The sequence below is a fragment of the Actinacidiphila glaucinigra genome (assembly GCF_035918135.1).
Classification (GTDB): domain Bacteria; phylum Actinomycetota; class Actinomycetes; order Streptomycetales; family Streptomycetaceae; genus Actinacidiphila; species Actinacidiphila glaucinigra.
This window is the reverse complement of the sequence record NZ_CP109144.1, coordinates 9,016,524-9,073,839: the sequence shown is the minus strand read 5'-3', so window position 1 is coordinate 9,073,839 and position 57,316 is coordinate 9,016,524. Positions and strand designations below refer to the sequence as shown.

Below are 57,316 nucleotides of genomic sequence, written 5' to 3'. Positions count from 1 at the left end.
CGACTCCATCCTGGAAACCGGCCTGGAGGCCTGGAAGCGCGTCCAGGACGTCAACCTCACCTCCGTCTACCTGTGCTGCAAGGCCGCCCTGCCCTACATGCGCCGCCAGGGCCGCGGCTCCATCATCAACACGGCCTCGTTCGTCGCCCTCATGGGCGCGGCCACCTCCCAGATCTCCTACACCGCGTCCAAGGGCGGCGTCCTCGCCATGTCTCGCGAACTCGGCGTGCAGTTCGCCCGCGAGGGCATCCGCGTCAACGCGCTCTGCCCGGGACCAGTCAACACCCCGCTGCTCCAAGAGCTGTTCGCGAAGGACCCGGAGCGGGCGGCACGCCGTCTCGTCCACATCCCGGTCGGCCGCTTCGCCGAGGCCGAGGAGATCGCCGCCGCCGTCGCCTTCCTCGCCAGCGACGACTCCTCGTTCGTCAACGCGGCGGACTTCGTCGTCGACGGCGGCATCTCCGGCGCCTACGTCACCCCGCTCTAGAGCGACGCGGACAGAACCCCGACACGGAGAAGAACCACCATGGCCAGAACCGAGGAGGCGCTCCAGACAGCTGCGCCCTTGCCCGGCTCGCGGTCCGGCCCCCCGGCCACCCCTGACCGCGCCCGGCGCATCCGCCGCCGCCTGGAGCGTCTCCTCGGCACCCCCATGACGGACCACAACCAGATCCTCCCGCTGCGCAACGGGGACGAAATCTTCCCGGCGATGCTCGAGGCCATCCGCGCCGCCCGCCGGACCGTCGACCTGATGACGTTCGTGTACTGGCGGGGGCGCGTCGCCCGTGACGTCGCGGAGGCCCTCGCCGAACGGGCCGCGGCGGGCGTCCGGGTCAGGCTTCTGCTCGACGGCTTCGGCAGCCGGCTCATCGAGCGGCCTGTCCTCTCGCGGATGACCGCCGCCGGGGTGGACGTGGCGTGGTTCCGGGCACCGCTCAAGCTGTCCCCCTTCAAACAGAACCACCGCTGTCACCGCAAGGTCCTCGTCGTCGACGAGAACACCGCCTTCACCGGCGGCGTCGGCATCGCCCAGGAATGGGCCGGAGACGCCCGGCACGCGGGAGAGTGGCGCGAGACCCACTTCCGGGTGCGGGGGCCCGCCGTGGACGGCCTCGCCGCCGCCTTCGCCCAGAACTGGGCCGAGTGCCACGACCGGCTCTTCGACGAGCGCGACCTGTTCCCGGAGCAGTCTTCGGCCGGCCGCGCGGCGGTGCAGGTGGTGCGGGGCTCGGCGGGCATCGGCTGGCAGGACATGCGCACGCTGCTGCGGGTGGTGCTCGAATCCGCCGAGGAGCGCGTCCGGCTCACCACCGCCTACTTCGCGCCCGACGACGACTTCGCCGGCCTCCTCGGGGCCACCGCGCGCCGGGGCGTCGAGGTGGAGCTCCTGGTGCCGGGCCGGCACACCGACAAGGCGGTGTGCCGGCAGGCCGGCCGCCGCCTCTACGCAGGCCTGCTCGATGCCGGGGTGCGCGTCTGGGAGTATGGGCCGACGATGATGCACGCCAAGGTGCTCACCGTGGACGGCACCCTGTCGGTGGTCGGCTCCGGCAACCTCAACCGCCGCTCTCTCGACCACGACGAGGAAGTCATGCTCGCCGTCCTCGACGAGGAGCTCGCTGCCGTCCTCGACGCGCACTTCGACCAGGACCGGGCGGTGAGCGCGGGTGTCCCCGCGGATGCCTGGGCCGCCCGGCCCTGGTCGCACCGGTTCAAGGAGGGCGCGGTGGCACCCGTACGCCGGTTCCTCTGAGGCTTCCTCCGAGGGGGCCTCAGCGGTCCAGGGCGTTACCCAGGATGCGATCCGCGATGCCGTTCCGCAGGGAGGTCGCCGGCGAGCTGTCCGGCTTGCGCAGGGCTTGCTGGCGGAAGCAGTCGAGGAACTCCCCCGCGATCCCGAGCCGGGGCCAGCGCTTCAGCACCTCCGCCTTGAACTCCGCCGGGAAGTCGTCCATGTAGCGCCCGGATATGTCCATGCTGGTCGACCGTTCCAGGAGGAAGCCCTCCGGGTCCGCGGCCACATCGACCTCGTCCAGCATGTGCGCGACGACCGCCTTCACCAGACGCTCGCGCCGCGGTACCGGCCAGCCGGCCCCCGCGCCGTACACCCATGCCACGTGCCCGCTCGCGTGGTCGAATCCCACCGTCCGGTTGTCGAACTCGGTCACGAGGCCGATGTCGTGGAACATCGCGGCCACCCACATCAGTTCGGGCTCGAAGCCGATGCCGTGCTCGGAGCCGTATGCCGCTGCCCATACGTAGGCGCGCACGGAGTGGTTCAGCAGGGCCGGGGAGCAGTAGGCGCGGGCGACGTCCAGGGCCCCCACGCAGGCGGGGGTGTCCGGGATCTTCGGGATGTCGTGAGTCATGGGCCGAGTATCACCCCGCTTCAAGGCCCCGTCCGGGTCCGCTGGCATTCACCTGACGCGGCGGGGACGGCTGTCAGGGGGACTCCCGACAATACAGCCGCCGTCTCAGCGGACAGGTTGGTCCGGTCGTCACAACCTGCTGGAGGTCCGCACCGTGCATGCCGATCCGGGGTCGGAGACGACCCATCTCGTGGTCGTCAACGAAGAGTTGCAGTACGCCCTCTGGCGTGCCGACATCGGCCTGCCGCCCGGCTGGACGGCCGAGGGGACCTCGGGCACGCGCGAGGAGTGTCTGGCGCACATCGACGCCGTCTGGACCGACATGCGGCCCCTGAGCGTGCGTCGGGCCATGGAACCGACCCCTTCCGCCTGACCGTTCACGATCGTGGAGAGACCTTCCATGCAGTTCTCGCTCTCGGCCGAGCAACGCCGGCTTCTGGACCAGCTCCTCGACGACTCCCGTGTCGGGCAGGCCGTCGACCGCATCGGGCCGCGCACCGGCGCCACGGACCGCGCCCCCCTCTCCTTCGGCCAGGAACGCCTGTTCCTGGTGGACCGGCTGCGGCCCGGTTCGCCGATGTACGTCGGCACGGGCGCCCTGCGCCTGCGCGGCAGCCTCGACCCCGCTCTCTTGGAGCGCTGCTTCGCCCTGCTCGTGAAGCGCCACGAGGTGCTGCGTACGGCGATCGGCGAGTCCCCCGAGACCGGCGAGCTGGAGCAGCGGATCCTGGGCGCCGACGAGATCGCCGTGCGCGTACCGGTGCGCGAGACGACCCGTGGCGAACTCCACCGGACGGTTTCCGAGCTCGCCTCCGAGGGCTTCGACCTGGCCCGCCCGCCGCTGCTGCGCGCGGTGCTGCTGAAGGTCTCCGACGCCCCGGAGCCCGAGTGGACGCTGGTGTTGTCCGTCCACCACATCGTCGTCGATGGCTGGTCCATGGGCCTGTTGATGACGGAGCTGGGGACGGCGTACGCGGCGCTGTCCGAGGGCCGTGCGGCCGGTCTGCCGCCGCTGGCGCTGCAGTACGCGGACTTCGCCGCCTGGCAGCGCGGCACGCTGGAGCAGGGCCTGCTGGACGGGCAGCTCCAGTTCTGGCGGGAGACGCTCGACGGCGTCCCCATGGTCGACGTGCCGGCCGACCGGCCGCGGCCCGCGCAGCGCGGCTACGCCGGTGACACGGTGCCGCTGCGGCTTCCCGCGTCCGTCGTGAAGGGGCTGCGCGCCCTCACCGACGAGGCTCAGGCGACCCTCTTCATGGGACTCGTCGCCGGCTGGTCGATCGTCCTCGGCCGCTGGTCGGGCGAGGACGACGTAGTCGTGGGCACGCCGGTCGCCGGCCGTCGCCGGGCCGAGCTCGAGTCCACCGTCGGCTTCTTCGTCAACACCCTGCCGCTGCGGGTGGGCCTGGAGCCCGGCGACGACTTCCGGGCGCTGCTGCGGCGCACCCGGGACGTGTGTGTGGACGCGTTCGCGCACCAGGACGTGTCCTTCGAGCGGATCGTGGCCGAAGTGCCCGCCGAACGGGACGTGTCCGGCCAGACCACCCTCGCCCGGCACTGGCTGGTCCTGCACAACACCCCGCCGCTGGCGTTCTCCGTTCCCGGTCTGGAGGCCGAGGTGCTGCCTTCGCTGGTCGGCACCGTCCGATGCGACCTCTCCGTGCAGCTCGTGCCCGAGAAGGACGGCGGGCTCGACGGCTGGCTGGAGTACTCCACCGAGCTCTTCGACCGGGACACGGCCGGCCGTCTGGCCGCCGCCCTCGTCTCGGTGCTGGCCGCCGCCGCGAAGACCCCCGGCCGGGCGGTGCGGGAGCTGCCGGTGATGTCCCCGCAGGAGTACGAGCGGGTCGTCGGCGCCCTCGCCTCGGAGCCGGCCGTGGAGTCGCGGCACACCGATGTCGTCGCCTGGTTCGAGACGCAGGCCGACCGTACTCCCGACGCCATCGCCGTGATCGCGGACCGAACCGGAGAAGGGGACACGGCCGGGGCCGGGGACTCGGGCGCAGAGGTCCTCACGTACGCGGAACTCGACGGACGGGCCAACCGGGTGGCGCACCTCCTCGCCGGAATGGGCGTCGGACCCGAGGACCGGGTGGGCGTCTGCCTGGCACGGGGCGCCGATCTGATCGCCGCCGCCCTCGGCGTCCTGAAGGCCGGTGCCGTGCACCTGCCGCTCGACCCCGACTATCCGGCCGCGCGCCTGGAGCAGCTCGTCGGCGACGGCGCGCCGCGGATCGTGCTGACCGGGCCGACGCTCGACGAGCTCTTCCCGGGCCGGGAGACGGTCACCGTCCCCGAGGGCGGGATCACCGGCCTGCCCGACCACCGTCCCGTGAAGGGGCCCCTCGCCTCCGGGCGTGCCGCCGCCCTCCTGTTCACCTCCGGCTCGACCGGACGGCCGAAGGGCGTCGTGCTCACTCACGGCGGTCTGCTGAACCGGCTCGCCGGGATGCGCGAGGCGTACGCGATCGACGCCGGCGACCGTGTGCTGCAGAAGGCGCCGATCGGCTTCGACGTCTCGCTGTGGGAGCTGCTGCTGCCCGTCGTGTGCGGAGCGGCCGTGGTGCAGGCCCGTCCCGGGGGCCATCGTGACGCGGACTACCTCCACGAGCTGATCGACTGGCACGGGGTCACTGTCTGCCACTTCGTCCCGTCGATGCTGCGCGAGTTCCTCGCCTCGGCGGACGCGGCGGGAGCGGGGACCGGCGCCCATCCGAGCGTGCGCGTCTTCTTCAGCGGCGGCGAGAAGCTGTCCGCCGAGCAGGCCGGGCTGCTCCTCGACCGTCATCCGGCGGCGCGGCTGTTCAACCAGTACGGACCGACCGAGGCCGTCATCGACGTGACCGCCGGGCAGGTCGGACAACCCGTGCCCGCCGGTGTCCCCATCGGACGGCCGGTGCCCGGCACCGAGCTGCTCGTGCTCGACGCCCACGGGCGGCCGCAGCCCATCGGCGTGCCCGGCGAGCTGTTCATCGGCGGCGTCCAGCTGGCCCGCGGCTACTTCGGGGCGCCCGGGGCGACCGCCGAGCGGTTCGTCCCGCACCCCTTCGCACGCGGCGAGCGGCTGTACGCGACCGGCGACCGGGTACGGCGCCTGCCCGACGGCTCCCTGGAGTTCCTGGGGCGCGGCGACAGCCAGGTGAAGGTCCGCGGCCACCGTGTCGAGGCCGGTGAGGTGGAGGGCGCGCTGCGCCGCCACCCCGCCGTCTACGACGCCCTCGTACGCGTCCGCGTCGACGACACCGGACAGGCACAGCTCGTCGGGTACGTGACCACCGGCGCCGAGGAGGCGCCCGCCGGGCTCGACACGGAGCTGCGCGAGCTGCTCGGCGGCCTGCTGCCTGAGGCGATGGTCCCCTCGCACCTGGTGGTCCTGGACCGATGGCCGCTGAACGCCCACGGCAAGGTGGACACGGCGGCGCTGCCGGAGCAGGACGGGCGCGACAGCGGCATCCCGTACGAGGCACCGAGGACGCCGCTGGAGGCGCGGCTCGCCGAGGTGTGCGCCGAACTCCTCGGCGTGGAGCGGCTCGGCCGCCACGACTCGTTCTTCGCGCTCGGCGGTCACTCGCTGCTCGCGCTGCGGGCCATCTCCCGCATCCGCGCGGAGTTCGGGGTACGGGTGCAGGTCGGCCAGTTCTTCAAGGCGCCCGACCTTGCGTCGCTGGCGGAGCTCGTCGCCGAGAAGCAGACGCTGGCGGAGGGCGCGCCGTCCGACGCGGCCCCGATCCCGAGGATCGACCGCCGCCGTGTCTGACGTGCCCCGACGCGCCCCGTTGCGCGATTCCTCACGCGTCTCCCCCGCCGATGCCCCGCGCCCGACCGCGAGGCCGACGGACGGTTCCGCCGAGCCGTGGCTGCGGCGGTTCCGGCCCGCCGGGCCGGTCACCGTCCGGCTGATCTGCCTGCCGCACGCCGGCGGCTGGCCGAGCTACTTCCGCCCCTGGTCCACGCTGCTGCCCGCCTACGTCGACCACGCGGTCGTGCACTACCCGGGCCGGGAGAGCCGCGACGACGAGCCCTGCGTGTGCACGATGGAGGCGCTGGTCGACGCCGTCGCCGAGGCCGTCGAACCGCTGCGGGATCTGCCGCTGGTGCTGTTCGGCCACAGCATGGGCGCCTCGGTCGTCCACGAGCTCGCGCTGCGGCTCCAGCGGACGGGAGCGCCCCCGGCCCATGTGGTCGTGTCGGGGCGCCAGTCGCCGACGCGGCGGCGTGTCACCTCGTACCACCTCGCCGACGACGCCACCTTCCTGGCGCACGTCCGCCGGCTCGGCGGCATCCCGGACGAGATCATCGACCACGCCGAGCTGCGGGAGCTGTTCCTCGGCCCGCTGCGCAGCGACTACCGGCTCATCGAGCAGTACGAGCCGAGCTCGCTCGCACCGGTCGAGGCACCGCTCACGATGATGTGGGGCACGGAGGATCCGCACTGCTCGGAAGAGGGTGCCCTCGCCTGGCGGGACGTCGCGGGCCGCGGCTTCTTCCCGCTCTCCTTCCCCGGCGGCCACTTCTACCTCGCGGACGACCACGCGGGACCGGTCGCGCACCTCGTGCGGCTGCTCTCCGCCGTGGCCTCCTCCGCGCCGCGGCACACCGTCTTCCAGGAGAGGCACCGATGAACGACGCAGCGGCACCGGCCGGCACGACAGCCGCCACCGACCCGCCACAGACTGCCGAAGCGGCCGTCGAGATCCGGACGGACTGGCAGGCCGACGGCCTGCCGGCCCTGGTCAGGGCCGGGGCGCCCGGCACCGGTCTCGCCGCCTGGCTGTCCGGCCACCGGGAGGCCGTCGACCGGCTCGCCCACGAGGCCGGCGCCGTGCTCTTCCGGGGTTTCGACGTCACCGACGCCAGGGGCTTCCGGGAAGCGCTCGACGCCCTCTCCTCCCGGGTCCTGGACTACGGAGAGCGTTCCTCGCCCCGTAGCGAGGTCTCCGAGGGCGTCTACACGTCGACGGAGTACCCGGCGGACCAGCACATCCTGCTCCACAACGAGCAGTCGTACACGGACAACTGGCCACTGCGGATCATCTTCTTCTGCGAACGCGCGGCCACGAAGGGCGGCCGCACGCCGCTCGCCGACTCCCGCCGGGTGCTGGCCGGGCTGCGGCCGGAGACGGTCGAGAAGTTCGAGCGGCTCGGGGTGCGGTACGTCCGCAACTACCTGCCGGGCATCAGCCTGTCGTGGCAGGAGGCCTTCCAGACGGAGGACCCGGCGGAGGTGGAGGCGTACTGCGCCCGCGCCGGCATCACGGCCGAGTGGGTGGACGACGAGCAGCTGCGCACCCATCAGGTGCGCCCCACCGTGCACCGGCACCCGGTGACCGGGGAACGCACCTGGTTCAACCACGCGTACTTCTTCCACGTCTCCTCGCTGCCGGAAGAGGTCAGCGAGGGGCTCCTCGCCGCGGTGGAGCCCAAGGACCTGCCGTACAACACGTACTACGGGGACGGCACGCTGATCGAGCCGGAGACTCTCGACGAGATCCGGTCCGTCCTCGACGCCGGGACGACCGGTTTCGATTGGGAGGCTGGTGACGTCCTCCTGGTCGAGAACATGATCACCGCACACGCCCGTGAACCCTTCGAGGGGCCGCGCCGGATCCTCGCCGCGATGGCGGATCCGGTCGGCGACCTCGTGGGACGGACGACGGAGGGGACGAAGTGACGACCGGCGAACGGACGGACATCCCGGGGGCTCACGCCGAGCCGCTCGACGACGAGCCCTTTCTACTGAGGCTGACGTCGGCGGGGCCGGGCACCCCCCTCGGCCCCTGGATCGACGCCCACCGGGAGCGGCTGCTCAACGCCCTCGACCGCTACGGAGTGCTGCTCTTCCGCGGATTCGACGTACCAGATCCGAAGGCCTTCGGGCGGGCGGCGCGAGCCTTCTCGCCCGAGCTGCTGGGCTACCTGGAGCGGGCGGCGCCGCGCAACGAAGTCGCCGACAAGGTCTTCACCTCCACGGAGCTCAGCGAGGAGCAGTGGATCCCCTTCCACCACGAGATGAGCTACGCCCACAACTGGCCGAGTCGTCTGTACTTCTACGGCGACCGGCCCTCCGCGACCGGCGGTGCGACCCCGGTTGCCAGTGAGCGCCGTGTCTTCCCGAGGATCCCCGCCGAGGTCCGCGAGCGGTTCCAGCGCCACGGCGTGCGGTACGTCCGGAACTACGGGCCCGACCTGGACATCCCGTGGCAGGAGGTCTTCCAGACCGGCGACCGGTCCGTGGTAGAGACGTACTGCGCGCAGTCCGGCACGGACCTGGAGTGGACCGGGAACGACGGCCTGCGGACCGTGTCGCGACGGCAGGCCCTCGCCGAGCACCCGCGCACCGGCGAGACCGTCTGGTTCAACCACGCCCACCTCTTCCACACCTCGAACCTGCCGGCCGAGGTCGCCGAGGTCCTCATCGGCGAGTACGGCCCCGAGGGGCTGCCGCGCAACGCCTACTACGGCGACGGCGAGGAGATCGAGGACGAGGTGATGGCGCTGATCCGCGGGCTGTACGAGGAGGCCGCCGTGAGCTTCCCGTGGCAGCGCGAGGACGTGATGGTCGTCGACAACTTCCTGGCGACGCACGCCCGGGAGCCCTTCCGCGGCGACCGGCGCGTCCTCGTCGCCATGTCCGACCTGTACGTGGCACCCGGTCACCGCTGACCCCGTGATGCGGACGACACCGAACCCCCTGCCACTTACGGCGGCAGGGGGTTCGGTGTCACTTCGCGCAGGCCGCGACGAAAACCGTGAAGAGCTCGTCATCGCCGGAGACCTCGGGGTGCCACTGCACGCCGAGGACGAACCTCTTGGCGGGGTCCTCGGCCGCCTCGACGACACCGTCGTCGCTGCGGCCGGTGACGGTCAGCCGACCCGGGTCGGCGACGGCCTGGTGGTGGTGGGAGTTGGTGACGGCCAGCGGTCCGTACACGGCGGCGGCCCTGCTGTGCGCCGTGAAGCGCACCTCGTGGTGACCGAACTCGCCCTCGCGCGGGCAGTGGCCGGTGTGCCCGACGACGTCGGGCAGGTGCTGGTGGAGCGTGCCGCCGTAGACCAGCGCGAGGAGTTGCAGACCGCGGCAGACGCCGAGGACCGGCAGGTCCAGGTCGAGGGCGGTGCGCAGCAGCAGCAGTTCGCCGTGGTCCCGGTCGGGACGGGGGGTGTCGGAGGCGGGATGCGGTTCCTGTCCGTAGTGGGCCGGGGCGATGTCAGCGCCGCCGGTGAGGAGCAGTCCGTCGAGGCGGTGCAGGACGTCGGCGTCGAGGTCGTCCGGCGGCAGGACCACCGCACGGCCGCCGTTGGCGGTGATCCCGCGCACGTAGGACTGCTGGACGACGGTCGCGTCGGTGTCCCAGATGTTCCAGCGGGCCTGGTCCCGGTAGCCGGTGATGCCGATGACGGGGCGGCTCATGGGCGTGCTCCAGGGGGTCGTCGTGGGGTGGGTCAGGACGCGTCGGCGCGCAGGGCGCGGCCGGCGAGGGCGAGGGAACGGTCGAGGAGGGCCCTGGCCTCGGGCAGGGCAGCACCGAGCGGGGTGCGGGCCGCCCGCAGGGCAGCGACCCGGTCGGCGAGGCTGGCGGCGGGCTGCTCGGCGCGGACGGCGGCAGCGAAAACGTCGGCGAGCTCGGGCAAGTCCTCTTCGGTGAGGCCCTGGTACGCGGCTTCGTTGAGGCCGATGCGCACGCCTTGGCCGGTGAAGCCGGGCAGTCCCGCCATGAAGTTGACCTTGAGTCCGGCAGCGTGGAGCCGGTCGCTGGCGAGGCCGGGGGCGATGCCGTCGCGTTCGGTGTCGAGCCACAGCTGGTGTCCGGCGGTGTAGCCGCGGTCGGCGGCGCAGACGGTGATGCCGCGCTCGGCGAGGAGTCCGGCGAAGGCACGGGTGTGCCCGACGACGGCTCGCGCGTAGGCGGGACCGAACTCCTGGAACTCAAGGACGGCCATGCCGAGGCTGAGGGTGGCGCCGAAGTGGTGGCTGCTGACCAGGTAGTCCTGGGTCTCCCGGATGCGCTTCTCGATGTCGGCGTCGCGGGTGAGGAGCAGTGCCTTCTGCGGGCCGGGGAAGGTCTTGTGGGTGGAGCCGCCGAAGCTGTCGGCCCCCTCGTCCAGGGGGTTGGGGAACATTCCGGCGAGGACGAGACCCATCCAGTGGCTGGCGTCGACGTGGACGAGGGTCTCGGGGGACGCCTCCCGGACGACGCGGACCAGGGAGGCCACGTCGACCGGGAAGAGGCAGTGGGACTGGTCGACGTAGACGAGCGCGGGCCGCACCCGGCGGAGCAGCTCGGCGGCGTGGTCGAGGTCGAGTGCGTGCGGGTCGGGGCCCCGGAGGAACTCGACCCGCAGGCCGAGCCGTTGGGCGACGCTCGGAGTGGCGTAGTGGCCGCCGTTCTCGGGGCCGATGGTGACGACGGTGGAGCCCGGGTCGCCGCCGAGGGTGGCCAGGGCGAGCGTCATCGCGTTGAGGCCGCTGAGCGGTCGTACGGAGACGTAGTCGGCCTTGCCGAGACGTTCCAGGAGCGGGATGGCGACGCCGGTCTCGACGTCGCGGAGGCCCTGCGCGCCCCGGAAGTGCCAACGGCCGGGATGGTCGGTCTCGTTGAAGAAGTAGCGGTGGTACGAGTCCAGGAGCATGGGCAGCTTGGCCAGTCCGGACATGGCGTTCTCGGACGGCACGAGGCTCAGCGTCCGTGCGGCGGCCTCCTCGTGCTCGGAGAGCAGCCGGACGACGTCGCTGAGGGTGATCTCTGCGGGGGCCATCGGCCTTCCTTTCATCGTTCGTTCGAGGCGGGCCGCGCGGATGCAGCCGCGGAGGCCGGGCCGGAGCGGGCGGCCGCGACCATCACCTGGCCCAGGGCGATGCCTCCGTCGTTGGTGGGGACCAGGCAGTGGGCGTACGCGGACAGACCGGCGGCGCGCAGGGCGAGCAGCGAGTTGACGAGCAGGAACTCGTTGAGGAAGACGCCCCCGGACAGGACGACCCGGTCGGTGCCGGCGGCCCGGCACTCCTCGGCTCCCCGGTCACGGACGAGGCCGACGACGGCCGAGTGGAAGCGGCGGCTGATCTCGACGGTGCCGAGGCCGGCGGCGAGATCGGCGGCGATCGCCCGGACGACCGGCCGGAAGTCGATCTCGACGGTTCGCGCTCCGGGCGGGGAGTCGGCGGCGGGCGCGAAGGCGAAGGGGTACGGCTCCGCAAGCGTGAGGTCGCGGCCGAGAAGTCCTTCCAGCTCGATGGGGCCCTGGGCCTCGTACTCCGCCCGGGAGCAGACACCGAGGAGGGCGGCGACGCCGTCGAAGAGACGGCCCATGCTGGAGGCCGACGGCGCGTTCACCCCTCGGCGGGCCATCGTGGCGTACACGTGCCGTTCCTGCTCGGTGAGTTCACCGAGGACGGGGAAGGCGGCGAGGGCCGCGTCCACGTCCCCGCCGAAAGCGTCGAGGGCCAGCGCGTAGGCCGTGCGGATCGGTTCGTGGACGGCCTTGTCACCGCCGAGCAGGGGGAGGTGCCGCAGTCGTGCGGTACGGCGGACCTCGGCGTAGTCGCCGAGCAGGAACTCGCCGCCCCAGATGGTGCCGTCGGCGCCGTAACCGGCGCCGTCGAAGATCACGCCGAGGGTGGTGCCCTCGATCCGGTTCTCCGCCATGCAGGAAGCCATGTGGGCGTGGTGGTGCTGCACGGCGATCACCTCGACGCCCTCCTCGGCGTCGGCCAGGATGTGCGAGCGGAAGGAGGGGTGCAGATCGCAGGCGACGAAGCGGGGCTTCAGGCCGTACAGCTCGGCGAGGTGGGAGGCGGTCTGCCGGTGCGAAGCGAAGGTCTCGTCGTTCTTGAGGTCGCCGATGTGCTGGCTGACGTACACCTCGTCGCCGGAGCCGAGAGCGATCGTCGTCTTCAGCTCGGCTCCGTAGGCCAGGATCGGCTCGGGGAGCGCGTCGACCATCACCGGATACGGGGCGTAGCCGCGCGAGCGCCGCAGGAAGGTTACGACGGGCTCGTCGAGACCCGGGTGGTCGGTGCACCGGACCACGGAGTCGTCCACCCGTATGTGGATGTCCCGGTCGTGGTGGAGGACCAGATCGGCCACCTCGAACAGTTGGGCGAGGGCGTCCTCGTTGCGGTGCACGATGGGGTAGCCAGAGATGTTGCCGCTGGTCATCACGAGAACGTCGAGCGAGGGGTGGTCGAGCAGCAGGTGGTGCAGGGGTGCCGAGGGCAGCATGACGCCGATGTTCGGGTTCCGCGGTGCGACGGCCTCGGGCAGGCCGTGGGGCACCTTGCGCAGCAGAACGATCGGCCGCGCCGGGGACTGGAGCAGTTCGTCCTCCGCCCGGCCGTGGACGGCGATCCGGCCGACCGTGGCGAGGTCCTCCACCATCACCGCGAAGGGCTTGGAGTCACGCTTCTTGCGGCGCCGGAGCCGGGCCACGGCCTCGGCATCACGGGCGTCGACGGCCAGGTGGAAGCCGCCGACGCTCTTGACGGCGACAATCCGGCCGGCGGCGAGCGCCTCGACGGCCGCGGTCATGGCCGCGTCCGCCTCGGCGAGGACACCGTCCGGCCCGGACAGGGTGACCCGGGGCCCGCACGCCGGGCAGGCGGTGGGCTGGGCGTGGTACCGGCGGTCGCCCGGGTTCTCGTACTCGTGCCGGCACTCCTCGCACAGGGTGAAGGAGCCCATGGTGGTCTGCGCCCGATCGTAGGGCAGGTCCCGGATGATCGAGTAACGGGGGCCGCAGTGGGTGCAGTTGGCGAACGGGTAGCGGTGGCGGCGGTCGCCCGGGTCGCGCACCTCGGCCAGGCAGTCGGGGCAGACGTGCGAGTCAGGGGGGACGGTCGTCCGGGCGTCGCCGCCCCGGACGCTCTCCCGGATGGTGAAGTCCGCGGGCGCTTCGCCGCCCGCGGACGTCTCCTCGACCCGCACCCCGTTCACCCGCGCGAGCAGGGGCGCCCGGTCCCGCAGGGCGCGGACGAAGGCGGTCAGGGACTCGAGGCTCCCGTACACCTCGGCGAGGACACCGAGGGGGTCGTTGAGGACCCAGCCGGTGAGCCCCAGCTCGTGGGCGAGCGTGTACACGAAGGGCCGGTAGCCGACCCCCTGCACGACGCCCTCGACCCTGATGAGCCACCGCTCGGACGGGCCTGGGCCCGTGCCGCCGACCGCTCCCGTCTCGCCAACCGCTCCGGTCTCTCCGACGGAGTTCTCCGACCGCATCCCCGCTCCCCGTCCTCTCAGCAAAGACGCGGGAGTTCCGCGCCCATGAGTTCCTCGACCTCGCTGATCCGGCCGTCCGCGCCGACCATCTCGACGGACTTCTCGGCCCGTTCGGTGATCTCGCCGATCACCACGGCCCGGCGCCCGTACTCGTGCGCGTGCAGGGTCTCCAGTACGACGTCAACGGCCTCCGGGGCCACGAACAGCGCGAGGCAGCCCTCGTTGGCTGCGTTGATGGGGTTGATGCCGAGCATGTCGGCGGCCATCCGCGTCTCGTGGTCGACGGGCAGCGCGCTCTCCTCGACGCGCACCGCCCGCCCGAGCGCCGACGAGTACTCGTGGAGGACGGCGGAGAGGCCGCCGCGGGTCACGTCCCGCATGGAGCGGACCGCACCGGCCGGGACCTTGTCGCGGAGGCTGTCGATCATGCCGTTGAGCGGCGCGCAGTCGCTGACCACGCGCTGTTCGAAGCCGAGTCCCTCGCGGACCGAGAGGAGGTGGATGGTGTGGTTGCCGATCGGACCGCTCAGGACGATCCGGTCGCCGACCCGCACGTCGGTCATCCGCTTCGGCTCCTCGTGGAAGACGCCGATGCCGGTGGTGTTGAGGAAGATGCCGTCGGCCTCGCCCTCGCCGACGACCTTGGTGTCGCCGGCGACGATCTTCACCCCGGCCTCGCGGGCGGTGTCACGGATCGAGACCAGGGCCTGGTGGAGCCGGGCGATGGGGAGCCCGGTTTCCAGGATCATGGCCAGCGTCAGGTAGAGCGGTTCGGCGCCGACGACCGCGAGGTCGTTGACGGTGCCGCAGACCGCGATCTTGCCGATGTCGCCGTTGCCGAAAAACGGCGGATCGACGACGAAGGAGTCGGTGGTCATCGCGATCCTGCCTGCCGGGATCGGCAGCATCGCGCTGTCCTCCATCTCGCCGATGTAGACGTCGCCCAGGACGCCTACGACGAACTCGACGAGTTCCCGGCTCAGCCGGGCCCCGGTCCCGTGATCGAGGACGATGTGCTGATCCAGAAGGGATTCCGTGCCGGTGCTCAACCAAGCTCCCAAATCGGTGCGGACGTACGGTGCGGGGCCGCCGCGCGGCGGTGTGCCGGGGCCGGGGGCCGTCGAAGGACGAAGGTCGTCAGGGGACGAGGAACTCCTTGCGCGGCAGGTCCTCGCCGGCGTCCAGGAGGGCGACGATCTCCTCGGAGGTGGCGATGGTGGCGCAGTAGCCGTCCATCCACTCCAGGGCACGGATCTTGTCCTGCTCGCGGGCGGAGACGACGCAGTCGCTCGGCACCCAGACCTTGTAGCCGCGGAAGAATGCGTCGGCGGCGGTGGTCTGGACGCAGATCTGGCTCTGCATGCCCGTGATGATCACGGTCTCGACGCCGAGGGCCTGGAGGCGCTCGTGCAGGTCGGTCTCGTAGAAGCCGCTGTCCTTGTTCTTCTCCAGGACGATGTCGCCCTCGTCGAGGAAGGGCGGGACGATCGCGGCGCCCTCGGTTCCCTGCTGCACCGGCAGCCAGCCGTCGTAGCGCTCGGCAATCGGGTCGTCCGCAAGGTTGATCAGCTGCAGGTGGACGACGTGGTGGCCGCGCTCACGCATCGCCTTCAGGAACCCCGAGAAGGCCGGCGTCGCCGCGTCGACGGCGTCGATGCGCTCCTGGTTCTTGTTGATCAGGTCGGCCTGCAGGTCGTTGGTGAGGACGGCGATTTTGCTCATGGGTCTCCTCGGAAGGTGGTGGACGATACGAGGGCTCGTACGCGCCTCACGGTAGGAACGAAGGTCCCGCCGGCACGGCGTCCGGCAACAGTCGGGGGAACCACTGACGGGCGTGACCGGCGGCGACTCCAGGTAGTCGCCACCGACGCGGTCGTACGGGCCAGCCCCCTCCGGAGTTCTCCCGACTCACCGCCTAGGGGCCCTCTTGGTCAGCATCGGGTGCCCCGGAGGGCAGAACTCACATCACAGCGAGGGGATGCGCACACCATGTCGGAGAAGACCGCAACGCCCGGACCGTCGGCCGCCACCGCGTCGGCGGATCTGGTGGAGCAGGGCTGGCACCTGCAGAGCTCGGACACCGTGTCGCGGCTGCTCGGCGTCGGCGACGCCGAGTGGGCGGCCTACGCGGACCACTGGGACGACCTCGTCCTCGACACGTACATGAAGGACGGCGGCACCTACCGCAACCGGCGCTACGGGCACTTCCGGCTCGATGTCGACGGGCTGCGACAACTGCCGCACGCACCCTACCGCCAGGAGTCGGCGGTCAACCCGCTCAACGGCGGGATCGACCGGCACTTCGAGCCGCTGACCGACGCCTTCCTCGCGAACCCCCTCACCAGCGAGGTCGTCCGCATGCTCGGCGAGATCTTCTCCGCCGCCGAGGGCATCGGCGCCTGGGACGTGAAGCTGCACCCCTTCCGCATCATCACCGGCGCGGACCAGGTCGGCAAGCCCGCTCCGCAGGGCCGGCACCGGGACGGCTCCACTTTCGTGACCTCGTTGCTGGTACGCCGGAACAACGTGGAAGGGGGCGAGAGTTCCCTGCACGGCGACGACGACACGCTGCTGCTGCGCTCGACGCTCTCCCGGCCCGGCGACCAGCTGCTCGTGGACGACCGGCGCCTGCTGCACGACGTCACCCCGCTGCGCGCCGTCGACCCCGCGTTGCCGGCCTACCGAGACGTGCTGATCGTCGACTTCGACCGCCTGTCCGCCTGATCCGCGCCCCGCGGCCCACCGAGGGCCGCGGGCCCGGCGCGCCCTGCGCAGTCCGCCGGCCTCTGGCTGCGCGTAGTGCCGCACCACCGGCTCGCCGAAGGCCGCCGCCGGCAGCTCTGCCGACCCCACAGGGCGGGCGCCTCGCGCAGGGTGCCCGGCACCCTGGGCGTGTCGGACGTGTAGGCGTTGCCCCGGAACGGCTCACCCGGGGACAGCCCCTCGTCGATCCCCCGGAGCCTGGCCGCGATGAGCCCGGCGACGGCCAGGTACGGGTTGGCGTCCCCCCGGGGACGCGGTGCTCGACCCGCAGCGAGGAGTCGTGCCCGGTGAGCCGCAGAGCGCAGGTCCGGTTGTCGACGCCCCAGGCCACGGCGGTCGGGGCGAAACTGCCGGGCTGGTAGCGCTTGTAGGCGTTGATGGTGGGCGCGAAGAACAGGCTGAGCCCGCGGACGGCGACAAGCTGTCCCGCGAGGAACCCCTCACCGAGCCGCGAGAGCCCGTAAGGCCCGTCGCCGGCGAGTACAGGTTCACCGTCCTCGCCGCGCAGCGAGATGTGTACGTGGCACGAGTTGCCCTCGCGCTCGTCGGGCTTGGCCATGAAGCTGATGCTGCGGCCCTCCTGCGCGGCGATCTCCTTGGCGCCCGTCTTGTAGAGCGTGTGGTTGTCGCAGGTGGTCAGGGCGTCGGCGTACCGGACGGTCACCTCGTCCTGGCCGAGGTTGCACTCGCCCTTGGACGCCTCCACGTACATGCCCGCCCCGGCCATCTCGGTACGGACACGGCGCAACAGCGGCTCGGTCGTGGACGTGCCGAGGACGGAGTAGTCCACGTTGTAGCTGGTGGCCGGGCGCAGTTCCCGGTAGCCGCGCTGCCACGCCTCCTCGTACGAGTCCTGGTACAGCACGAACTCCAGCTCTGTGCCGACCATCGCCCGCAGTCCCCGCGCGGCGAGGCGGTCGGTCTGCGCCTTCAGGATCTGGCGGGGCGAGACGGCGACGGGCGTGCCGTCGTGCAGGGCGAGATCGGCGAGCGTGAGGGCGGTGCCGGGCTGCCAGGGGATCAGACGCAGGGTGGCGAGGTCGGGCAGCAGCCGGAAGTCCCCGTACCCCCGCTCCCAGAAGGAGTTCTCGTAGCCCTCGACGGTCCGCATGTCGACGTCGACGGCGAGCAGGTAGTCGCAGGCCTCGGCGCCGTGGGCGAGCACGTCGTCGAGGAAGAACTCGGCGGAGAACTGCTTTCCCTGGAACCGGCCCTGCATGTCGGTGAAGGCCAGGACGACGGTGTCGATCTCGCCCGCGGCCACGTGGGCCTCGAGCTCGGCCGGGGTCGGCATGCCACGGCGGCGTGCCATGGGGGTTCTCCTGGATGCCGGTCAGGGCGGGGCGGGTGCGCGGGGGCCTCGATCGTGACGAGAGGCCTTCGGTGCCCAGGAGTCGGGGGAATCCCTCGCCCGCCGGCGCGGGAGCGGTGCCAATCGGGAAGTTTCCCGACTGCAGAGGGGCCCGCCGCGCCCGCCCCGGGCCGTGATCGGGGCCGGGTACGGGTACGGGTACGGCGGGTGGTGACCGTTCTCAGAAGGAGGCCTGGGAGCTGAGAAGACTCCGGGCCCCCACGCTGGTGCGGGGCAGAAGGACGCGGTGGTCCTGGGAGCGGCCGACGCAGGCGGCGACCTCGGCGCGGGAGGCCACCGCCAGCTTCTTGAAGATCCGGCCGAGGTGCGTCTCCACCGTCTTCTGGCTGACAACGAGCGCGCGGGCGATCTGGCTGTTGGTCCGGCCGTTGCTCACCAGGACCGCTATTTGGAGCTCGCGCTTGCTCAGTACGTCAAGCGCTTCGGCCGCCGCCCCCGCCTCGCCGCCGCCTCTGCCGACGACGCCTGCGGGCACGGCAAGGCGCCCGATGTCAGCGGCCCTGCCGTGGCCCGAGGCGAGCTCCTCGTGGATGCCCTCGCAACGCTCCTGCAGGTACAGGCTGTCGGTACGGCCGGCGGCCGTAACCGCGACGGAGGCGTGCCGTACCGCGCTGTGCGGATCCCCCGCACCTGACTCGACCCGTGCGAGCGTCCCCGCGAAGAGCGGGACCACGGTGTGGAAGCGCCGTCCCTCGGCCATGCTGAGGCCGCGCTCCAGATGCCCGATCGCCGCCTCGGTCCGCTTCAGCTCCGCCTCGGCCCGGGCCAGCCAGAACAGCCCGTCCATGTGCTCGACGAGGTCGTCGTCCCGCAGCGGGTCGAGCAGTTGGGCCGCGGCATCCGTCTGAGCCCGCGCCCTGGCCCCCGTACCGCCGCTCTCGCGCAGCCCCGCCATCGCACACAGCGCGTGGACCCGCACCCGCTCGCCGGCCGACAGCGCCTCGACCAGGCCGAGGAGTTCCGCCATCGTCTCGGCCGGCACCGGCCTGCCCAGGTGGAGCATGCAGGACACCCAGCCAGCAAGCAGCTCGGCCCGCTCCACGGGGCCGAGGCCTGACGCCGCACGCACCGCCTCGGCCAGTTCTCGATCGGCCGTCTCCCCCTCGCCGAGCATCCGCCGGGCCCAGGCCGTCCAGAGCAGCGCCTCCACGCCATGGGCGTGGGATTCGGTGCTCCCGCCCACGCGCTGGAGCGTTTCCAGACTGCGGCCGAGCCGGCCCGAGAGGGCGAGCGCACTGCCCAGCACGGTCGTGGCCCAGGCCTCGTCGCCACCCGAGTCGCCGATGGTCAGCGCGGCCTGGGCCCAGGCGGAGGCGTCCATGGCGTCCGTCCACCGGTGGCCGGCGGCCGCGTCCAGCAGGAGGCGGCTGGTGCGACTGTCCTTGCCGGCGATCTGGAACTGCAGGTGTTCCGCGAGCCGTACCTCGTCGGTGCGCTGCCGGGCGAGCAGGCGTGCGGCACGGGCGTGTGCGCCGAGCAGCCAGCCGGGGCCGGTCGACTGGTGGGCGGCGGCCCGGAGCAGGGAGCTGCTGAACCTGAGGTGCCGGGCGTCCGCTTCGACCTCGAAGATGTCCTGCCCCGCGAGTTCGTCGATCGCCGCGTGCAGTTCCTCGTCGTCGACCTGCGAGACGGCTTGCAGGACGTTGAGGCTGAACGGTTCGTCGAGGATGGCAGCGGCCCTGGCCACTCGCCAGCCCAGTAACGACAGGGCGTGGAAGTCGCGGAGCACCTCGGCGAGGGCCTCTACGGGAAGGTTGGCCCGGGACGGCCACTGGGGATGCAGGGGAAGCCGCATCGAGGCGAAGGCCTTGAGAAGTCCGGGGTTGTGGTCAGATTCCTCAAGGAGGAGCGAGCTCTGTACGCGGCTGATGTCCTCGGGCAGCAGGGCTGCGGCCTCTTCGGCGGAGAGTCGGGGCGGTACGACCCTGCGGGATTGCCCGTCTCGTACGGCCTCGTTGAGAACGGCGTGCAGCTGAAGGCTGCTCTGGCGCGGCCGGTGCGCCAGCGCGATCAGCACGGTTCCGCGCGGCGGATGACGCACGAGGTGTTCCAGGAGCCCCAGGGAGCTCTCATCGGCCCAGTGCACGTCGTCGAGGACGATGAGCAGCCCGCGCGAGGCCGAGGCCTCCTCCAGGAGTCCGCGCACGACGCGGAAGTTCTGGTAGCGAAATACGGGGTCGTCCCGCAGCTCGGCGGTCCCCTCCCCCAGCCCCAACAGCCCACCGAACGCGCCTTCGTCCCACCCTTCCTGTCCTTCGTCCCCCACACCGGTGCTTCCTCTGGTCAGGAGGTCGTCCATCACGCCGAGGAACAGTCCGAAGGGAGCCCGGGCCGAAGAGGGCTGCACGGCCGCCCGCCCGACGACGACCCGCCAGCCGCGCGCCTCCGCATCGTCGGCCAACTGGGCAAGCAGGGTGCTCTTTCCGGTCCACCGGTCACCGGTCACCTCGAGGACGTGAATCGAGGGCCTCGGCTCCAGCAGCAATTCGGTCATGTCGGTGGGCAAGTCCGAGATCACAGGCATGCGTGTTCCCCCTTGTTTGTCTTGCAAGAAGTCCGCCAATGGGTCGTAGGCGGCTCACTGCTGACGGCACGACAGACGTGCTCCCGATTATCTCGCAACGCCACTGTCTACGACCTGGAAATTCCCGAGAAATCTTGCGCAGACAAATCACCAAAAAACCCTTTCGCTACTTCCCGAATTTGCCCCGATCTAACCTCATACAACCCCTTCACCTCTTTCCCGCCCCTGGTCACTGCTCCACCGTTTCATCCGCTTTTCGCGACGCAAATCCGTCAGGTCTCAGAATGCATCAGAACCTCCATCGAATTCCCATCCGGGCCCAGAAAAAGGGTGTTACAGTGCGAGGACGGCACGAAACAGTCCACGCCACGAAGCCCGCGACGCAAAATCAGGTCTTCGAATTTAGTACTCCAGTCTGGTTTCACGAGCCATCCAGCGTGTTCGTCGACGGATCGTCGTCGGTAGTGGCTGTGTCGGGCCGTTGCCCAGCCTCGATCTTTCGTGACGGTCCGTCGGTTGTTCGGGCGGTCCGTTTCGGCTGTCCGGCCTGACCGCCGGCACGGCGGTGACCCGGCTGTCGCGTCGGGTGTGCGCCGGGTTCCACGGTTCCGGTGGGCGGTTTGAGTTCGTCGAGATGGGGCGTTTCCGCTAATCAGCCAGGGTTTGGGAGTGCGTCGAGCCGCTGGATCGCGGTGGCGATCACATCCGTCCAGGGCCAGTGGCGGGCGAATCTCAGGTGCCGGCGGCGGGCGGTGGTGACGAGCTGGGCGGCGGCGGAGAACAGTCGTAGCCGCAGGCGGCGGGGCTCCCAAAGTCGGGGCTTGCCGGTCAGGGCGAGCAAGGGCAGCCAGGCCGGCAGGTCGAGGGCGAGCAGAACGATCTCCAGCCAGATCCGGTTCCGCGCGGCGTCGTGCAGAAGCTGATTGCTCAGGCCGGTGGCGCGCGCGTTGCGGATGCGGTCCTCGGCCCGGGCTCGCTGGCGGTGCCGTAGTTCGAGAACGGCGATCGAGGCGTCGTCCCACACCATCGAAACCCACCCCGCAGCCACCGCCCTCCTCTCCCAGCCAATCCCCCTCGTCACCGCCGTCGCCGGAAGCGCGTAGGGACCAGGCAAGGAAACGGTGTGGCCGGGCCCCGCAAACATCCGCAGCCGTTCGTAGGCGGCCCCGGTTCGTGACCAGGGATCCGGTAGGTGCCCAGCCCCAGCGTCGTCTTCATGTCGCCCCTCGGATGGCGGCAGCCTGGGCGGTCACGAGCTCGCCGACCACCGCAGCGATGTCCGCCAACGGCAGACCGCTGATCGCGTCCAGGTCGCCAAGGCGGCGCCAGGTACCGGTGAGCAGGTGCCGCGGGAGCGGCGCCAGGCGACCAGGGCGAGGTCGAGTTCGATGCACGCGCCGGTGAAGCGCACCAGGTCCTCGCCGTTCCACGGGCACCGCTGTCAGGCGACCGCGGTCGGTTGCACCTTTCTCACTCTAGGTGATGACAGGGGGACCCGACCTCCATGAGAGGTCGGACCGTCCCTGGCCGCATCGTGAAGCGCCACGGAATCAACATACCGGTGATAAAAATCGACACCGTGTAGACTTTCTGGAGGGGGCAGTCCAACGCCTCGCGAGAACTTTTGGGAGCGATAGTGGAAAAGCGGAACTGGCTCATCACCGGCGTCAGCTCGGGCCTTGGACGTGCCTTCGCCCAAGCCGCCCTGGCCGCCGGTCACACCGTCGTGGGCACCATCCGCTCAGAGGAAGATCTGCGGGCCTTCGCAGATCTCAAACCAGGGCACGCTCATGGCCGGATCCTGGACGTGACCGACAGCAGTGCCGTCTCAAGCGTGGTTGCGGAGGTGGAGCAGAGCGTCGGCCCCCTGGATGTCGTCGTCGCCAACGTCGGCTACGGCTTGGAGGGCACCTTCGAGGAGACGCCGCTGTCCGAAGTCCGGCGGCAGTTCGATGTCAACGTATTCGGGGCCGTGGCCACCCTGCAGGCAGCGCTGCCCCACATGCGCCGGCGCCGCCGCGGACACCTGATGGCCGTCACCTCCATGGGCGGGCTCATGGCCGTGCCAGGCATGTCCGCGTACTGCGGCAGCAAGTTCGCCCTGGAAGGCATTCTGGAGGCCCTGGGTAAGGAGGTCGCACAGTTCGGCATCCACGTGACGGCAATCGAGCCTGGCTCTTTCCGCACCGACTGGGCCGGACGGTCCATGACGCGCGCCACGCAGAACATCGACGATTACGACGATCTGTTCACTCCCATCCGCCAAACGCGTCTGAAGGCCAGCGGGAACCAGCTCGGCAATCCGGCCAAGGCTGGGGAAGCCGTCGTACGCATCACATCGGTCGAGCGGCCACCGGCTCACCTCGTCCTGGGCTCGGACGCGCTGCGACTGGTCACCGCCGCGCGCACGGCCGTGGACGAGGACATCCGTGCATGGGAGACACTCTCCCGTACGACCGACTTCACCGAAGGTGCTCAGCTCTGATGTCCGGCCACCACCCCGCGCGAAGCCGCCGTTCCACCGAACGCAAGGGCGACGTCCGGGAACGAGCCATCCTCGACACGTGCGAGGCTCTGCTGGCGCAGAAGGGCTACGACGCCATGACCGTCGGCGACATCGCCCAAGGCGCCGGCATCACACGCGGCGCCCTGTACTTCTACTTCGGCTCCAAGCAAGAGGTGGTCGCGGCACTCGTAGCCCGGACCGTCGAGCATCTATGGGAGCGATCCCGAGCCACTACGCAGACGGACGAGCCGCGACGCGCCATCGCAGCAGCCATGCAACGCACAGTCGAGCTGTGGAACGAGCACGGGCTGGTCATGCGCACGGCGATCGACTTGTCGTTGACCGTGTCGGAGATCGGTGAACTGTGGGACCACACAGCCGACTTGTTCATCACGGCCATCACCGCCGTCCTGGAACGAGCCGGCATCCAGGCAGGCACCGAACCACAACAATCCTCAGCAATGGCACGCGCCCTGTGCTGGATGATCGAGCGGACTTTCTACCACGCCTCGCAAGAGTCCCGCGAGAAGCTGGAAGAAGCATCCGCGACGTGCGAACACATCTGGCTGACCAGCGCGGGTCTGACCAGAGACTCAATCTCGTGACTCCGAGCCTCACCGTCCGTGGTCGAGGGCGCGTCACCGCGAAGCCAAACTTCTTCGTGACAGGCTCTTCCCGACGCCGTCCCGCCCGCGGTGCGCGCCGCGTACTTCGACGCGTGCCGCGCGGACGCCTCCTACGGCCCGCCAGTCCGTCTGGGCCGACCTCACCGGTTCGAGAGGACGGGGCACCGGACTGCCAACGGGCACTCCGTTGCCTCGTCAGCCCGCCGCTTGCTGAAAGCCGTTGAGGATGAGGTCCAGTCCGGCTTCGAACTCGTCGCCGTACGAGTACCCGGGACGCATGACGTCGGCGGTCGCGATCTCGGTGAGGTACGGGCACTCGCCGCCGCCGAAACCGCTCATGATGGAACCCGCCAGTTCGGCGGTCTCCTCGGGGGACCCGAACGGCAAAGTCTTCTCCTGCAGCGCGAACCCGTAGATGTAGCTGTCGAGAACAGAGACGGCGTGGGCAGTCAGGGTGAGGGAGAGGCCGCCCTCACGCAGGCAGCCGAGAACGGCGTCGTGGTGACGCAAGGGCTTCAGGGTCCGCGCCGGCAGCCGGCACAGCCGCGATGTCCATGCCGTCTCCGGTGTGTAGAACAAGAAGTGGTCCGTCCCGACCCTGGGCACCTTTCCCCTGACGAACGTACGGCGCACCCGCCCGTCTCTGTGGGCCCCGCGGACGAGCCCTCCACCGCCCACTGTCGCTACCCGGCCGGTTGCGGTGTGAAGGGATGTTCGGGCGTTTCACGCCCGAACACTCAGGCGCTGATTCCTCCCAGGGTTGAAGCCCCAGACTTCCTCGGCAGAACACGGTGAAGACGCGTAGCCTCCACCACCCCGAAGGGCCTGTGGGTCGTCCGAATTCACGACCACCGTCTTCCGAGCCTGCGGAAGGCAGCCGCGTGCCGTGCTTTCGGTGGGCCGCGACGCGTCGTCGCGGGCGGGTCACGGCCCACCGGGCAGGTCCGGCTGGATCAGACGGCGAGGTGGTCTGCCATCAACTTGGCGAAACGCGCGGGGTCCTTCAGCGCGCCGCCCTCGGCGATAAGGGCCATGCCGTAGAGGAGTTCAGCGATTCCCGAGAGACCGGCACCGGCATCGTCGCCGCGTTCGGTGTGGGCCTTGTTGAGGCTGTCGACCAGCGCATGGCCCGGGTTGAGTTCCAGGATGCGCTTGGTGTGCGGGACGTCCTGGCCCATGGCGCGGTACATGTTCTCCAGGGCCGGGGTGATGTCGTGGGTGTCGGAGACGAGACAGGCCGGGGAGACGGTCAGGCGGGTGGACAGCCGGACCTCCTTCACGTCCTCGGTCAGGACGCCAGTCATCCAGGCCAGCAGGTCGGTGTACTCCTTCTGCCGACTCTCGCGGTCGCTGTCGGTCTGGGGGTCCTGCCCGCCTGCCTCCAGGTCGACCGTCCCCTTGGCGACGGACCGCAGTTGCTTGCCGTCGAATGCGGGCACCATGGTGACCCAGATTTCGTCGACGGGGTCGGTCAGCAGCAGCACCTCGATTCCCTTCGCACGGAAGGCCTCCATGTGCGGGGAATTCTCGACGGCTTCCCGTGAGTCCCCGGTCAGGTAGTAGATCTCTTCCTGGCCGTCCTTCATGCGCTCCACGTACTGCGCCAGCGTGGTCGGCTCGTCCGCCTCGCGCGTCGAGGCGAAGGAACACAGGCCCAGCAGGGTGTCGCGGTTGCCGTCGTCGCCCAGCAGGCCTTCCTTCAGAGCGGGGCCGAACTCCCTCCAGACGGTGGCATAGCGGTCGGGGGTGCTCGTCATGAGGTCCTTGATGGTGGCCAGGACCTTCTTGGTCAGGCGCCGGTGGATCATCTGGATCTGGCGGTCCTGCTGCAGGATCTCGCGGGAGACGTTGAGCGAGAGGTCCTGGGAGTCGACGACGCCCTTGACGAAGCGCAGGTAAGGCGGCAGGAGCTCTTCGCAGTCGTCCATGATGTGGACGCGCTTGACGTACAGCTGCAGGCCGCGCCGGTGGTCGCGGGTGAACAGGTCGTGCGGGGCGTGGGAGGGGATGAACAGCAGGGCCTGGTACTCGAAGGTGCCCTCCGCCTGCAGCCGGATGGTCTCCAGCGGGTCCAGCCAGTCGTGGGCCAGGTGCTTGTACAGCTCGTGGTACTCCTCCTCGGTCACCTCCTCCCGCGACCGCGCCCACAGCGCCTTCATCGAGTTCACCGTCTCCAGAGCCGCCGCAGCCGACTCGATGCTCTCCCCATCGGCGCCGGAGTCCGTGTCGGCAGACGTCGTGACGGTCGCGGGCATGCGGATGGGCCAGGTGATGAAGTCCGAGTACCGTTTGACGATCTCCCGGAGCTTCCAGCCGTCGGTGTAGTCGTGCATCTGGTTCTCGGCATCGACGGGCTTGAGGTGAAGTGTCACCGCTGTGCCCTGGGGCGCCTTGCCGACGCTCTCGACCGAGTAGGTGCCCTCACCGCGTGAGGTCCAGCGGGTGCCCTGACTCTCGCCGGACCGCCGGGTGACCACGGTGACCTCGTCGGCGACCATGAACGCGGAATAGAACCCGACGCCGAACTGGCCGATCAGACCCGCCGCCGCGTCCGCGTCCTTGGTGTCCTTCAGCTCCTTGAGCAGCTTCGCCGTCCCGGAACTGGCGATCGTGCCGATGAGAGCGACGACCTCATCACGCGACATGCCGACGCCGTTGTCCCGCACCGTCAGCGTCCGCGCCTGAGCATCTGCCTCCAGGGCGATGTGCAGATCCGAGACGTCCACCCCGAGCGCGTCGTTGCGCAGCGCTTCCAGCCGCAGCTTGTCGAGCGCGTCGGAGGCGTTGGAGATCAGCTCCCGCAGAAACACATCCTTGTTCGAATAGATCGAATGGATCATCAGCTGCAAGAGCTGACGGGCTTCCACCTGGAACTCGTGGACCTCAGCCGACATGACGAGCAAACCCTCCAAAGATCAGAAACGACGACTACCACATGCACTTTAGACCGATCACCCCAAGCCACCAGCGGCAGTCAGGCCGCGCCTCCGAACGCGCACAGCTACGAGCCCCAAGCCCGGCGGCACATCGCTACCCCCGCACCGGGCATATCCGCGCATCCTGAAGCCGATCGTGACCTGGATCGAGCGGACCTACCACCGCTGCCGCGGACAAGCCGCACTCCGCCGCCTGACCCCCGTCGAATTCGAGACCGTCATGACCCCACCGGCCCTCCAGGCCGCGTGACCGAACCTGTCACCCAAACCTGCAGCAGAACCCAACGCCTGGGGCCGGGACGTCGTCCCGGCCCCAGGCGTTGACGACTCCTGCTGCTGGTCGCGGTGGGTCAGTGGTGGCTGTGGCCGCCGTCACTACGACGGCGTTGGAGCGTGAACTTCTCGAAGACCGACAGCTCACCTGTGGGCGTGATGATGTTGTAGTAGGTGACGTGGATGCGGGTCATGTCACCGGGGTGACGGCCCGGGTCGACGGCGAACTCGGCGAAGCCGTACGGATGCTCCGCGTCACGGACGCCGATCCAGACCGCCGTCTCCTTCTCCTTGACCGAGTTGTACTTGCCGACGCGCTCCATCTGGACGTATGCCGAGTGATGCCCGTGACCGTCGGCGTCGTCGGTGGTGAAGCTGTTGTTCGTGATGCCGGACACGCCGCCACCGCCGAGGACCATGTGCGTCGTACCGTGCGCACTGTCGATCACATCGAGTGCGGTCTGACTCGGGTTGGGCGTGAGGGTGACGCTTCCGGGGACGACGCCACGCACCGCCAACGAGCGCTCGTAGTCGTGCTCGTGGCCACAGACCACCAGATCGACGCCGTACTTGTCGAACAGCGGGCCGTACGCCGCGCGCAGCGCGACATCAGGGCCGTTCGCGGCAGTCGCCGAGCTGATCATCACCTGGTGCATGCAGACGACGATCCAGTCGATGTCCTTCGAAGCCCGTGCCGACTTGAGCTCCTTCTCCAGCCAGGCGAGCTGCCGACCGCCGGAGTAGCCGTTGATGTAGATGTCACCGCCCTCCTGCAGGGCGATGTCGTCGTTCTGCAGGGCGATCACCTTCACCCCGCCGACCGTGAAGGAGTACCAGAGGTTGTCGAGCTCGGGCTGGTTCTCGGTCGAGGGCAGCTCGAAGTAGGTCTGGTACGCGTCGAGACCGAGCTTGCCGTTGCCCAGCTCGATCTCATGGTTGCCCGCGCACGGCATCCACGGACGGAATCGCGCTGAACGGCTGTTGTTGGTGAGGAAGTCGCGCCAGACACGAATGCGGTCGGGCCCGGTGTTGGCGTAGCAGAGGTCACCGTTGAGGAGGTGGAACAGCGGGCCGACCTTCTCAACCCCGGTGACGATGTCGGCAGCGGCGGGCGTGGCGTTGGGCTCGAAGTCCCGGCCCGAGGCGTCGGCCGGGTTCGCTCCGGTCTTCCACGTCACACTGGGCGCACCCTGGTCGCCGAAGCTGGTAAAGGTGAACGGAGCCCGGCCGGACGGCGCCGTGTGGAAGGTGCCGGCGTCGGGGGTGGCCCCGTCGTGCTGGGCAGCGTACAGGTAGTCGGTGTCGGCCTTGAGCTTGCTGATCAGCGCGTGATGGACCCAGACGGTCCGCCCGGAGGTGCCGTCCACGTAGGTCTTCGTCTTCGCGTGCACGGTGGAACCGAAGCCGCCACTCAGCGTGCCGTAAACGACCCGGGGGTTCTTGACAGCCGCGTCAGTGACCCACGAGACGACCATCTGGCTGCGTGGGTCGGCGCCGAAGGTCAGGTGCAGGCCCTGGACGGGGGTGGTGGCCGATCCGGTGGTGAGACCGGTGACCTCCGACTTCGCCGGGACCGCCTCGGCGGTTCCGGCGCCGAGGACCAGTGGCCCGGCGGCGGCGCCGGACACTGTCGCGCCGAACAGGCCGAGCGCGTTGCGACGAGAGATTCTGGTTTGCTTGGGTTCTTCGGACATTCCAGGGGCCTTTCGCGTCGTTCGGGTGCAGTCGCACACCGACCGGACAGCAGCGCTCCGAACCTGACAACGGGCTGCGGCAGGTCGACGGTGCGCGCACTCACGGACGCTAGGAAGCACGATCGACCGGAGCGGTGAGACAGGTATGAACGCCAGATGGCGGTCACCGCAACGGACGGCAATTCCCGGCGGCCCGGCCCTGTCCTGGCTAATGCCGCGAAGCGGTTGGGGTGTTCGGGGACGTGCTCCTGTCAATCGTGATGAAGTCGACGCCGCGAGACCCGCGCGCCATCTCGTCGGCACAGGCTCTCCGCGACGGTTCGATGTCCCGGTGCGGGACGTCACGTCGGATGGCCGCGTAAAGCTCAACCCGCGATCGGTGCGACGGCATCGGGACGAAGGATCATGCGAGGCCGGGCGCGAGTACCAGAAAGCGTTGCGCAAACATTCAGCACCGCGCGAGCCCGTTCGGCACGCTCGGCCCGCTCCGCGGGGGTGCGGATGTCGGCATTCCCTCCGCCGGGCTGCTCAGCAGACGTTGCCTCCCCCGCCCCGTTCCCCCACCTCGCCCCCGGTTTCCCGGTCCGGCCGCCGGTGGGCAACGGGAAACCCGTCGACCCCGCCGGGCGGCGCCACGAGTCTGTGTCCCGTCGGCGCACGGCACGACCGTGGCCGGCGGCAACCGAGGGGGCGCCCTCTCCGGTGCCGCACGGGGGACCGGGCGGCACCGGGGATCCGGGGCCATGAGGCGGCAGGGGGAATCGGGGTCCATGAGACGTGCGCTCATGTCGTTGTGTGCGGTGATCGCGCTCGCCACCGCCGTGGTGACCGGTTGCGGTGACGGCGCCGGCGACGCCCGGGGACGGACCAGCCAGGACACCGGTGTTCGCACACCGGCGCTGACCTGGCGGCAAGAGGTCCGCGTCAACGACGCCCTCCAGCGGCTGACCAGTCGGTGCATGGGACGCCAGGGCTTCACCTACCAGGAGGAGCGCGAGTTGACGCTCCAGGAGAGCCGGCCCGTGCGCTTCGTCCAGGACGACCTGGCGTGGGCGCGGACCTACGGCTACGGCAGCCGCATCGAGGCGAAGAGCACGCGGCTGCGCGAGCGCAACGTCAACGGGGCCTACCGCCAGGACCTGCCCGCCACGCGCCGCGCCCTGTTCGACGAGGCCCTGGACGGCGGCGACGGCGCCCGCATGCTCACCGCCCCGATGCCGAACGGCGGCGCGATCCGCAAGCGCATCGGCGGCTGCACCGAGGAGGCCGAGCGCACGCTCTACGGCGATCCCGCCGAGTGGTTCCGCACCAGCAAGATCGCGGTGAGCGCCAACTCCCTCTACGCCGGGCGGCTGATGAAGGACCGGCAGCTCACCGCGGCCGTCCAGGCGTGGTCCGCGTGCATGCGCGAGGCCGGCGAACCCTACCCCGACCCCCAGGCCGCCCAGGACAGCGTGCGGGCCGCGGCCGTGCGGCTGGGCGCGGCCCGCGCCGACGAGGCCTTCGCCGCCGAGCGCAGGACCGCCGTCGCGGACGCCGGCTGCGCGCGCCGCACCTCTTTGCGGGCCGTGGCCACGGCCCGGGAGAAGCACTACCTGGACCGCCTGCCCGACCGGTACGTCAAGGACATCGACACCTACCGCCGTCTCGGCCGGCAGGCCTACGACCGGGCGGTGCGCATCGTTCCGGAGCGTGACTGACCATCTCGCGCACGGAAGCGCCCCGTCCACCGGCGAGGGCACCCCATGGGCACCCGACGCCCCGCCCCGCCGGCGCACCACCACCGGGCACCATCGAGAAACGAGGGGAACCACCATGCGCAAGTTCACCGTCTCCGCAGCGCTCATCGGGCTCACCGCCCTGGGCGTGGCCGTCCCGGCCGCCACCTCGCAGGCCGCTGAGAGCGGCGTCGCCGGCGCCGTGTGCGACAGCAAGTGGGGGGCGCGCAACGGCAACATGTACGCCTGGGACGGCTACGACTGCAACGGCAGCCCGATCATGGTCGCCGCCGGCGACAGCTCCAACTGGGGTGCCGCGAACGACCGGGCGTCCTCGGTGATGAACCGGGGCTTCACGGGCAACCTGTCCATCGTGAAGTTCTTCTACTGGCAGGACCACGAGCTCGGCCACACCTGCCTGTACCCGGGCGAGCTGTACGCCGACAACCTGTCGGACAACTACTTCACCGACGGCAACGTCGTGGACAACAACATTCGGTCGCACCAGTGGGTCAACGGCGGCTGTGGAGCCACCCTGACCTGATCCGCCCGACCGGCGACCTGCGCGCGGGGCCACCGCCCTCACCTGGGGACACGCCCCGCCCGGGCACCGCAGCGACGCACGTCCGGAGCCGTCGACTCGGCTTCGGACGTGCGTCTTTGCGCCACAGCGAACGAACGCCGGGATGCCCCAGCCGTCCCCCCAGTAGCCTTGACGTGCGCCGTTGCACGGCCGACTGCCCTGGGGGGACATCGTGGTCGACCCACGCCACGCGACCGAAGCAGACCACCTCGCCGCGGGGAACCCTGATGCGCCGACCACGCACTCGTTTCCCGCGCAACTTCGACGACTGCGGCGTGAACGCGGCCTGTCGCTCGCCGACCTGGCGCGCAGGACCCACTACCGCAAGGGCTACCTGAGCAAGATCGAGACCGGCGCGAAGCGGGCGACCGTCGACGTCGCCCGGCTCTGCGACCAAGTACTGCGCGCGGAGGGGGCGTTGCTCGACCTCGTCGAGCGCGCGCCGCAACGTGCGGCGGGGTCGCGCAAGGAGGCGGACGGGACCGCAGCGCAGTCCGAGGGGGCGTGTCCCTACCGGGGGCTGTCGGCGTTCGGACCGCAGGACTCGGCGTGGTTCTTCGGCCGGGAGCGGGCGACCGCCGTTCTGGTCGAGCGGATCTTCGATCGGCTCGGCAGCGGACCGCTGATGCTCGTCGCGCCGTCCGGCGCGGGGAAGTCGTCCCTGCTGCACGCCGGCCTCGTCCCGGCCCTGCGGCGCGGTGACTTCCCGATGCCGGGGGCCGACCGGTGGCCCCTGGTGACCCTCACCCCGATCGCGCGACCGCTCGAGGAGCTGCTGGAGCAGACCGTGAAGGACCTGGGTATCACCGCCGAGCAGCTCCGGCGCGAACCCGCCGCGCTGCTGGAGGCCAGCATGGCCCGCTCGGGCGGGTCACCGGCCGCGCCCGGGGAGCAACGCCCGCCGCCATGGCGTCCGGTGGTGATCGTCGACCAGTTCGAGGAACTCTTCACCGCCTGCGCCGACGAGGACGAACGACGCGCCTTCGTCCGTGTGCTGGCCGCCCTGGCCGGCCCACCGCCGACGGCGGATCCGCACACCCCCGGCATCGTGGTCCTCGGGGTCCGCGCCGACTTCGTCGGCAACTGCCTCGATCTGCCGGACCTCGCACCGGTGTTCACCGACGGACTGTTCGTCGTGCCCCCGATGTCCGAGGCGGAGCTGCGCGCCTCGATCACGCGCCCCGCGGAACTCTCCGGGCTCACCCTGCAACCGGGGCTGCTCCCCCTGCTGCTGCGCGGCGAGCCGGGTACCGCACGCGGCAACGGCAGCGGCGACGAGACCCCGTCCGGCGCACTGCCGCTGCTCTCGCATGCCCTGCTGGCCACCTGGCAGCAGCGCGAGGGCGCCGAGCTGACCGTCGCCGGATACGAGCGGGCCGGAGGGATCCAGGGCGCGATCGCGCGGACGGCGGAGACGGTGTTCGCCCGCCTCTACCCGGCGGAGCAGCGCACCATCCGCCGCATCCTGTCCCGCCTGGTGTTCGTCACGGACGGCAGCGGCGCCACCCGCCGGCGTGTGAACCGGGTGGCCCCGATGGGGCAGTTCACGGATGCGGAGGGGGCCGCCGCCGCGCTCGACGCGTTCGTGCGGGCCCGGCTGATCACCCTCGACCGCGACACCGTCGAGATCACGCACGAAGCGCTGCTGCACGCCTGGCCGCGCCTGCGCGACTGGATCCACGCCGACCGCGCCGGACTGCTGCTGCACCAGCAGCTGGCCCACGCCGCCGCCGCGTGGGAGAGCGAGGGCCGCGACCCCTCCGCGCTGTACCGCGGGACGCGGCTGGACGTCGTGCGCACGTGGGCCGACGAATCGGACGGATGGAGCCGCATCGGCCTCCCTCGCCGGCGGCCGCCCGGAGGCGTCGATGCTGCTGGCGGAGCAGGCCTTCCGCACCCACGACACCCCCGGGGCACGCGGCGCGCTGCTGAGCACCCAGTCCCAGCCGTTCGCCGCCCGGCTCGACGAACACCGCGGCCCCGTCAACACGGTGGCCTTCGCCCCGGGCGACAAGCTGCTGGCGACGGGGAGTTCGGACGGCACGGTGATCCTGCGCAGCATGCCCGGACACCGCACGGTCGCCGTACTGCCGGTGCCCGGGCCGGTGCGGTCGATCTCCTTCAGCCCGACGGCCACACCCTCGCGGCGACGTCGACGAGCGGTCCCGTCCAGCTCTGGGACGTCACCCGCCGCCGCATGACGGCGACCCTCCCGGCAGCCACCCGGGCCGCCCGCGCGATGGCGTTCGCCCCGGACGGGCGCGAGGTGGCCGTCGCCACCGCGGGCGGCACGATCGAGGTGCGCGAGAGCACGGGCGCGTACCGCGTCACCGCCGCGCTGCCCGGTCACCGCGGGGCCGTGTACGCGCTCGCCTACTCCCCCGACGGCCGCACCCTCGCCTCCGCCGGCGCCGACCGCACCGTACGCCTGTGGGACCTCCTGCGTGCCCGCTCCCTCGACGTGCTGCGGGGCCACACCGACGGGGTGCTGGGCGTGGCGTTCTCGCCGGACGGCCGCACGGTGGTGTCCGGCGGCATCGACCGGACGGTGCGGCTGTCGGACGTGCGCACGGGCCGCCTCACCGCGACGCTGTCCGGCAGCAGCGACGACATCAACGCCGTCGCCTGGACGCCCGACGGCGCCACGGTCGTCGGCGCGGTCGGCGACGGGACGACGCGGCTGTGGGACGTGCACAGCGGGCGGCAGACGGGCGTGCTCGCGGGCCACACCGACTACGCGCTCGGCGTCGCCGTCGCCTACGACGGGGCCCTGCTCGCCACGGCCGGCTTCGACCAGTCCGTGGTGCTGTGGAACCTCGCGGGCCCGGCGCTCACGGCTCGCCCGTTCACCGAGGTGTGGCAGGCCCAGTTCAGCCCCGACGGCAGCCTGCTGGCCACCGCCGACACCGACCACACGGTGCGGCTGTGGGACGCGGGCCGGCGCCGGCTGGTGGCGACCCTGCGCGGCCACACCGAGACGGTCTTCTCGGTGGCCTTCGCACCCGACGGCCGCACCCTGGCCTCCGCCGGCTCCGACGGCACCGTCCGCCTGTGGGACGTGGCCGGGCACCGGCTGCTGGAGACCCTGCCGGGCCACACCGGGCAGGTCTTCGCCGTCGCCTTCGCACCCGACGGCCGCACCCTCGCCTCCGCCGGCAGCGACCGCACGGTCCGGCTCTGGGACACCGCGGACGGCCGCCCGCTGGCCATGCTGACCGGCCACGACGACTTTGCCAACGATGTCACCTTCAGCCCCGACTGACGCCTCCTCGCCAGCGTCGGCGACGACCTGACCGTCCGGTTGTGGGACGTCACCACCCACCGCCGGCTCGCCACCCTCACCGGCCACACCGGCGCGGTGCGCAGCGCCTTCGCGCCGGGCGGCCGCACCCTGGCCAGCAGCGGCAACGACGGCACCGTCCGGTTGTGGGACGTGCGCCGCCTCCGCACCGAGGCGACCCTGACCGGCCACGTCGGCTCCGTGCGCGGGGTGGCCTTCTCCCCCGACGGCCGCACCCTCGCCAGCAGCGGCACCGACCGCACCGTGCGCCTGTGGGACGTCGGCGCGCGCCGGGGGTGGGCGACGGTGACGGGGCACACCAACTCGGTGTGGAGCGTGGTCTTCGCCCCCGACGGCCGCACCCTCGCCAGCAGCAGCACCGACGGCACCGTCCGGCTGTGGGACCTCGACCCGCAGGCCCGGCTGGCGGCGATCTGCCGACCGCGCGCGGGGTTGGACGCCCGCGAGCTCGCCGCCCTGCTGCCCGGCGTCCCCGCGTCCGAACTGCCGCGGGCGGCCGCCCGCGCCCACCGAGGGTGACGGCCGCACTCCCAGTGGACGCGGGTTTCCCGAGGGTTTCCCGTTGCCCACCGCAGCAGGGCGACGCCCCGCACCTCGACGGGCCGGGGGCGCGGCCCCCAGGCTGCTGTCCGACCAGTTCCGCACACCACCAGCAAACGGGGGTCCTGGCATGGCCTGCCGGACAAGAGTCGTCCACACCCTGATCGCCCTGCTCGCCCTTCTCCTCGCCGCGCCGGCCGCTACCGCCGCCGCGGCCCCGCCGCATGCTCCGCAACGGGACGCCGCCGCGTGCGGCGCTCTCGCCTCGGGGGCCTCCGCGGCCGCCGAAGCCGCCATCGCCGCCGCCTGCGCCGAGGTGGCGGCCGGCACCTGGTACACCTGGGGCGGCGGCCACGGCGCCCAACCCGGCGCCACCTACGGCCAGATCGACCCGACCGACCCCGACAGCGCGCACGACCCCGAACGGCTCGGCTTCGACTGCTCCGGCCTCGTCCGCCACGCCTACGCCCGTGCCGCCGGCTCGGACATCCTCAACGGCACCGCCAGCACCCAGTACTACACCCACCGGGCGGCGAACCGCTTCACCGCCGCCCAGGGCCTGGCGCCGCTGCTCCCCGGCGACCTGCTCGCCTGGGGCCGCTCCGACGACCTGCACCACATCGCCATCTACCTCGGCGCGGGCAAGATGGTAGAGGCCAAGGAGTCCGGCACCCGCCTCATGGTCAGCGACGTCCGCCTGGGCGGCGACTACTACGGCGCCGTCCGCGTCAACACCGGCACGGTGACCGGCCACATCCACCGCACCTGGGGCAGCGGCGTGTGGACCAAGCAGGCGCCCTCAATCGCCGCCGGCCGCGTCTACGCCTTCCCCGGCCCGACCACCATCCGCGTGCAGTGCCAGAAGCACGCCGAACTCGTCGAGGCCGAGGGCTACTCCAACGACGTCTGGGCCTACCTGCCCGACTACAAGGCCTGGATGACCAACATCTACATCCAGGGACCCGCCTGGCTCGACGGGGTCCCCGACTGCAACACCGTGCCGCCCAAGCCCTGACGCACCGGGGCGCCGGTCGCCGCCACCCGCGGCCACCGGCGCCCGCACCCTCGTGCGTCCTGTCGTGCGCCCGTTCGTGGTCCTCTCCGTGGCCCTAATCGCCGTCGCCGCCCGTCCGGCTCACGCTCCCGCGCCGGCTCCTGCCCGATTGACGGAGCAACTCGCCCGCGGCAAGCGTCACGGAGGCAACGACGCGGACCCAGCGGGGCCCACCGCGCTCCGTCCACACCACGCACACGCACACGATGACAACAAGCGCCAGCACACCGAGCAACACCAGAACGAACATGTTCTCCATATCCGAGACAGAGAGTCCCGCCGACCCGTCATTCGGCGGACGCGCCTCACGAGCCGCCGGTTCCCGATTGCCCCCTGTGATCACCGGCGGGTAGGCGGTCCAGGCACACGGCCTGGTCGACCGCCTCTCCCAGAACCTCGACGTGGCCACCTGGGATTCCGCCCCGATCGACGAGACCGTCCGCACCCTGAACGACGGCTCGCCGTGCGGCGACCCTGCTCAGCCCTTCTGTCTGCGGCAGGCTGAGTCGCGGTCGCCCACTGGCCCGGCACTCCGCATCGCCGTAAAGTCGATCATGTGGGTGATCTGCCTCCGGATCTGCATCGGCTACAGGTGATCCGCCTCTACCTGCAGCTGCAGCTCGACGCTGTCGACGCCAAGATCCGCGAGAGCGAGAAGCAGACGACCAGCGGTGGCGCCCTTGTGCCACCAGAGCCGGAGCACTCCATTGACGGCGATGCCGGCTTCCGCATCCAACATGTGCCTAGAGGTGGGACCCTGGGCGCTGTGGTTCACCGCGGCGACTGCCCGGACGCAGCCGGCGGCCGGATCAGCCGGCACGAGGTGGAGATCGCCCTGCGTATGCCTGAGGTGACGCTGTGCCCGCGTTGCCACCCCGGCTCTGATTGACTGCCCGGTAATGCCGCACTGATCACTGCGGCAGGTCCAGCGGTTGCTGTTGCTCCCGTCCGCGTTCTTGTCCGGCTCGGCGTGCGGCCTGCCCAAGATGGCACTCGACTCTCGCGACCCGATCCCCCCAGCGACCGACGCCCCGGTCCGCGCTCCAGCGGGTGACAAAGGGTACGCCGGAACCTCGGCGTGGCATAGGACAAGGGTGAGCCAAGAACCTCAGCAGCCACCGGACGCTGCTCACCGGCGCCCGGCGGGGATCAGCAATGAGACGGTCGAAGCACTGGGATCCCTGTCCAAAGCCCTGGAGACCACCGAGCGCGCCCGCGGCCACCTGTACGCCTTCCACCAACTGACGGGAACCGCCGACCTCGAACTCGACCGCACCGTCCGACTGCTGCGGGAAGCCGGTCACGCGTCACACGCCGACGCCGTCGAACGGGAGATCCTGGGCCGCAATGTCATCCCGGGGCACTGGACCTTCCAGATCATCGAGGCGTACAACCGGACGTACTACCGGCCCTTCGCAGACCTGGAACGCAAGCTGATCGACGAGCTCGCCGAGGGCCGGGACCATCTCTACGAAGTCGAACTCAAAGAGGCCCGCCACACCCCTGTGCAGCCCGATCAGACCTCCGGTGAACGCCCCTGAACGCGCGCTTGGTCAGCTGCTGCAAGATGCCACCCTCACCGGTCGCTGCAGGCCGCTCGCGCGGGCCAAGTCGACCAGTTGCCCTCAATCGGACGGACGGAAGATCCGCCGACAGTACGGCAAACTCCATGCGCTCGGTCGTCGGCCGGCAGCGGAGCGTAGGCATGGGCCCGAGAATCGTCCCTCCCGCCTGACGTACCTCGGCCGAGAGCCGGGTCCCTGCCGTGAGAACGGCGGGGCCCTTCTCTTTGCGCTATAAGGAGGTCGAGCGGAGTCGCGGACGCCGTCACGCGCGCCGGATGATCAGCACAGCCGCGTCGTCGATGTGGTCCACCGCAACCATGGCGTCGAGGATTCGATCAGCGGTCTCCTCGGTGTTCAGCCCATCGTGGGCGGCTTGCGCCGCAAGCGTCGCCACTCGCTCCAGCCCGGCTTCCAGGGGCAGACTCGGGCCTTCGACCACGCCGTCGGTAACCATGATCAGCGCGGCGTTCTTGTCCAGCCTGAAGCTCCCCCCGCGGTAGTTGGCGTCGGCCAGGACTCCGAGCACCGGACCGCCCGGCAATTCACGGATCCTGTGACGGCCGTCGTCCCATACGTACAGCAACGGAACATGGCCTGCGCTGGAGCCGGTGACCTGTCCGTCGCACGGGTCGATATACAGCATGGTGCAGCTGGCGAATCGCGCCGCGTCCATCGTGACGAGCAGGTCGCTCGTGCGCGTCAGCACGGTTGCCGGGTCGGGTTCGCAGGCGGCGATGGCACGCTTCCAGGCCGGCACGAAGCGTGGCCGCGATGTCGGCCATGGGCTCCGCGCTCTGGCGACGTCAAGATCCTGGCTGGGACGGTTGACGAGACGGTGGGCCCGGACCGCGTAGCCGCCGGTGAGGACCAGAGGATAGGGGGACCCAAGGGTGATGACGTCAGCCAGGAGCCGCTTGTGCAGCTCTGGCATGTCCGTCATGCGGCAGCTCGGGCGCGGGCGGCGAGCTGGGGGAACGTGTCCTCCCACACGGTCCGCACGGTGCGTCCGACGAGGGTGCGCAGCACCGGCCACAGCTGTACGAGCAGATCCCTGTTGAGATAGAGGGGCAAGTCGTCGTGCAGCCCCTCGTGCAGGACGGTGCGGTACAGACCCATGCGCTGGCGGGGCTTTTCCAGGTCGTAGGAGGTCATCCCTGACCATGCGATGTGCAGCGGCAAATCCACGGTCCCGCGGGTGGGGCCGTGCAACTCGTCCAGCGACGCCGGAAGACGCCGCCGGAATTTCTCCCGGTACAGCGCAAGATCCTCGGCGTACACGCCGGACGGGTCTGCGGCCCCGGACACCGGAGGCTGCGAGCTGGCTGCCATACCCATTATGGCGGCCGCCCCGGGGACAGCGAGCCTAGATCCACCAACGCACCCGGTCATGCTCTCGGATCCCCCACCGGCGGAGGCCACACAGAAGCAGTTCGTGATCCTAGACCAGAGAACTGACAGGCCGCGTCACGACCTTGCGTCGACCTGCGCGACATCCACCGCTGTGGGCACTCGGCCATCACACCACGCCGGTGATCGTTTCCGATCGGAGCACTGGCCTCGCCGCTGCCCTCGCACATGTCGACCCCCCGGAAAATGCCCCCACATGCCGAGGGCCGTCTCTCGCCCGCATCCGAACCCTGCGCGCCAGCGTAGTGTTGTCGCCTCGACTTCACCGGCCTCCGCCTGTAGGCGGCGCGTTGCAGGTGATCACCGGGGACCGTGCGACGGATGTCCATCGGCGTGAGTCCGCGGATGCGCCGCCACCCAACGGAGTCGAGATGCGTCAGTGGCGGTCGGGACAAGCAGCGACCCGAAAGGCGGCGCCCGCGTGCGTCAGCGGACGACGTCAAAGACGTTCTTCTGCAGGCCGTTCGCGTAGACCTCGTGCTCGACCAGCTTCAGCTTCTGCGTGTCCTTGTCCGTCGCGCTGAAGAGGCGCTTGCCCGCGCCGAGCAGCAGCGGGAAGACCAGCAGGTGGTAGCGGTCGATCAGGCCCGCCTCCGAGAGGCTCTGGTTCAAGGACGCGCTGCCGTGGACGATGATCGGCCCGCCCTCGGTCCGCTTCAGGGCCGCGACCTCGTCGAGCGAGCGCAGGATCGTGGTCTCGCCCCAGTTCGAGACCAGGTCGCCTTCGGCAAGGGTGGTCGAGACCACGTACTTCGGCATGGCCTTGTACTCGGCGAACTCCACCATGTCCGGCCACACCGGGCTGAACGCCTCGTAGCTGACCCGGCCCATCAGGATCGCGGCCGCCTCGCTCTGCTCGCGCCCCTTGATCTCGTATGCCTCGGGGACGAACTCGACGTCCTTGAAGGTCCATCCGGAGTTCCGGTAGCCGGGTTCGCCACCCGGGGCCTCCATGACGCCGTCGAGGGAAATGAAGGCGGTGCTGATCAGAGTGCGCATCACGGCTCCTTGGTCTCTCATGTCGGGTCTTCGATCGCTTGGGGCCCACCCAGGCGCCCTCCGGCGGCAGTTCGCCACCAGCCGGATCGACTTCTCGGCTTCGACGCCGGCGTGTACCCAGGATTCCTCCGACAAAAAATTTTGTCAAGGAGATTCTAGTTGTCGGTGTGCGCCCGCGACGGATTTCCTGCCCCGCGTGCGCGGACTTGGCGTTCCCAGGCAACGGGTAGCGCACGTCCATGCGGGCGCGGGAAGCAGCCTCGGGGCCGCGCCGGCGGCGGTTTCGCCAGTGACGGCCTCAGCACCCGCGACGACACGTCGCTCGATCGTTCGGTCGCGCTCACGCCGCCAGTCGGGAATTTCGAGGCATGGCCACACCCGCGGCTCTGGGCCCGCGGGGTCGCGAACGGGTCCTGTCCGCCCTGCCTGGGCCCCTGCCGCCGTTACGGCCCAGGCGGCAATCTGTTCGCTCTGGGGGTTCCTTCTCGGCCCCCCTGGGCGCAGGGCCAGGAAGGTTTCCCGGTGCGTAGGAGGACGACGACCGGGTGCTGGCAAGCGGCCGCTCCCCTCCTCCGGTCCTGTCCGGGGCGCAGCCACAGCGCGGATACCCACTGCGGCGTACCGCCGAGGCCAACGCGCCGGTCCACTGGTTGCTCACGATGCGGGCCTGTCGTGCGGGATGACGACGTTGCGGTCCTCGGGGTGGGGGGTGATCTCGGCGGCTTCCGGGTGTTCGCGGGAAGCGGGATCTCCAGGGCGCTGCGCGCCTCGTCCAGCGCCCGCAGGACGGCACCCAACTCCTTGTGGGGTACGCCCGCGGGGCCGCTACCCGGGTACACCCTGTCGAGCTGGACGGCCCGGTGAGCGAGCCGTGGCCCGCGGGTCTCCGCTCGGCCGACAGCTGGGGCGGGATGGTCAATGACTGACGAGCGCGAGGGTCCCCGCAGCCCACCACCTCCGTCCGGGGTCATGGGCTGAGTAGCCGTTGCTCTACCGGTCATGGTGAGCGTGGGTTCGAGTGTGGCTTCCCGGGTGGGTGATCTTTCGGCCGAGTACGCATGACAGCAGGGCCTCCTGTGCAGCTCGGGGTTGTCGAGACCAACGAGCGCCCAGGAGGCCCTGTTGTCGCAGTTCTACGCCCTCGCGTCGGCCGGGTCCAACTCAGCCACTCTGCCGTGTGATTGTCTCGCGCACGTGTACGGCAACGCGGCCGATCGTCCGCACCGTGTACGGCGTTATCCGTCGGACCCGACGGACGCCGAGTGGGCGGTGGTGCGGGACCTGCTGCCCGTGCCGGGATGGCTGGAGGGCAGGGGCGGGCAGCCGGAGGGCTACTGTCACCGGCAGATGATCGACCAATGCCACGAAGTTAAGAGCCCAGCGGCGGTGTCGAGCGTGGGCGGGATGCGAGGGGCCTCTGCTATCCAGGGGATCGACCAAGATCTTCCTGAGAAAGCAGAGGCCCAGTGGCTCAGTCTGTCACGGGCGGAACCGATGACGTGTTCGCGCCTGGTCCCATCGTCGCAGGTGAGCGTAGTCGTAGGCTTTGTCCGCGTAGAGCTTGGAGGGCTTGCGTCGGCGTGGTCCGCGGCGGGAGCGGATCGGCGGTATGCCGCGGATCAGGGGGATCAGGGCCTGGCTGTCGTGGGTGTTCGCTCCCGAGATCCCGATGGAGATGGGCAGACCGGAGCCTTCAGTGATCAAGTGGATCTTCGACCCTTTCTTGCCCCGGTCGACAGGATTCGGGCCTGTCAGGTCCCCCCTTTCAGGGCCCGCATGTTCACCGAGTCGATCTTCCACCGGCTCCAGTCCAGCTCACCGCGTGCGCCGAGCTCGTCGAGCACCAGGCGGTGCAGCTTCGCCCACACCCGAGCCTTGGTCCACTCCGTGAACCGGCGATGCGCCGTCGCTCCCGACGGCCCGAATGACGGCGAGGGCAACTGCTGCCAGGTACACCCCGACGTCGCCACGAACACGATCGCCGCCAGCACTTCCCGATCCCCGTGCCGCCGCCGGCCACCACCTTGCGGCCTCGTCGGCGCAGGCGGCACCACCCGCTGAAACAAGGCCCACAACTCATCCGGCACCGGCCGCTCAACAATCCCCACACCCGCAGACTACCGAACCAGCCAATTGAGATGACTTCTAAGAACTCCCGGCTCGGGATTCTCCGTGCATCAGCTTCTGCGAAACCCCACGTGGGGAATCCACCAGGCCGACCGTCTGCACCGCAGCTGCCGCGGCGGCCGAGGTTCCAGTACCCGCTGATACGGCTTGGTTCCCAGTCCGCACGTGATCACTGGCACCAGCTTCGTCGCCTGGCAAACTTCAGCAGCCACGAGACTTCGGCGAGCTCGGGTCCCGTGGACGTTGCCCATGGCGGCCGGGCTGAGGCATCGGCCAGTGCGCCGCGGGCGGGCACGAAGGGAGCCGGGCGGCCGGCGGGATCAGCGGGCCGCCCACGCCTCCACCGCAGTCGTCACCGGCGCCCCCGTAAGCGCCGACTCGTCGACGGCCAACGCCAGCAGATGGTCCTGGCAGCCCTCCGCCAGCGGATACGGTTCCGGGCCGGCGTCCCGGACCCATGCGCCCGTGCGGCACAGCAGGTCCACCACGGCGAGGTCGTCCTCGGACAGGCTCGCGCCCAGATAGTCGTTGCGCCACACAACCCGTCCGTCGAACGAGATGTGGTGCACCTCCGCACCTTCGAGGTTGAGGTCGGTGCCGGTGCGGCGACGCACCAGCGGGGACTCCACCGGCGTGCGCGGATCGGCCATCCGCACCACCGTGTCGTCCACGATCTCGCCGAGCGAGCCGCGCACCACAATCCGGCGGGCGCGCAGCGGATTCCACCACTGGTTGTCCGTGAAGTCGTACAGGCCCGTGCGGGCCCCGCCGAAGTCCAGGAGAGCGAGAGTGGTGACGGCGTCCTTGGGCGTGAGGTCGTCCGACCAGCCGCCGGGGGACAGCGGATCGGCGAGCGGCGCGGTGAAGGCCCGGGCCGTCACCGTCACGGGCCCGAAACCGACACCCAGCGTGTGCCGGATCAGCGACATCGCGTGGTACATGTGGGTCGAGGACACCTGGACGGACGTAATCTCGCCGATCACCCCTTGTTGTACGAGGGCAATACGAGCGGCGTGGCCGGGCATCAGTGTGTACTGCTCCGCGACCTGGACGAGTCCTCCGCCCCCGGCGCGCGTCGCGCCTCCCACGGCATCCCACAAATTCCGAAGCCCGGTTACGTCGGGCGCCGGCGGTGTCTCCGCGAGGACCGGCACCTCGTGCTCGACGAGTTCCCGTACGACCTGGGGCGTAACCTCCCACGGCACCGACGGGATCACGAACTCCGGTTCACTGCCGCATAGTTCACCGACCGTCCGGAAGGCGGGCACCCCCCACTCCGCCTCCACCTGGGCGGCTCGTTCGGCCGAGCGCGTCACCACGCCCGCCACCGCCAGCCGTTCGGGCAGCGCCCTCGCCAGCCGGGCGAAGAACTCGGCCCGCCAGCCACTGCCCACGATGCCGAACCGTATGGGTGCTGCGCTCACGTGTCCGCTCCTTCCCGCGTCCGAGGCGCGAGTCTAACCCGGCGACCTGTACCACGCGCCGCCGTGACGGCGCACCTGCCCGGGCCGTACAGGACCTGGACATGACGGCACGTGCCCGGGCCTCACCCCGGAGGCGGGTGCTCGGTCCCGGCACCGTTCAGGGAAGGCCGGGCCGCCCTCGGTGATCGGCCCGACCACTCGTACAGCAGGAACTTGCCGTCGAGTACGACCACCGCCCGGTCGCCTGCCGAATCGGGGAAGCGCCGGACGTCCAAGCGGAAGTTGACGGCGCTCATGGTGCCGTCACCGAACTGCTCGTGAATGAGTTCCTTGATGATCGGGCCGTAGACCTGGAGTACTTCTTGAAGCCGCTACGTGGTCGGGTCCACGGGGACGGCGGAGTCGAGCGCGCCGCGGTCGCAGGGCGAAGGTGGTTCCTCATCGAGGTCCCGAAGGAGGGCCGCCGCGTTCGCACCGACCGGGCCGTCGATGGCCGAGCGGGTCATACCGGACGCAGCCACCTGCTCGGCCTCCCGTGCAGACCTGTTGCAGTGCACCGCGGCCTGGTCGCCGGCCCGCGCGAGCGCCGCGGCGACGGCTCGGCCAATGCCCCGGGACGCGCCCGTGACCAGCACTCCGCGGTTCACCTGGCCACCTCCGTGACACCGTCGATCAGCCGCTGCACGTCCTCGCCGTCGACGTACGGGGCGAGCCCGGCACGCACCGCACCGGTGTCGCCGAGCCCCAGCAGCCGCGATGCCTCCAGCGCGTAGAAATTGCCCGCGGGGGCGTTCACACCGCGCCGCGCCAGCCGCTCATAGACCTCCCGGCCGGGCACTCCCTCCACGGAGAAATACACCGTCGGCGTACGGCGTGCCGGCGCGCCGTGCAGCCGAACCCCGCCGATGCCCGACAGCCCCTCCAGCAGCCGCCCCAGCAGATTCTGCTCGTATGCCTCGACCGCTCGCATCGACTCCAGCACCCGGCTGCGCCGGTCGCCCGCGGAGGACTCCAGTGAGGCGATGTAGTCCACGGCCGCGGTGGTGCCGGCGAGCATCTCGTACGGCAGGGTGCCCAGTTCGAAGCGTTCCGGCACGTCGTCGGTGGAGGGCAGCAGCTTGTCCGGTCGCAATTCCTCCCACAGTCCGGGATCGGCGACCACGACACCATGGTGGGGGCCGAAGAACTTGTAGGGCGAGCACGAGAAGAAGTCGGCGCCCAGGGTGGCCAGGTCGACCGGCGCGTGCGGCGTCAGGTGCACCCCGTCCACGTACAGCAGGGCTCCGACCTCGTGGACGGCCGCGGCGATCGCCGCCACGTCGGGGCGTGTGCCCAGCACGTTCGACGCCCCGGTGACCGCCACCAGCCGCGTCCGGCCGGACAGCTGTTCCCGCAGGGCGTCGACGCTCAACTCACCACTCCTGGGATCGAACGCGGCCCACCGCACCGCCGCACCGGCGGATTCCGCGGCCTGGATCCACGGCCGGATGTTGGCATCGTGGTCCAGACGGGTGACGACCACCTCGTCACCGGCTGTCCACTGCCGGGCCAGGCTACGGGAGACGTCGTACGCCGCCTGCGTCGCCGACCGGGTGAAGACGACGCCGCGCGGCTCGCAGCCGAGAAGGTCCGCCATGGCCCGCCGCGCCTCCTTGACGATGTGCTCGGCACGGCGCTCGGCGGCTGTCACCGCGCCCCGGTTGGAGATGCCCGAGCACATCACCGCAGCCATCGCCTCGGCTACCTGGTGGGGCACCTGTGAGCCACCCGGCCCGTCGAAGTGGGCCACCTTTTCCCTCAGCGCGGGGAAGTCGTCACGGATTCGCAGGACATCGAGATGCATGCACCTATCCTGCCGGAGCGCGGATTCCGCGCGGGCCGGGTCACACAGGACGGATCCGGCCCCGCGGCAACCAGCTGCACCTACGCCTGGCGCGTACGCGCCTGGGACTGAAAGTCAGCTGGACCGTGGTGGTCTCCACCTGTGAGATCGCCCAGTCCTCATCCCAGCCGTCGAGTTGTCTGGCACGCCTGACGATGGCATCCAGCTCGGCCGGATAGTCGAGTTCCATGGCTGCCTCGGTCCAGATCATGACAGCGCCTGTCGCGGGGTCGAGCGACCCATCGGCGATCTGCTCGGCAAACCAGCAGGCCAAGCGGCAGTCGGATCCGCCGGTGCTTCGAGTCGGCGTCCGTGACGCGGAGCATCCGTACGGCTTCGCCGAGTTCGCCGTCGACCCGGGCCGTCACCCCGGTGACATGACCCGCATCCACGTCACCTACTACAACATCATCACGCCCACAGGTGAGCTGTCGGTCTTCGAGAAGTTCACGCTCCAACGCCGTCGTAGTGACGGCGGCCACAGCCACCACTGACCCACCGCGACCAGCATCAGTAGTCGGCAACGCCTGGGGCCGGGACGACGTCCCGGCCCCAGGCGTTGCCGACCAGGTGCCCTTGCGACACCCGCTCTAGGAGTTCGTTCGCTCGGGTTCGCCCTCTGCCACAAGAGGCCGGCAGCAATCAATCCAGCACTGTGCAACACCGCCGACGTCCGCATGTGTACCGCTCCGTTGCCGTCATCTTCTGCCGTGAGGAGCCGCGAATCACCGACCGACGACGATCGCCGCTGCGATGGACCGATGGGCCGCGCTCTGAGCTTGGGAATCAGCGGGCCCCTGGCCTGGTTCGTGGGCCTGACCTGCGAGGACGGCTGCGTCATGAGTGAGCTGCGGCTCGCGTCGCGACCTCTGTTCACCGCCTAACGACCTCGATCAGCACGTTGGTCTCGCCGGGGAGCTGCATGTGCACAGTCTGCCCGTCGAGCCGTCAGTCGGAGCGGCGCCTTGAGGTGCTCACGTTCTTGGCGAGAGCAACCATTGCCTAAGGGCTGTCCCGTAAGTGATCTAGCTTTGCGATGATCTTGACCGTGTCAGGTGTGATCACGGCGTCCGAGCCGTCCTGGATAGCCCCGTTTACCGGACTGAGCCCGCGCGCCTTCGGCAAGTTGGTGACCGCGCTGCGTCGTGAGGGTGCCGACTCCCCGGGCCGGGGCCGGCCGTGGAAGCTGTCGCTGGAGGACCGAGTGCTACTGGTCGCCACGTACTGGCGGACGAACTTGACGATGCGACAACTGGCCTTGCTGTGCGGGGTGTCGAAGTCAGCCGCGGACCGTGTGATTGACGAGTTCGGCCCGAGGCTCGCGCTGCATCCTCGCCAGCGGTTCGCCAGGGACGCGGTGCTGATCGTGGACGGCACCCTGGTGCCCACCCGGGACCACAAGGTGGCCGAGCAGTCGAAAAACTATCGCTATTCCACCAACCCCAAGTGGTCATCAACGCCGACACCCGCCTGGTCGTGGTGGTCGGCCGGCCGCTGCCGGGCAATCGCAACGACTGCCGGGCCTGGGCGGAGTCCGGCGCGAAGGCCGCCGTCGGCAACACGATCACGATCGCCGATGGCGGCTACCCGGGTACCGGGCTCGTGATGCCGCACCGCCGCCGCAAGGGAGAGGATCTGCCCGACTCGAAACAGGCCCACAACAAGTCCCACAAGCAGGTTCGCGCCCGTGTAGAGCACGCCTTCGCTCGGATGAAGACCTGGAAGATCCTGCGCGATTGCCGCCTACGAGGAGACGGCGTGCACCACGCGATGCGCGGCATCGCCCGCCTGCACAACCTCGCCCTTACCGGTCAATAGAGTTGGCATTCCCACGGCTCGATGTCCGGCTCCCCAAGGGGTAGCCTCCCGGTGCAGTATCGGTAGAGCCAGACTGCAGCCCTGCGCTCCGCATGCTTCTCGTTGACCGGCTCTCCCTGCTCATCCAGTTCGAGGACATTCGCGAAGATCGCGACACAGATCTCCATCTGGGAGGGCGACTCGCGCAACTCCTCCCAGTAGTCGACCCCTTCCAGCAACGGGTGACCTACCGACCCCCGGGCAAGCCATCCAGCGAAGCGTCGGAGAGCACCGGAAGCACCATGACTGAGATGCGAAGGCATGCGAAGAATCTAGCCCTAGACTTCCCCGACCGTTCGTCGACCCCTCACCGCAGGAAGTGACAGCCCCTCAGGGGGTGATGCCGATAATTACGGGACAGCCCTTAGGCGATCAACCCTGTGACGCGGGCTCAGTGCCTCGGGGCTGACGACGCTCGGTTCCGCAGCAGTTCGTGAACAGCGAGGACGACATCGCTGGTGATCTCTTCCCACGGGGTTGACCAGTTCTCGTTCCAGTCGTCGAGCGCGATGGCGCACGAGACGATGGGCTCCAACTCAGGCGGATACCGGAGTTCACTGGCTGCTTCGGTCCAGATCATGTCCGCGCCGGTTGCGGGGTCGAGCGACCCATCGGCGATCTGCTCGGCAAGCCAGTAGGCCAGTTCCCAACGAGCGGCAGTCGGATCCGCCGGTGGTTCGAAGACGAAGCCGAGCTCGTCCATCACCTGATCGAACAGCTCGGGCGCTTCGGGTTCCTCGCGCCGCCCGAGGCCGGCAAGGAGTGGCAGGGACGGCGTGTCCACGTCGGCCAGGAGGGCGTCGAGAGCCGCTGCGATGAGCCGATCAGAGCCCACGGGCCGTCCGAACGCACGCGACCGCGCGAGCATCTTCAGCTGCCTGACGGCCTCGTCCTTGGTCACGTCCGCACCCCCTTGTCGACCATGCCGGACCGGCATCGTGTCACGTCGGTAGAGCTCGGTCGCAAGCGGTTTTGGGGCACGACACGGCAGGCGGAAAGACCACATCCAGAGGCGGAAGACCAGCGTGATAGCTGCCGTCGACCGCTGCCGTTGATGTCGAAAGTGGATGTCAAAGGCCCCAGACCTTGATCGGTCCGGGGTCTTTTCCCTTGTGCCCCAGGCAGGATTCGAACCTGCGACACCCGCTTTAGGAGTTCATTCGTCGCTGCATGCCTGCTGCCACGTTGCTACCACGAAGGGGCTTGGGTAGGTCGCCTGCTACCGCGGCAGGGGCCACGTGCGTACGGTCCTGCTAGCGTCACCTTCTGCCGTCAGAAACCCGTAGAACGCCTGCATCCCCCGACTGCAACTGCTTCGGCAGTCGACTGCCCAGACGGGCCGGTCCTCAAGCCATTGAAGCTGCTGACGGCGGGACGAGCCATGAGCCCGGAAATCACCGGGCTCGGAAGGCCCCCAGATTGCCTCTGACCTGCAAAAAAGGGCTGTCCATACTGCCACGTCCGGGCTCGTCGACGACCTTGGTTGACCGCGGTTCACCACCTGATCGGGCACGGCTGGAGTCAATATCCCGTGCCGCTTCTGTACCCCGCCTGGCACACTGCCCGGGTGTCCAACTCGTACGCGCGGCCGATTCTGCGGACCGAAGACCTCTCTATGGCGCTCCGCGTGGTCCAGGACCTCTTGGAGCTCGCCGATACGGTCGGCATGGAAGTGGACTTCGAGGCCATTGCTCACACGCCTCAGGAACTGGCAAGAATCCTCCATATCGCGCCGGGTGCGGAGTGGTGGTCGTATGGGCCTGGCCGGGCGGTCCGCTCCGGCGAGGGGAAATTGGTGGCAGCCGACCACTTGCCGGTGTACCTCTCCGACTGGTGCCGGGAGCCTAGCGAGGTGGACGTCTTTCTGGCCGCGGCAGGCAGCGCGCCAGCCATCGTTCGTTGGGACTTCAACGCATGGCCGGCGGCACCGGAGGCCGGTCTGGGCCCGGGCGGGAGTCGCGGCGCGTACGTGACATTGACCGTCAATTCCCACAATCTCTACTTGGACGAACCTGGCGGCCTGCACACAGTGTTCGTCCACGTCAAGCAATTCGAGGCGGAGCGCGCGCCGTGGCTGGCGAAGCAGGTTGGACAGGAGGTGATTGGTCCATTGACCATGGCGCCTGTCTGACCGCCCTGTTGGTCGGCGAGTAGCTGCGACGAGCCAGCGTGCGCGCTTTCCCAGTCTGTTGCTCCAGGCCCGCGACCCGTCCATGGCGTTCACCTGCGTCCGAGCCTGTGCGGCGTAGCTGGTGCCTGCGGCCGCACCCAGGTGAATGTGCCCGGACGCCAGCGAATGAGACGGAAACTGAGACGGGTTGGGTCCGGCTTGCGCCGGAAGTCTTGGCCGCACCAGGAAAAGACGATGAAAGAGTGGACCGACGACGAGCACCTCTTTTATGTAAATGCCAGCGAGGGTTCCCGCCTCTGGGAGATGCTGGCGAACCATACGCAGAGTGAGGAGGAATACGTCCCGGTCTTCTCCCGGCTCATCGTGCGGTGGCAACGCCTCGGGTTCCTTAAGGTTCGCCAAGGCCCCGAGTGGCCGGCGGTTTACGTCCGGCGATGATGTTCCGACCGATCAGGTAGCCGCCCTCGTACAGGACCCAGCGAACTGGAAGTACTCCGCCTGGGCGGCGACTACTACGGCGCCGTCCACGTCAACACCGGTGCGGTGACCGGCCACATCCACCGCACCTGGGGCAACGGCGTATGGACCAAGGAGGCGCCCTCGCTCGGCGCCGCAGGAGGAGCCGAGCATCTTCATCGCGGTGACAGTCGGAGAACGGCCGATCACGGAGCTGGAGGAGGACATGGGGGCGCTCGAAGACGACGGGCAGGCAGATGAGGCCGAGGCCGTGCTGCGGCGTTTCATCCCGGCCGCCGACTATCCCCCTCCCCCACGACCACCTTCCGGCCCGGAGTGCAGGACCCACCGCTCAGCGGTGACCGCCCGCCAACTCCCCATAAGCGGCCGCCTCATTGGTCGAGTCTGCGGTAGCGGATGAGGTGCAGGCGGCGATGCTGGTCGCACCCGCTCAGCCGACCGAAGTGTTCTGTGTCGCCTTGCGTGCTTCGGTGACGGCTCGCTGCCTCAGCTTGCCGCCGGACAACTGAATCGTGGTGGCGGCCAGGATGTCATCCCTGCCGATGGTCCACCCGTCCCCCCTGCGGGTTGACAGGGCCCCGTCGGAATCCTTGACGAACGGGGGTGGGACCGGTTCGCCCGACATCACTGGGGTGACCGTACCGAAACGTTTGACCCCGCCCTCGCGAACGACCATGGCCGCGTCTCGGGCGAGGTCCGTCAGGAACACGCTCGCGATTCCGTCCAGGTCGCGGACCATCGCCGGGACAGCCGTCGCCCTCTGGCTCCGCAGCAGCTTCTTGACCCCGGCCTCGAACCGGTGGGCGCCGACCACAGCACTCGGTTTGCGCGACCTGCTGCGCCTACGAGAAGGCACGATGGCGCCCTCGGCGTCGTACAGGACACCGGTCAGGCCTCGAAACGTCGGGCTGTGGTCGTACCACTTGGTCCCCACCTCGAGCTCCATGTTCCGGTCGATCGCCGAGAGAAGGTCCCCGGGAATCAGTTTCTTCCGGGCCTCCTCCGCCGCCGCTCTCCTCGCGCCGTCGACAATCTCCGTCAGCACCGTCCGCGTCACCGACGCGGCGGCCCACGCGGCCGACCGAGAGACGTGCATCGGGGTCACGTCCCTGAACACCGCTTTGACGAGAGAAGGCTTGAACGGCGAGACATCCATCGCCGAGGCGGTCTCGAGACCGCTGCGCTCAGGGCCTGCGGGCAGTGTGGTCATCGGAAGGAAAGCTCCCTGCTGTCGGAGTGATCAGAGGCCCACACTTCACCACGCAGACCCGCTCTCTTCCCCCATCCTCCGTCGAAGCGGCACCCGGTCAAGGGCCCGACGGGCACATCCCGACGGCCAGGCCGATGATCAGCCACCTCCCGCATGCCTCGTACCGTGGCAGCTGCGTCCCCCCTCCGGCTGTACCCCGTTCTCCCCAGCCGCTGCCACCGAGGAGGAGCGGCCGGTGAAGCGCACGCAAAACGACAACTGGGCGGCCAACCTGCGGGGGCCGAAGGCGTTCCATGCCCGTGGAACGCACTTGAACGTGACCCGAAGAGCCTGCGGCAGCAGATGAGGGTGCAGGCGATGCCAGTGAAGGCGAGGAAGTGGTCGGCTTTGCGTTCGTAGCATCGGTGGAGGCGGCTGCAGCCGGCGAGCCAGGCCATGGTGCGTTCTACGCTCCAACAGTGACGGCCCAGTCGTTGCGAGGACTCCACTGCCTTGCGGGCGATCCGGTGCGTGATGCCCCGCTCACGTAACCATCGCCGCAGATGGGTGTAGTCGTGACCTGGTCGGCATCTTTAGACGCAGGCCTCGAACCGAGCGCTTGACGACGAGGGCCTCGGCTGACTCCTGAAGGCCGCGACGGGCACGGCCGATTCCGGGCCGCCCCGCGGAGGTGATCCGACAGCGGTGCCGGCGGACCGCGTTCTTGCGCGGTTCCGGAGCCGACTGCTGGATCACCCCACCCGGGGTGGCCCGGTGGACGTCCGCGGATCGAAAGGACGTCACCAGTCCGAGTTGGTCGCCCCCAGACTCAGCAGGACCTGGTCGAAGGTGTTGCCGTCGTTGTCATCGGTGTACGACATGGAGAGTGTGCCGAACGGGGAGGAGGCCAGCGAGAGCTGCTCCTGCCGACCGGTCGTGACCTGGCTGACGGACTGGGCCGGCAGCCGGCCGGCGAAGGTGCCGTCGGGGTTGAGGCCCCGGGCCCAGACCGCTGGATCGGTTCCGGCGACGCTCCAGCCGACCACGGCGTCGCGCTGGTCGTCGATGCCGACGGTGGGGTTGCCCGCTCCGGCTCCGCTGGAGACCTCGACCTCGGCCGAGCCGGCGGTGCCGGTCGCGGTGAACGATCGGGCCCAGACGCCACGGGTCCCGGTGTGATCGGATTCCCAAGCCACGGCGAAGTCGCCGTTGAAGTCGGCCGCCACGGCCGGGCGCTGCTGCTGCCCGTCGCCGAGGCTGTTGGCACTGCGGCGGCTGAGTGCGACCGCCCCGTTCGCCTTGGCCAGCTTCACCAGACCGATCTGGTAGGCGCCGTTGTTGTCGGTGTCCTCGTCCCAGACGACGACGGCGTCGCCCGAGGCGGAGGCCGCGACGTCGGGGTTGTGGTGCGCGCCGCCGGCCGCGTTGACCGTCACCTCGTAGGCCTTGGTCGTGGTCCCGGTGAACCCGGCTGCCTTCACCGTCGCCGCCGCTGTGCCCTGGATGTCCTCCCACACCACGGAGAACGCGACCGCCGTGGTGCTGTTGGGCGCGCCGTCCGGATCGACCGCGACGCGCGGATGGATCTGCTGGCCGTCGGCGCTCGCGTTGGACTGGCCGGAGCCGAGGAGCGCCCCGGCCGGGGAGAGCACACGGTAGGTGATGTTGTAGAACCCGTTGCCGTCCGGGTCGTCCGCCCACACGACGACGGCGTTGCCCCGGTCGTCGAGTCCCACGTCGGGTTGGAGATGCCGCCAGGCCACGCCCGCGGTCCCGCCGGCCGAGAGCTTCTTCTCGTAGGCCGAGACGCCGTTGCGGTACATCCGCACCCACACGTCGCTGTGCGCGTTGTCGCTCGGGTTGGTCGAGTCGCGGTCGTCCTCCCACACCACCGCGACGTCGCCGAGGCGGTTGGCCGCGATCGAGGCGGTGTCCTGGTCGCCGGCGGAGTCGCTGTTCGCGGTCACCCAGGACGAGGGACCCGCCGCCGAGGCCGGGGTGACCATGGCGAGGGCGGCGACCAGGCCGGCGACGGCTGCGCCGAGTACGGAGAGCTTACGCATCGGCCAACCCCGGCCTTCCGTCGTGGATGACAAAGGTCCGGGCGGTGGTCGCCGGCGCGCCGTGTTCGGTCACCGTCGCCACCGACCGGAAGTCGGCTGTGAGCTGCGACGGCGTGATGTGCGTGCGGACGTAGCCGCGCCGTTCGGAGTAGAAGCGCAGATGCGGGTTGAGCGATCCGTTGGGGATCGCCGTGGTGGCGCTTCCGTTGCCGGTGCTGGTGATGGAGGTGCAGACGAGCTCGGAGCCGATCGTCGCCGACGACGGATTGGCATAGTCGGCCTTGAGGTCGTTGCCCCACGACGCGTGCACGTCACCGGTGAGGACGACCGGGTTGCGTACGCCGCGGTCGATGATGCCCTGCTGGATCCGCGCCCGGCTGCCCCGGTACCCGTCCCAGGCGTCCATGTTCATCGCACCCGCCGAGTTCACGTTGCGGGCGAAGAAGACCTGCTGGCCTATGAGGTCCCAGGTGCTCAGGTGTTGGCCGAGTCCGCCGAGCAACCATGCCTCCTGGTTCGCGCCGGTGATCGAACGGGCCGGCAGATCGGCGTCGGCGCAGACCTTCATCCCGTCGCCGCAGGCCTGGTCGTCGCGGAACTGGCGGGTGTCGAGCATGTGGAACGTGGCGAGGGTGCCCCAGCGGACCCGGCGGTAGAGCTGGATGCTGTTGCCGGAGGGGGTCGCGGCGGCCCGCAGCGGCATGTTCTCGAAGTATGCCTGGTACGCGGCGGTGCGACGCGCGGTCCACTGGGCCGCCGTCAACGCAGGGCTGCTGTCGGCGCGGACCGTGTTGGCGTAGTTGTTCTCCACCTCGTGGTCGTCCGGCACGACCAGCCACGGCGCGATCGCGTGCGCGGCCTGCAGGTCGGGGTCGCTGCGGTAGAGCGCGTAGCGGCGGCGGTAGTCGGCCAGCGACACGATCTCGCTGCCGAGGTGCTGGCGCACGGCGCCGGAGGTGGCGCCGCCCTCGTAGATGTAGTCGCCCAGGTGCAGGATCAGGTCGGGGCGGTCGTCGGCCATGCGTCGGTAGGCGGTGTAGTAGCCCTGCTCGTAGTGGGCGCACGAGGCGAAGGCCATCGTGAAGTCTCGCCCGACCGTGTTCGGAGCCGGCGCGGTGCGGGTCCGGCCCACCGGTGAGATGAAGCCCTGGGCCCGGAACCGGTAGTAGTACTCCGAGTCCGGGGCGAGTCCACCGGCCAGCACGTGCACCGCGTGGGCCTGTGCGTAGCGCGCGGTGGACGTACCGGAGCTCACGAGGGTGGTGAAGTTCTGGTTGGTCGACACCTGCCAGTCGACGGCGATGTCGGCGTTTGGCATGCCGCCCTGACCGTCCGCGTTGGTCGGTGCGGGAGCCAGACGCGTCCAGAGAACCACGCTGTTGTCGTCCGGTTCGCCGGAGGCGACACCGAGCGTGAAGGGGAAGGGAGCGGAGGCGGCGGCCGACGGCTGCGCCATCGCCCCGAGTTGGAGCGCTGCGACGCTCGCGGTGGTGAGCCCGCCTAGGATGAAGATGCGGCGACTGAGGTTGCTCATGGCCGCAGATGCTCGCGGTCGCAGGTGAACTTCCCGCCCTGCGATGGGGACGGTCAAGTGACATGACCACGCCGCGAGTTGGCGGGGTTTTGTACGGCTATCGCGGGTGCCGGAGCTGGCACTCAGCCGCTGATCAGCCGTTGCGGTTCAGCCGCACTGTTCACATCCTCGGCGTCCGTTAACCGCCCGTCCAATAACGGCCCTGACACGCAACCCGTCCTTCATCTGCTGACATGCATCGACCAACGAGCAGCACGTCCTGACGGGCGTCATGTCGCTCACCGGGGAGCCCAGCAGGTCCCACCGATGTCTCCCGGAATGCGCGAGGGCATCGTGCCGGCCGGGTCGCTCCGCAACGGCCGGCGAGAGCGCCGCAGGTACCGAAGTACGGACGCAGCCGATTGTCTACAGGGCCTGCTTCCAAGTCCGGGCCCTCTGCGACCGGGGATCGTCCGCCTGGATGCCCGCTGATGCCCTATTCGCATGCACGTAACGAACTGGGCTCGCCGGCGCCGAGCGGGGCACGCTTCGCCCAGCATCACGCGGACCTCCACCTGTGCGGCCCGGCCAAGGCTCCCTACCCGGGAATCTCCGCCCCTCGGATTGTGCGGGCCGTCCCCTTCAGGATGCGCTATCAGTTGCGGCTGGGTCTCGGCGCTCCGTGGCACCACCTGGTTCGGGGTTAGGTGTGAGGCACTGTTGATGAGGTCCCAGTCGCACTCGGTGAAGGTCCGCGGCCCAACGCCATCGCGGCCGTGTACCAGCTGTGCTTCCCGCGCAAGCGGGGGTGGTCCGCGGCCCCACTGCCCTGGTCAGGGTGGTGGGGCCGCTTTCTTGCGTTCCGGGGTCAGGTGGCCGGGACCGGCACGGCCACCGGTTCGTCCTGGCCTTCCCAGGTCACCCAGACCTGCGCCGGGACGGGGCTGCCGGCCGCGCCGACCATGATGAACTCCGTGGCCTCGCCGGGCTGCACGACGGCGTTCTCCGGCACGTTTCGCACGATCCGGTTCATCCGCGCGCGGTCCATGCGGACGCCTGTCGCGGTGCCTGTGCCGGTGTTGCGGAGCCGGAACAGCGACCTCCTGACCTGCTCGACCTGCCAAGCGACTTCCTGGCTTTCGGGACGGGTGCGCCGCGGTGGGGCCACGATGCCACCGGGGATGCCGCCGCCAGGGCGGCCACCGGGCCGGCCTCCGGGGCGGCCGTGCCCGTCCCGGGTCTCGTGCCCGCCGCCGGGCCGCACGGCCATCTGACGCACGATCGCCTCGATGGCGTCCGCCCGGCGCTCGGCCGCGGCCGCGCGGCGTTCGGCGGCCTCGGCGGCCCGCTGGCTGATCTGCGCGGACTCTTCGTTCAGCGTTGCCTGCTGGGCGGCCTCTGCCGCTTGGTTTCGGTCGCGGCGCCTGCCGTCCAAGATGGCGTACGCGGTTCCCAGGACCGAGATGAGGATGGCCGCCCAGGCCGGGGCGTCGCCCCAGTCGATGCTCATGGCCGGAGCGTATCTGTCGGTAGGGACACGTACGGCGGGCCGGGTGCACGCTGACCTGCCCACCGACCTCGAACGCCTCTGCGCTCGAGCAGTACTTGGTCATGCAGCTCGATCGGGCCCCGGGGCAGCGCCCGGCCGGGCGCGCACCGGGAGTTGCCGCCGGACCGCGAGCGGATCACGGCGGTCGGGCGGTTCGTGCGGACGCAGCTGGGCCGGTTCCGGCAGCAGATCCACGAGGTGGAGACCGGCCATGAGGCGTGGATCCCGGGCCCGGCGACGGCGCGGCCCGTGCAGCGCCTCCCGGCCGGCAGGAAGGGCGGCGGCGGGCGGGGCGTGGTGCACCGGGGAACAGCCACGTCAGGGCCCCAGCGTGCCGAAGCCCCGCGCCACAGCGGCCCAGGAGCCAGAGCCTAGAAACCATGTCGCCCACTGCCGGAAGGGGAGCGCAGTACCCAGCACAAGCCGCAATGCCACATACGCGTTCGGCCAGGGGCGCTTCGCTCAGCCAGCCCGGCCTGGCCGGGTTCCAGTTCAGCGCGACCTCGGCCTCGATGCTGCCGCCCGCGCGTTGTCCTTCGACGTGGGCGTACAGGCTGTCCCTGGTCTTCGCGTCGACGTACCGGCTATGGGCCGACGCGGACGGCCGGGCGGGGCCGACGTCCGTCCATGACGTCGGGCGGTGCCTGCAAGGCGCTCCCGACAGGCTGTTGACAGCCGCTACCTGGAACGTGCGGAGGTGGGCGGGTCAGCTCGTACGACCTCCGCGGCAGGGACGTGGCGCGGGCGCAGACCCAGCACCAGGCCGAGGATCAGCACGGCGATACCCAGCCATACCGACGGGCTGGGCGTGCCGCTGCCCGAGATGCTGCCGACAGCCGCCGCGGCGAGCGGCGCGATGCCGGTGAGCAGTCCGGCCCGCCCGGATCCGACGGCGCGGACCGTCGAGTACCACAGGACGAAGGCGACCGCCGTCACCATCAGCGCCAGATAGCCGATGGCGGCCCATTCGGTACCGGACAACTCCCCCGCCGCCAGGGGGCCTTCGGAGCCCGCGGCGAGAACGGCCAGTAGCGCAGCAGCCATCCACATCGCGTGCACGGACACCCCCCACGGGGAGTGCCGCCGCAGGACCGGTACCGCGAGAAGGGTGAAGGCAGCCTCGCAGACCAGGGCCAGCGCCGCCCAAGCCACCCCGACCGCGTCGGTGCGACCCGATCCCTCCACCAGTACCGCTCCCGTCACGACCACCGGGGCCGCCAACAAGAGCTGCCGGCTGGGCCGGCGCCGTTCCAGCGCCGGGCCCACCAAAGCGAGGACCAACGGTACGCACGCGACCGCGACGGCAACCGCCGCGGGCTCGGCATGCTCGACGCCCCGGATCACTGCCACGTTGAACAGCAGCAGTCCGGTGACAGCGATCCCGGCGAGCCACAGCCACTCCCGTCCTCGTGGCCACACCAGCCGTGTGCCGACGAGCCGGGCGACGACCAGCAGGATCACCGTGGCGATCGCATAGCGAACCGCCTGCGGGGTGAACAGCGGGGCATCCACGAGGGTGTGCGAAACGGTAACGCTGCTGCCGACCAGCGCCATCCCGAGCATGCCGGGCACGAGCTGGGCGAGGGGAGCGGAAGGTGTGTGCATACCGCTCACGCTGCCCGCACAATGGACGTCATGGACAGGTCCACAAAAGCGTCGGT

47 protein-coding genes and 8 pseudogenes (2 of these 55 only partly in view) are annotated in these 57,316 nt (G+C 70.2%); 24 read left to right on the top strand and 31 right to left on the bottom strand.

Translation table 11 applies throughout. The features are described 5' to 3' along the window. Together OIE69_RS41165 and OIE69_RS41160 are read left to right on the top strand one after the other, a co-directional pair. Nucleotides 1-487, top strand: partial view of a 3-oxoacyl-ACP reductase gene (locus OIE69_RS41165; RefSeq protein WP_326580593.1) — the 3' portion only. Its footprint begins 278 nt before the window's first position; 487 of the gene's 765 nt are visible here — the last part of the coding sequence; its start codon lies off the left edge, out of view; it ends in the stop codon at nt 485-487. Nucleotides 488-526: 39 nt separating this feature from the next. Continuing rightward, nucleotides 527-1,753, top strand: coding sequence for a phospholipase D-like domain-containing protein (locus tag OIE69_RS41160; protein WP_326580592.1), 1,227 nt, complete (start codon nt 527-529; stop codon nt 1,751-1,753). Nucleotides 1,754-1,772: 19 nt separating this feature from the next. Here OIE69_RS41160 and OIE69_RS41155 read toward each other — a convergent pair whose 3' ends face one another. Next, nucleotides 1,773-2,369: an HD domain-containing protein gene (locus OIE69_RS41155; protein ID WP_326580591.1), complete on the bottom strand. Its 597-nt coding sequence runs from the start codon at nt 2,367-2,369 to the stop codon at nt 1,773-1,775. Between the two features lie 154 nt (nt 2,370-2,523). On the opposite strand from OIE69_RS41155, the gene OIE69_RS41150 reads away from it, so the two are divergent. The 5 genes from OIE69_RS41150 to OIE69_RS41130 are packed head-to-tail and all read left to right on the top strand — an operon-like array spanning nt 2,524 to nt 9,032. Beyond that, nucleotides 2,524-2,742 carry an MbtH family protein gene (locus OIE69_RS41150; protein ID WP_326580590.1) on the top strand — a complete coding sequence of 73 codons (219 nt, stop codon included), beginning with the start codon at nt 2,524-2,526 and terminating at the stop codon, nt 2,740-2,742. A 12-nt stretch (nt 2,743-2,754) separates the two neighbouring features. Then, nucleotides 2,755-6,126, top strand: a complete 3,372-nt coding sequence (locus OIE69_RS41145; RefSeq protein ID WP_326580588.1) for a non-ribosomal peptide synthetase — start codon at nt 2,755-2,757, stop codon at nt 6,124-6,126. Then, a complete protein-coding gene (locus OIE69_RS41140) occupies nt 6,119-6,991 on the top strand; it encodes a thioesterase II family protein (RefSeq protein WP_326580586.1) in 873 nt (290 codons plus the stop codon). Before OIE69_RS41145 ends, OIE69_RS41140 begins: the two co-directional genes overlap by 8 nt. After that, a complete protein-coding gene (locus OIE69_RS41135; RefSeq protein WP_326580584.1) occupies nt 6,988-8,040 on the top strand; it encodes a TauD/TfdA family dioxygenase in 1,053 nt (350 codons plus the stop codon). The genes OIE69_RS41140 and OIE69_RS41135 overlap by 4 nt, the downstream gene beginning before the upstream one ends. Beyond that, complete coding sequence (locus OIE69_RS41130; RefSeq protein ID WP_326580583.1) at nt 8,037-9,032, top strand: TauD/TfdA family dioxygenase; 996 nt, start codon at nt 8,037-8,039, stop codon at nt 9,030-9,032. The genes OIE69_RS41135 and OIE69_RS41130 overlap by 4 nt, the downstream gene beginning before the upstream one ends. 58 nt (nt 9,033-9,090) lie before the next feature. Here OIE69_RS41130 and OIE69_RS41125 read toward each other — a convergent pair whose 3' ends face one another. The 5 genes from OIE69_RS41125 to OIE69_RS41105 form a co-directional block, all read right to left on the bottom strand. Further along, a complete protein-coding gene (locus OIE69_RS41125) occupies nt 9,091-9,780 on the bottom strand; it encodes a gamma-glutamyl-gamma-aminobutyrate hydrolase family protein (protein WP_326580582.1) in 690 nt (229 codons plus the stop codon). A 32-nt stretch (nt 9,781-9,812) separates the two neighbouring features. After that, a complete protein-coding gene (locus tag OIE69_RS41120; protein ID WP_326580581.1) occupies nt 9,813-11,126 on the bottom strand; it encodes a PLP-dependent aminotransferase family protein in 1,314 nt (437 codons plus the stop codon). 11 nt (nt 11,127-11,137) lie between these two features. Beyond that, nucleotides 11,138-13,582, bottom strand: a complete 2,445-nt coding sequence (hypF, locus tag OIE69_RS41115; protein WP_326580580.1) for a carbamoyltransferase HypF — start codon at nt 13,580-13,582, stop codon at nt 11,138-11,140. 17 nt (nt 13,583-13,599) lie between these two features. Then, nucleotides 13,600-14,631, bottom strand: coding sequence for a hydrogenase expression/formation protein HypE (gene hypE, locus OIE69_RS41110; protein WP_326580579.1), 1,032 nt, complete (start codon nt 14,629-14,631; stop codon nt 13,600-13,602). A gap of 88 nt (nt 14,632-14,719) precedes the next feature. Then, nucleotides 14,720-15,304 (bottom strand): cysteine hydrolase family protein, encoded by a 585-nt coding sequence (locus tag OIE69_RS41105; RefSeq protein WP_326580578.1) that lies wholly within the window; start codon nt 15,302-15,304, stop codon nt 14,720-14,722. A gap of 267 nt (nt 15,305-15,571) precedes the next feature. On the opposite strand from OIE69_RS41105, the gene OIE69_RS41100 reads away from it, so the two are divergent. Further along, on the top strand, nt 15,572-16,306 hold the full coding sequence (locus tag OIE69_RS41100; RefSeq protein WP_326581555.1) for a 2OG-Fe dioxygenase family protein: 735 nt from the start codon (nt 15,572-15,574) through the stop codon (nt 16,304-16,306). 72 nt (nt 16,307-16,378) lie between these two features. On the opposite strand, the pseudogene OIE69_RS41095 reads toward OIE69_RS41100, so the two are convergent. The 3 genes and pseudogenes from OIE69_RS41095 to OIE69_RS41085 form a co-directional block, all read right to left on the bottom strand. Beyond that, nucleotides 16,379-17,657: pseudogene (locus OIE69_RS41095) on the bottom strand (glutamine synthetase family protein); the annotation flags it as partial. A 220-nt stretch (nt 17,658-17,877) separates the two neighbouring features. Further along, a complete protein-coding gene (locus OIE69_RS41090; RefSeq protein ID WP_326580576.1) occupies nt 17,878-20,241 on the bottom strand; it encodes a LuxR C-terminal-related transcriptional regulator in 2,364 nt (787 codons plus the stop codon). A 652-nt stretch (nt 20,242-20,893) separates the two neighbouring features. After that, nucleotides 20,894-21,247, bottom strand: a pseudogene (locus OIE69_RS41085) (transposase); the annotation flags it as partial. 630 nt (nt 21,248-21,877) lie between these two features. Here OIE69_RS41085 and OIE69_RS41080 point away from each other — a divergent pair. Together OIE69_RS41080 and OIE69_RS41075 are read left to right on the top strand one after the other, a co-directional pair. Further along, nucleotides 21,878-22,726, top strand: coding sequence for an oxidoreductase (locus OIE69_RS41080; RefSeq protein ID WP_326580574.1), 849 nt, complete (start codon nt 21,878-21,880; stop codon nt 22,724-22,726). Then, nucleotides 22,726-23,352 (top strand): TetR/AcrR family transcriptional regulator, encoded by a 627-nt coding sequence (locus OIE69_RS41075; protein ID WP_326580572.1) that lies wholly within the window; start codon nt 22,726-22,728, stop codon nt 23,350-23,352. The genes OIE69_RS41080 and OIE69_RS41075 overlap by 1 nt, the downstream gene beginning before the upstream one ends. A gap of 216 nt (nt 23,353-23,568) precedes the next feature. Here OIE69_RS41075 and OIE69_RS41070 read toward each other — a convergent pair whose 3' ends face one another. From OIE69_RS41070 to OIE69_RS41060, 3 genes are all read right to left on the bottom strand, one after another. Then, nucleotides 23,569-23,883, bottom strand: a complete 315-nt coding sequence (locus OIE69_RS41070) for a TetR/AcrR family transcriptional regulator C-terminal domain-containing protein (RefSeq protein WP_326580570.1) — start codon at nt 23,881-23,883, stop codon at nt 23,569-23,571. A gap of 443 nt (nt 23,884-24,326) precedes the next feature. Beyond that, on the bottom strand, nt 24,327-26,267 hold the full coding sequence (gene htpG / locus OIE69_RS41065) for a molecular chaperone HtpG (protein WP_326580568.1): 1,941 nt from the start codon (nt 26,265-26,267) through the stop codon (nt 24,327-24,329). 392 nt (nt 26,268-26,659) lie between these two features. Next, nucleotides 26,660-28,276 (bottom strand): purple acid phosphatase family protein, encoded by a 1,617-nt coding sequence (locus tag OIE69_RS41060; RefSeq protein ID WP_326580566.1) that lies wholly within the window; start codon nt 28,274-28,276, stop codon nt 26,660-26,662. Between the two features lie 770 nt (nt 28,277-29,046). On the opposite strand from OIE69_RS41060, the gene OIE69_RS41055 reads away from it, so the two are divergent. The 7 genes and pseudogenes from OIE69_RS41055 (at nt 29,047) to OIE69_RS41025 (ending at nt 35,433) form a co-directional block, all read left to right on the top strand. Then, nucleotides 29,047-29,976, top strand: coding sequence for a hypothetical protein (locus OIE69_RS41055; RefSeq protein WP_326580564.1), 930 nt, complete (start codon nt 29,047-29,049; stop codon nt 29,974-29,976). 115 nt (nt 29,977-30,091) lie between these two features. Next, a complete protein-coding gene (locus OIE69_RS41050; protein ID WP_326580562.1) occupies nt 30,092-30,538 on the top strand; it encodes a hypothetical protein in 447 nt (148 codons plus the stop codon). A 211-nt stretch (nt 30,539-30,749) separates the two neighbouring features. Continuing rightward, a pseudogene (locus OIE69_RS41045) lies at nt 30,750-32,276 on the top strand (nSTAND1 domain-containing NTPase); the annotation flags it as partial. Between the two features lie 169 nt (nt 32,277-32,445). Further along, on the top strand, nt 32,446-32,778 hold the full coding sequence (locus tag OIE69_RS41040; protein ID WP_326581554.1) for a WD40 repeat domain-containing protein: 333 nt from the start codon (nt 32,446-32,448) through the stop codon (nt 32,776-32,778). Continuing rightward, nucleotides 32,775-33,839 carry a WD40 repeat domain-containing protein gene (locus OIE69_RS41035; RefSeq protein ID WP_326581553.1) on the top strand — a complete coding sequence of 355 codons (1,065 nt, stop codon included), beginning with the start codon at nt 32,775-32,777 and terminating at the stop codon, nt 33,837-33,839. The genes OIE69_RS41040 and OIE69_RS41035 overlap by 4 nt, the downstream gene beginning before the upstream one ends. 39 nt (nt 33,840-33,878) lie before the next feature. Continuing rightward, the gene (locus OIE69_RS41030) at nt 33,879-34,397 is read left to right on the top strand and encodes a WD40 repeat domain-containing protein (RefSeq protein ID WP_326580560.1); all 519 of its coding nucleotides are present in this window, start codon (nt 33,879-33,881) and stop codon (nt 34,395-34,397) included. A 151-nt stretch (nt 34,398-34,548) separates the two neighbouring features. Further along, entirely contained in the window at nt 34,549-35,433 is an 885-nt protein-coding gene (locus OIE69_RS41025) for a C40 family peptidase (RefSeq protein WP_326580558.1), read from the top strand. 94 nt (nt 35,434-35,527) lie between these two features. On the opposite strand, the gene OIE69_RS41020 is transcribed toward OIE69_RS41025, so the two are convergent. Further along, nucleotides 35,528-35,731: a hypothetical protein gene (locus OIE69_RS41020; RefSeq protein ID WP_326580556.1), complete on the bottom strand. Its 204-nt coding sequence runs from the start codon at nt 35,729-35,731 to the stop codon at nt 35,528-35,530. A gap of 297 nt (nt 35,732-36,028) precedes the next feature. Here OIE69_RS41020 and OIE69_RS41015 point away from each other — a divergent pair, with 297 nt between their 5' ends. Together OIE69_RS41015 and OIE69_RS41010 are read left to right on the top strand one after the other, a co-directional pair. Further along, entirely contained in the window at nt 36,029-36,361 is a 333-nt protein-coding gene (locus tag OIE69_RS41015) for a DUF6233 domain-containing protein (RefSeq protein ID WP_326580554.1), read from the top strand. 205 nt (nt 36,362-36,566) lie between these two features. Next, the gene (locus OIE69_RS41010; RefSeq protein WP_326580552.1) at nt 36,567-37,013 is read left to right on the top strand and encodes a hypothetical protein; all 447 of its coding nucleotides are present in this window, start codon (nt 36,567-36,569) and stop codon (nt 37,011-37,013) included. A 286-nt stretch (nt 37,014-37,299) separates the two neighbouring features. Here OIE69_RS41010 and OIE69_RS41005 read toward each other — a convergent pair whose 3' ends face one another. The 10 genes and pseudogenes from OIE69_RS41005 to OIE69_RS40960 form a co-directional block, all read right to left on the bottom strand. Further along, entirely contained in the window at nt 37,300-37,743 is a 444-nt protein-coding gene (locus OIE69_RS41005; protein WP_326580550.1) for a PP2C family protein-serine/threonine phosphatase, read from the bottom strand. Between the two features lie 34 nt (nt 37,744-37,777). After that, nucleotides 37,778-37,977, bottom strand: a pseudogene (locus tag OIE69_RS41000) (hypothetical protein); the annotation flags it as partial. Next, nucleotides 37,974-38,366, bottom strand: a complete 393-nt coding sequence (locus OIE69_RS40995) for a hypothetical protein (protein WP_326580548.1) — start codon at nt 38,364-38,366, stop codon at nt 37,974-37,976. The gene OIE69_RS40995 and the pseudogene OIE69_RS41000, both read right to left, overlap by 4 nt. A 504-nt stretch (nt 38,367-38,870) precedes the next feature. Further along, a complete protein-coding gene (locus OIE69_RS40990; RefSeq protein ID WP_326580545.1) occupies nt 38,871-39,443 on the bottom strand; it encodes a dihydrofolate reductase family protein in 573 nt (190 codons plus the stop codon). A 1,503-nt stretch (nt 39,444-40,946) separates the two neighbouring features. After that, nucleotides 40,947-41,551, bottom strand: a pseudogene (locus OIE69_RS40985) (IS5 family transposase); the annotation flags it as partial. A gap of 339 nt (nt 41,552-41,890) precedes the next feature. Continuing rightward, complete coding sequence (locus OIE69_RS40980; RefSeq protein WP_326580543.1) at nt 41,891-42,994, bottom strand: Gfo/Idh/MocA family protein; 1,104 nt, start codon at nt 42,992-42,994, stop codon at nt 41,891-41,893. A gap of 122 nt (nt 42,995-43,116) precedes the next feature. Continuing rightward, nucleotides 43,117-43,353 (bottom strand): annotated as a pseudogene (locus OIE69_RS40975) (cyanase); the annotation flags it as partial. A 12-nt stretch (nt 43,354-43,365) separates the two neighbouring features. Continuing rightward, a complete protein-coding gene (locus tag OIE69_RS40970; protein ID WP_326580541.1) occupies nt 43,366-43,641 on the bottom strand; it encodes an SDR family NAD(P)-dependent oxidoreductase in 276 nt (91 codons plus the stop codon). Beyond that, nucleotides 43,638-44,837 (bottom strand): cysteine desulfurase-like protein, encoded by a 1,200-nt coding sequence (locus OIE69_RS40965; RefSeq protein ID WP_326580539.1) that lies wholly within the window; start codon nt 44,835-44,837, stop codon nt 43,638-43,640. Before OIE69_RS40965 ends, OIE69_RS40970 begins: the two co-directional genes overlap by 4 nt. Before the next feature lie 40 nt (nt 44,838-44,877). After that, nucleotides 44,878-45,087 carry a hypothetical protein gene (locus OIE69_RS40960; protein ID WP_326580537.1) on the bottom strand — a complete coding sequence of 70 codons (210 nt, stop codon included), beginning with the start codon at nt 45,085-45,087 and terminating at the stop codon, nt 44,878-44,880. On the opposite strand from OIE69_RS40960, the gene OIE69_RS40955 reads away from it, so the two are divergent. After that, nucleotides 45,086-45,370 (top strand): hypothetical protein, encoded by a 285-nt coding sequence (locus tag OIE69_RS40955; protein ID WP_326580535.1) that lies wholly within the window; start codon nt 45,086-45,088, stop codon nt 45,368-45,370. The two genes, OIE69_RS40960 and OIE69_RS40955, sit on opposite strands and share 2 nt — an antisense overlap. Nucleotides 45,371-45,924: 554 nt before the next feature. Further along, nucleotides 45,925-46,694, top strand: a pseudogene (locus tag OIE69_RS40950) (transposase). Here OIE69_RS40950 and OIE69_RS40945 read toward each other — a convergent pair. Further along, nucleotides 46,688-46,996 carry a DUF7677 family protein gene (locus OIE69_RS40945; RefSeq protein WP_326580533.1) on the bottom strand — a complete coding sequence of 103 codons (309 nt, stop codon included), beginning with the start codon at nt 46,994-46,996 and terminating at the stop codon, nt 46,688-46,690. The pseudogene OIE69_RS40950 and the gene OIE69_RS40945 overlap by 7 nt on opposite strands. Nucleotides 46,997-47,124: 128 nt before the next feature. Further along, on the bottom strand, nt 47,125-47,634 hold the full coding sequence (locus tag OIE69_RS40940) for a hypothetical protein (protein WP_326575265.1): 510 nt from the start codon (nt 47,632-47,634) through the stop codon (nt 47,125-47,127). Nucleotides 47,635-48,300: 666 nt separating this feature from the next. On the opposite strand from OIE69_RS40940, the gene OIE69_RS40935 reads away from it, so the two are divergent. After that, complete coding sequence (locus OIE69_RS40935; protein WP_326580531.1) at nt 48,301-48,864, top strand: hypothetical protein; 564 nt, start codon at nt 48,301-48,303, stop codon at nt 48,862-48,864. A gap of 234 nt (nt 48,865-49,098) precedes the next feature. Then, nucleotides 49,099-49,302 (top strand): hypothetical protein, encoded by a 204-nt coding sequence (locus tag OIE69_RS40930; RefSeq protein WP_326580529.1) that lies wholly within the window; start codon nt 49,099-49,101, stop codon nt 49,300-49,302. 469 nt (nt 49,303-49,771) lie between these two features. On the opposite strand, the gene OIE69_RS40925 is transcribed toward OIE69_RS40930, so the two are convergent. From OIE69_RS40925 to OIE69_RS40900, 6 genes and pseudogenes are all read right to left on the bottom strand, one after another. After that, nucleotides 49,772-50,551, bottom strand: coding sequence for a hypothetical protein (locus tag OIE69_RS40925; RefSeq protein WP_326580527.1), 780 nt, complete (start codon nt 50,549-50,551; stop codon nt 49,772-49,774). A 338-nt stretch (nt 50,552-50,889) separates the two neighbouring features. Continuing rightward, nucleotides 50,890-51,078: pseudogene (locus OIE69_RS40920) on the bottom strand (IS5/IS1182 family transposase); the annotation flags it as partial. Nucleotides 51,079-51,330: 252 nt separating this feature from the next. After that, entirely contained in the window at nt 51,331-52,593 is a 1,263-nt protein-coding gene (locus OIE69_RS40915; protein ID WP_326580525.1) for a hypothetical protein, read from the bottom strand. Further along, nucleotides 52,586-54,127: an alkaline phosphatase D family protein gene (locus tag OIE69_RS40910; protein WP_326580523.1), complete on the bottom strand. Its 1,542-nt coding sequence runs from the start codon at nt 54,125-54,127 to the stop codon at nt 52,586-52,588. The genes OIE69_RS40915 and OIE69_RS40910 overlap by 8 nt, the downstream gene beginning before the upstream one ends. An 847-nt stretch (nt 54,128-54,974) precedes the next feature. Further along, a complete protein-coding gene (locus tag OIE69_RS40905; RefSeq protein WP_326580521.1) occupies nt 54,975-55,616 on the bottom strand; it encodes a hypothetical protein in 642 nt (213 codons plus the stop codon). Nucleotides 55,617-56,333: 717 nt separating this feature from the next. Next, nucleotides 56,334-57,260 carry a DMT family transporter gene (locus tag OIE69_RS40900; protein WP_326580519.1) on the bottom strand — a complete coding sequence of 309 codons (927 nt, stop codon included), beginning with the start codon at nt 57,258-57,260 and terminating at the stop codon, nt 56,334-56,336. A gap of 21 nt (nt 57,261-57,281) precedes the next feature. On the opposite strand from OIE69_RS40900, the gene pdxR reads away from it, so the two are divergent. Then, nucleotides 57,282-57,316 carry the 5' portion of a MocR-like pyridoxine biosynthesis transcription factor PdxR gene (gene pdxR / locus OIE69_RS40895; RefSeq protein ID WP_392567631.1) on the top strand. It continues 1,534 nt past the right edge of the window, so the window shows 35 of its 1,569 coding nt (coding positions 1-35); it begins with the start codon at nt 57,282-57,284; the stop codon falls past the right edge of the window.

What these genes read in the sequence shown, in the direction of transcription:
- OIE69_RS41160 (WP_326580592.1), top strand. Translation starts at nt 527, where the DNA reads ATGGCCAGAACCGAGGAGGCGCTCCAGACAGCTGCGCCCTTGCCCGGC.
- OIE69_RS41155 (WP_326580591.1), bottom strand. Translation starts at nt 2,369, where the DNA reads ATGACTCACGACATCCCGAAGATCCCGGACACCCCCGCCTGCGTGGGG.
- OIE69_RS41135 (WP_326580584.1), top strand. Translation starts at nt 6,988, where the DNA reads ATGAACGACGCAGCGGCACCGGCCGGCACGACAGCCGCCACCGACCCG.
- OIE69_RS41125 (WP_326580582.1), bottom strand. Translation starts at nt 9,780, where the DNA reads ATGAGCCGCCCCGTCATCGGCATCACCGGCTACCGGGACCAGGCCCGC.
- OIE69_RS41120 (WP_326580581.1), bottom strand. Translation starts at nt 11,126, where the DNA reads ATGGCCCCCGCAGAGATCACCCTCAGCGACGTCGTCCGGCTGCTCTCC.
- hypF (WP_326580580.1), bottom strand. Translation starts at nt 13,582, where the DNA reads ATGCGGTCGGAGAACTCCGTCGGAGAGACCGGAGCGGTTGGCGAGACG.
- OIE69_RS41105 (WP_326580578.1), bottom strand. Translation starts at nt 15,304, where the DNA reads ATGAGCAAAATCGCCGTCCTCACCAACGACCTGCAGGCCGACCTGATC.
- OIE69_RS41100 (WP_326581555.1), top strand. Translation starts at nt 15,572, where the DNA reads ATGTCGGAGAAGACCGCAACGCCCGGACCGTCGGCCGCCACCGCGTCG.
- OIE69_RS41090 (WP_326580576.1), bottom strand. Translation starts at nt 20,241, where the DNA reads ATGCCTGTGATCTCGGACTTGCCCACCGACATGACCGAATTGCTGCTG.
- OIE69_RS41075 (WP_326580572.1), top strand. Translation starts at nt 22,726, where the DNA reads ATGTCCGGCCACCACCCCGCGCGAAGCCGCCGTTCCACCGAACGCAAG.
- htpG (WP_326580568.1), bottom strand. Translation starts at nt 26,267, where the DNA reads ATGTCGGCTGAGGTCCACGAGTTCCAGGTGGAAGCCCGTCAGCTCTTG.
- OIE69_RS41060 (WP_326580566.1), bottom strand. Translation starts at nt 28,276, where the DNA reads ATGTCCGAAGAACCCAAGCAAACCAGAATCTCTCGTCGCAACGCGCTC.
- OIE69_RS41055 (WP_326580564.1), top strand. Translation starts at nt 29,047, where the DNA reads ATGAGACGTGCGCTCATGTCGTTGTGTGCGGTGATCGCGCTCGCCACC.
- OIE69_RS41050 (WP_326580562.1), top strand. Translation starts at nt 30,092, where the DNA reads ATGCGCAAGTTCACCGTCTCCGCAGCGCTCATCGGGCTCACCGCCCTG.
- OIE69_RS41040 (WP_326581554.1), top strand. Translation starts at nt 32,446, where the DNA reads ATGCTGCTGGCGGAGCAGGCCTTCCGCACCCACGACACCCCCGGGGCA.
- OIE69_RS41035 (WP_326581553.1), top strand. Translation starts at nt 32,775, where the DNA reads ATGACGGCGACCCTCCCGGCAGCCACCCGGGCCGCCCGCGCGATGGCG.
- OIE69_RS41025 (WP_326580558.1), top strand. Translation starts at nt 34,549, where the DNA reads ATGGCCTGCCGGACAAGAGTCGTCCACACCCTGATCGCCCTGCTCGCC.
- OIE69_RS41020 (WP_326580556.1), bottom strand. Translation starts at nt 35,731, where the DNA reads ATGGAGAACATGTTCGTTCTGGTGTTGCTCGGTGTGCTGGCGCTTGTT.
- OIE69_RS40995 (WP_326580548.1), bottom strand. Translation starts at nt 38,366, where the DNA reads ATGGCAGCCAGCTCGCAGCCTCCGGTGTCCGGGGCCGCAGACCCGTCC.
- OIE69_RS40990 (WP_326580545.1), bottom strand. Translation starts at nt 39,443, where the DNA reads ATGCGCACTCTGATCAGCACCGCCTTCATTTCCCTCGACGGCGTCATG.
- OIE69_RS40965 (WP_326580539.1), bottom strand. Translation starts at nt 44,837, where the DNA reads ATGCATCTCGATGTCCTGCGAATCCGTGACGACTTCCCCGCGCTGAGG.
- OIE69_RS40955 (WP_326580535.1), top strand. Translation starts at nt 45,086, where the DNA reads ATGACAGCGCCTGTCGCGGGGTCGAGCGACCCATCGGCGATCTGCTCG.
- OIE69_RS40960 (WP_326580537.1), bottom strand. Translation starts at nt 45,087, where the DNA reads ATGATCTGGACCGAGGCAGCCATGGAACTCGACTATCCGGCCGAGCTG.
- OIE69_RS40945 (WP_326580533.1), bottom strand. Translation starts at nt 46,996, where the DNA reads ATGCCTTCGCATCTCAGTCATGGTGCTTCCGGTGCTCTCCGACGCTTC.
- OIE69_RS40930 (WP_326580529.1), top strand. Translation starts at nt 49,099, where the DNA reads ATGAAAGAGTGGACCGACGACGAGCACCTCTTTTATGTAAATGCCAGC.
- OIE69_RS40925 (WP_326580527.1), bottom strand. Translation starts at nt 50,551, where the DNA reads ATGACCACACTGCCCGCAGGCCCTGAGCGCAGCGGTCTCGAGACCGCC.
- OIE69_RS40915 (WP_326580525.1), bottom strand. Translation starts at nt 52,593, where the DNA reads ATGCGTAAGCTCTCCGTACTCGGCGCAGCCGTCGCCGGCCTGGTCGCC.
- OIE69_RS40910 (WP_326580523.1), bottom strand. Translation starts at nt 54,127, where the DNA reads ATGAGCAACCTCAGTCGCCGCATCTTCATCCTAGGCGGGCTCACCACC.
- OIE69_RS40905 (WP_326580521.1), bottom strand. Translation starts at nt 55,616, where the DNA reads ATGAGCATCGACTGGGGCGACGCCCCGGCCTGGGCGGCCATCCTCATC.
- OIE69_RS40900 (WP_326580519.1), bottom strand. Translation starts at nt 57,260, where the DNA reads ATGCACACACCTTCCGCTCCCCTCGCCCAGCTCGTGCCCGGCATGCTC.